The organism is Massilia sp. UYP11 (genome assembly GCF_050434805.1).
GTDB lineage: Bacteria > Pseudomonadota > Gammaproteobacteria > Burkholderiales > Burkholderiaceae_D > Telluria.
This window is the reverse complement of the sequence record NZ_JBNDJE010000022.1, coordinates 1-56,853: the sequence shown is the minus strand read 5'-3', so window position 1 is coordinate 56,853 and position 56,853 is coordinate 1. Positions and strand designations below refer to the sequence as shown.

52 protein-coding genes (1 of these 52 only partly in view) are annotated in these 56,853 nt (G+C 67.0%); 40 read left to right on the top strand and 12 right to left on the bottom strand.

All coding sequences use genetic code 11. The features are described from left to right. The 16 genes from ABIB38_RS21060 to ABIB38_RS20985 all read left to right on the top strand — a co-directional run. Positions 1-213: the 3' end of a CoA transferase gene (locus tag ABIB38_RS21060; RefSeq protein WP_429206652.1), read on the top strand. 2,055 nt of this gene lie to the left of the window's left edge; only the last 213 of its 2,268 coding nucleotides appear in the window; its start codon lies off the left edge, out of view; the stop codon is at positions 211-213. Then, positions 210-947, top strand: coding sequence for an SDR family NAD(P)-dependent oxidoreductase (locus ABIB38_RS21055; RefSeq protein WP_429206651.1), 738 nt, complete (start codon positions 210-212; stop codon positions 945-947). Before ABIB38_RS21060 ends, ABIB38_RS21055 begins: the two co-directional genes overlap by 4 nt. A gap of 21 nt (positions 948-968) precedes the next feature. Further along, complete coding sequence (locus ABIB38_RS21050) at positions 969-2,243, top strand: acyl-CoA dehydrogenase family protein (protein WP_429206650.1); 1,275 nt, start codon at positions 969-971, stop codon at positions 2,241-2,243. Then, positions 2,240-3,301 (top strand): phosphotransferase family protein, encoded by a 1,062-nt coding sequence (locus tag ABIB38_RS21045; protein WP_429206649.1) that lies wholly within the window; start codon positions 2,240-2,242, stop codon positions 3,299-3,301. The genes ABIB38_RS21050 and ABIB38_RS21045 overlap by 4 nt, the downstream gene beginning before the upstream one ends. Then, positions 3,294-4,484, top strand: coding sequence for an MFS transporter (locus tag ABIB38_RS21040; protein ID WP_429206648.1), 1,191 nt, complete (start codon positions 3,294-3,296; stop codon positions 4,482-4,484). The genes ABIB38_RS21045 and ABIB38_RS21040 overlap by 8 nt, the downstream gene beginning before the upstream one ends. 37 nt (positions 4,485-4,521) lie before the next feature. Continuing rightward, on the top strand, positions 4,522-5,292 hold the full coding sequence (locus ABIB38_RS21035) for an SDR family NAD(P)-dependent oxidoreductase (protein ID WP_429206647.1): 771 nt from the start codon (positions 4,522-4,524) through the stop codon (positions 5,290-5,292). 111 nt (positions 5,293-5,403) lie between these two features. After that, a complete protein-coding gene (locus ABIB38_RS21030) occupies positions 5,404-6,678 on the top strand; it encodes a cytochrome P450 (RefSeq protein WP_429206646.1) in 1,275 nt (424 codons plus the stop codon). Between the two features lie 122 nt (positions 6,679-6,800). Next, positions 6,801-8,108 carry an amidohydrolase family protein gene (locus tag ABIB38_RS21025; protein WP_313034625.1) on the top strand — a complete coding sequence of 436 codons (1,308 nt, stop codon included), beginning with the start codon at positions 6,801-6,803 and terminating at the stop codon, positions 8,106-8,108. A 135-nt stretch (positions 8,109-8,243) separates the two neighbouring features. Continuing rightward, positions 8,244-9,389: an acyl-CoA dehydrogenase family protein gene (locus ABIB38_RS21020; RefSeq protein ID WP_429206645.1), complete on the top strand. Its 1,146-nt coding sequence runs from the start codon at positions 8,244-8,246 to the stop codon at positions 9,387-9,389. A gap of 11 nt (positions 9,390-9,400) precedes the next feature. Next, entirely contained in the window at positions 9,401-10,447 is a 1,047-nt protein-coding gene (locus tag ABIB38_RS21015; protein ID WP_429206644.1) for an acyl-CoA dehydrogenase family protein, read from the top strand. Further along, entirely contained in the window at positions 10,444-11,244 is an 801-nt protein-coding gene (locus ABIB38_RS21010) for a crotonase/enoyl-CoA hydratase family protein (protein ID WP_313034515.1), read from the top strand. Before ABIB38_RS21015 ends, ABIB38_RS21010 begins: the two co-directional genes overlap by 4 nt. 32 nt (positions 11,245-11,276) lie before the next feature. Next, positions 11,277-12,401 carry an acyl-CoA dehydrogenase family protein gene (locus tag ABIB38_RS21005; protein ID WP_429206643.1) on the top strand — a complete coding sequence of 375 codons (1,125 nt, stop codon included), beginning with the start codon at positions 11,277-11,279 and terminating at the stop codon, positions 12,399-12,401. Between the two features lie 131 nt (positions 12,402-12,532). Beyond that, positions 12,533-16,093 carry an indolepyruvate ferredoxin oxidoreductase family protein gene (locus tag ABIB38_RS21000; protein ID WP_429206642.1) on the top strand — a complete coding sequence of 1,187 codons (3,561 nt, stop codon included), beginning with the start codon at positions 12,533-12,535 and terminating at the stop codon, positions 16,091-16,093. An 11-nt stretch (positions 16,094-16,104) separates the two neighbouring features. Next, entirely contained in the window at positions 16,105-16,854 is a 750-nt protein-coding gene (locus ABIB38_RS20995; RefSeq protein ID WP_429206641.1) for an electron transfer flavoprotein subunit beta/FixA family protein, read from the top strand. A 19-nt stretch (positions 16,855-16,873) separates the two neighbouring features. Then, positions 16,874-17,815 carry an electron transfer flavoprotein subunit alpha/FixB family protein gene (locus ABIB38_RS20990; RefSeq protein ID WP_429206640.1) on the top strand — a complete coding sequence of 314 codons (942 nt, stop codon included), beginning with the start codon at positions 16,874-16,876 and terminating at the stop codon, positions 17,813-17,815. A gap of 52 nt (positions 17,816-17,867) precedes the next feature. Continuing rightward, a complete protein-coding gene (locus ABIB38_RS20985; RefSeq protein ID WP_429206639.1) occupies positions 17,868-18,599 on the top strand; it encodes a Crp/Fnr family transcriptional regulator in 732 nt (243 codons plus the stop codon). A 9-nt stretch (positions 18,600-18,608) separates the two neighbouring features. Here the strand turns inward: ABIB38_RS20985 and ABIB38_RS20980 are convergent, their stop codons facing one another. The 6 genes from ABIB38_RS20980 to ABIB38_RS20955 all read right to left on the bottom strand — a co-directional run bounded on the left by ABIB38_RS20980 (position 18,609) and on the right by ABIB38_RS20955 (position 23,481). After that, on the bottom strand, positions 18,609-19,529 hold the full coding sequence (locus tag ABIB38_RS20980) for a VOC family protein (RefSeq protein WP_429206638.1): 921 nt from the start codon (positions 19,527-19,529) through the stop codon (positions 18,609-18,611). Between the two features lie 141 nt (positions 19,530-19,670). Then, positions 19,671-20,429 carry an SDR family NAD(P)-dependent oxidoreductase gene (locus ABIB38_RS20975; protein WP_313033020.1) on the bottom strand — a complete coding sequence of 253 codons (759 nt, stop codon included), beginning with the start codon at positions 20,427-20,429 and terminating at the stop codon, positions 19,671-19,673. A gap of 104 nt (positions 20,430-20,533) precedes the next feature. Continuing rightward, positions 20,534-20,749 (bottom strand): ferredoxin, encoded by a 216-nt coding sequence (locus ABIB38_RS20970; protein WP_313033021.1) that lies wholly within the window; start codon positions 20,747-20,749, stop codon positions 20,534-20,536. A 92-nt stretch (positions 20,750-20,841) separates the two neighbouring features. Continuing rightward, positions 20,842-21,630, bottom strand: coding sequence for an IclR family transcriptional regulator (locus ABIB38_RS20965; protein WP_429206637.1), 789 nt, complete (start codon positions 21,628-21,630; stop codon positions 20,842-20,844). 262 nt (positions 21,631-21,892) lie between these two features. Next, on the bottom strand, positions 21,893-23,086 hold the full coding sequence (locus tag ABIB38_RS20960) for a thiolase family protein (RefSeq protein ID WP_429206636.1): 1,194 nt from the start codon (positions 23,084-23,086) through the stop codon (positions 21,893-21,895). Next, positions 23,083-23,481, bottom strand: a complete 399-nt coding sequence (locus tag ABIB38_RS20955; RefSeq protein WP_429206635.1) for a Zn-ribbon domain-containing OB-fold protein — start codon at positions 23,479-23,481, stop codon at positions 23,083-23,085. The genes ABIB38_RS20960 and ABIB38_RS20955 overlap by 4 nt, the downstream gene beginning before the upstream one ends. 161 nt (positions 23,482-23,642) lie before the next feature. On the opposite strand from ABIB38_RS20955, the gene ABIB38_RS20950 reads away from it, so the two are divergent. The 5 genes from ABIB38_RS20950 (at position 23,643) to ABIB38_RS20930 (ending at position 30,230) form a co-directional block, all read left to right on the top strand. Next, entirely contained in the window at positions 23,643-24,341 is a 699-nt protein-coding gene (locus ABIB38_RS20950; protein ID WP_429206634.1) for an SDR family NAD(P)-dependent oxidoreductase, read from the top strand. 98 nt (positions 24,342-24,439) lie between these two features. Next, a complete protein-coding gene (locus tag ABIB38_RS20945; RefSeq protein ID WP_429206633.1) occupies positions 24,440-25,426 on the top strand; it encodes a fumarylacetoacetate hydrolase family protein in 987 nt (328 codons plus the stop codon). Positions 25,427-25,504: 78 nt separating this feature from the next. Then, on the top strand, positions 25,505-26,770 hold the full coding sequence (locus ABIB38_RS20940; RefSeq protein ID WP_429206632.1) for an MFS transporter: 1,266 nt from the start codon (positions 25,505-25,507) through the stop codon (positions 26,768-26,770). A gap of 52 nt (positions 26,771-26,822) precedes the next feature. Further along, positions 26,823-28,058 carry an NAD(P)/FAD-dependent oxidoreductase gene (locus ABIB38_RS20935; RefSeq protein ID WP_429206631.1) on the top strand — a complete coding sequence of 412 codons (1,236 nt, stop codon included), beginning with the start codon at positions 26,823-26,825 and terminating at the stop codon, positions 28,056-28,058. Between the two features lie 534 nt (positions 28,059-28,592). Further along, positions 28,593-30,230 (top strand): tannase/feruloyl esterase family alpha/beta hydrolase, encoded by a 1,638-nt coding sequence (locus ABIB38_RS20930; protein WP_429206630.1) that lies wholly within the window; start codon positions 28,593-28,595, stop codon positions 30,228-30,230. Positions 30,231-30,346: 116 nt separating this feature from the next. Here ABIB38_RS20930 and ABIB38_RS20925 read toward each other — a convergent pair whose 3' ends face one another. Continuing rightward, complete coding sequence (locus tag ABIB38_RS20925; RefSeq protein WP_429206629.1) at positions 30,347-31,114, bottom strand: DUF2889 domain-containing protein; 768 nt, start codon at positions 31,112-31,114, stop codon at positions 30,347-30,349. Positions 31,115-31,214: 100 nt separating this feature from the next. On the opposite strand from ABIB38_RS20925, the gene ABIB38_RS20920 reads away from it, so the two are divergent. The 18 genes from ABIB38_RS20920 to ABIB38_RS20835 all read left to right on the top strand — a co-directional run bounded on the left by ABIB38_RS20920 (position 31,215) and on the right by ABIB38_RS20835 (position 51,754). Continuing rightward, entirely contained in the window at positions 31,215-32,015 is an 801-nt protein-coding gene (locus tag ABIB38_RS20920) for an SDR family NAD(P)-dependent oxidoreductase (RefSeq protein ID WP_429206628.1), read from the top strand. Positions 32,016-32,060: 45 nt separating this feature from the next. After that, positions 32,061-32,795, top strand: a complete 735-nt coding sequence (locus ABIB38_RS20915; RefSeq protein WP_429206627.1) for a TetR/AcrR family transcriptional regulator — start codon at positions 32,061-32,063, stop codon at positions 32,793-32,795. A 177-nt stretch (positions 32,796-32,972) separates the two neighbouring features. Then, complete coding sequence (locus ABIB38_RS20910; RefSeq protein WP_429206626.1) at positions 32,973-34,067, top strand: amidohydrolase family protein; 1,095 nt, start codon at positions 32,973-32,975, stop codon at positions 34,065-34,067. Then, positions 34,064-34,936: a fumarylacetoacetate hydrolase family protein gene (locus ABIB38_RS20905; RefSeq protein WP_429206625.1), complete on the top strand. Its 873-nt coding sequence runs from the start codon at positions 34,064-34,066 to the stop codon at positions 34,934-34,936. The genes ABIB38_RS20910 and ABIB38_RS20905 overlap by 4 nt, the downstream gene beginning before the upstream one ends. A gap of 10 nt (positions 34,937-34,946) precedes the next feature. Beyond that, entirely contained in the window at positions 34,947-35,852 is a 906-nt protein-coding gene (locus ABIB38_RS20900; RefSeq protein ID WP_429206624.1) for a 3-hydroxyacyl-CoA dehydrogenase, read from the top strand. Beyond that, positions 35,849-37,021: a thiolase family protein gene (locus ABIB38_RS20895; RefSeq protein ID WP_429206623.1), complete on the top strand. Its 1,173-nt coding sequence runs from the start codon at positions 35,849-35,851 to the stop codon at positions 37,019-37,021. Before ABIB38_RS20900 ends, ABIB38_RS20895 begins: the two co-directional genes overlap by 4 nt. 77 nt (positions 37,022-37,098) lie before the next feature. Next, on the top strand, positions 37,099-37,950 hold the full coding sequence (locus ABIB38_RS20890; RefSeq protein WP_429206622.1) for an SDR family oxidoreductase: 852 nt from the start codon (positions 37,099-37,101) through the stop codon (positions 37,948-37,950). A 199-nt stretch (positions 37,951-38,149) separates the two neighbouring features. Beyond that, positions 38,150-39,829 (top strand): DUF1302 domain-containing protein, encoded by a 1,680-nt coding sequence (locus ABIB38_RS20885; protein WP_429206621.1) that lies wholly within the window; start codon positions 38,150-38,152, stop codon positions 39,827-39,829. A 23-nt stretch (positions 39,830-39,852) separates the two neighbouring features. Next, the gene (locus ABIB38_RS20880) at positions 39,853-41,217 is read left to right on the top strand and encodes a DUF1329 domain-containing protein (RefSeq protein ID WP_429206620.1); all 1,365 of its coding nucleotides are present in this window, start codon (positions 39,853-39,855) and stop codon (positions 41,215-41,217) included. A gap of 95 nt (positions 41,218-41,312) precedes the next feature. Beyond that, on the top strand, positions 41,313-42,461 hold the full coding sequence (locus tag ABIB38_RS20875; protein ID WP_429206619.1) for a YCF48-related protein: 1,149 nt from the start codon (positions 41,313-41,315) through the stop codon (positions 42,459-42,461). A 1-nt stretch (position 42,462) separates the two neighbouring features. Further along, on the top strand, positions 42,463-44,919 hold the full coding sequence (locus ABIB38_RS20870) for an efflux RND transporter permease subunit (protein WP_429206618.1): 2,457 nt from the start codon (positions 42,463-42,465) through the stop codon (positions 44,917-44,919). Continuing rightward, the gene (locus tag ABIB38_RS20865) at positions 44,912-45,877 is read left to right on the top strand and encodes a lactoylglutathione lyase (protein ID WP_429206617.1); all 966 of its coding nucleotides are present in this window, start codon (positions 44,912-44,914) and stop codon (positions 45,875-45,877) included. Before ABIB38_RS20870 ends, ABIB38_RS20865 begins: the two co-directional genes overlap by 8 nt. Position 45,878: 1 nt before the next feature. Continuing rightward, positions 45,879-46,709 carry an enoyl-CoA hydratase/isomerase family protein gene (locus ABIB38_RS20860; protein WP_313032986.1) on the top strand — a complete coding sequence of 277 codons (831 nt, stop codon included), beginning with the start codon at positions 45,879-45,881 and terminating at the stop codon, positions 46,707-46,709. 31 nt (positions 46,710-46,740) lie between these two features. Then, entirely contained in the window at positions 46,741-47,571 is an 831-nt protein-coding gene (locus tag ABIB38_RS20855; protein ID WP_429206616.1) for an SDR family NAD(P)-dependent oxidoreductase, read from the top strand. Next, positions 47,571-48,497 (top strand): quinone oxidoreductase family protein, encoded by a 927-nt coding sequence (locus ABIB38_RS20850; protein WP_429206615.1) that lies wholly within the window; start codon positions 47,571-47,573, stop codon positions 48,495-48,497. The genes ABIB38_RS20855 and ABIB38_RS20850 overlap by 1 nt, the downstream gene beginning before the upstream one ends. Before the next feature lie 12 nt (positions 48,498-48,509). After that, on the top strand, positions 48,510-49,502 hold the full coding sequence (locus ABIB38_RS20845) for a Rieske 2Fe-2S domain-containing protein (protein ID WP_429206614.1): 993 nt from the start codon (positions 48,510-48,512) through the stop codon (positions 49,500-49,502). Further along, complete coding sequence (locus tag ABIB38_RS20840; RefSeq protein ID WP_429206613.1) at positions 49,499-50,533, top strand: oxygenase; 1,035 nt, start codon at positions 49,499-49,501, stop codon at positions 50,531-50,533. The genes ABIB38_RS20845 and ABIB38_RS20840 overlap by 4 nt, the downstream gene beginning before the upstream one ends. Continuing rightward, positions 50,534-51,754 (top strand): multidrug effflux MFS transporter, encoded by a 1,221-nt coding sequence (locus ABIB38_RS20835; protein ID WP_429206612.1) that lies wholly within the window; start codon positions 50,534-50,536, stop codon positions 51,752-51,754. It abuts the gene before it with no gap. 31 nt (positions 51,755-51,785) lie between these two features. On the opposite strand, the gene ABIB38_RS20830 is transcribed toward ABIB38_RS20835, so the two are convergent. From ABIB38_RS20830 to ABIB38_RS20820, 3 genes are all read right to left on the bottom strand, one after another. Next, positions 51,786-52,355, bottom strand: coding sequence for a 3-phenylpropionate/cinnamic acid dioxygenase subunit beta (locus ABIB38_RS20830; protein ID WP_429206611.1), 570 nt, complete (start codon positions 52,353-52,355; stop codon positions 51,786-51,788). A 41-nt stretch (positions 52,356-52,396) separates the two neighbouring features. After that, the gene (locus ABIB38_RS20825) at positions 52,397-53,794 is read right to left on the bottom strand and encodes an aromatic ring-hydroxylating dioxygenase subunit alpha (RefSeq protein WP_429206610.1); all 1,398 of its coding nucleotides are present in this window, start codon (positions 53,792-53,794) and stop codon (positions 52,397-52,399) included. Positions 53,795-53,876: 82 nt separating this feature from the next. Next, complete coding sequence (locus ABIB38_RS20820) at positions 53,877-54,341, bottom strand: bacteriohemerythrin (RefSeq protein ID WP_429206609.1); 465 nt, start codon at positions 54,339-54,341, stop codon at positions 53,877-53,879. Between the two features lie 113 nt (positions 54,342-54,454). Between ABIB38_RS20820 and ABIB38_RS20815 the strand changes: the two genes are divergently transcribed. Beyond that, positions 54,455-55,006 (top strand): glutathione peroxidase, encoded by a 552-nt coding sequence (locus tag ABIB38_RS20815; RefSeq protein WP_429206608.1) that lies wholly within the window; start codon positions 54,455-54,457, stop codon positions 55,004-55,006. Between the two features lie 82 nt (positions 55,007-55,088). Here the strand turns inward: ABIB38_RS20815 and ABIB38_RS20810 are convergent, their stop codons facing one another. Both ABIB38_RS20810 and ABIB38_RS20805 read right to left on the bottom strand, forming a co-directional pair. After that, entirely contained in the window at positions 55,089-55,541 is a 453-nt protein-coding gene (locus ABIB38_RS20810; protein WP_429206607.1) for a hypothetical protein, read from the bottom strand. Between the two features lie 63 nt (positions 55,542-55,604). Continuing rightward, positions 55,605-56,692 (bottom strand): IS3 family transposase gene (locus ABIB38_RS20805; RefSeq protein ID WP_429206606.1). Its coding sequence is split into 2 segments (ribosomal slippage): positions 55,605-56,440 and positions 56,440-56,692, totalling 1,089 coding nucleotides; the frame shifts between segments, so codons are not numbered across the junction. Between the last annotated feature and the right edge of the window lie 161 nt (positions 56,693-56,853).

The following is a 56,853-nucleotide window of genomic DNA, read 5'->3' as shown; positions in this document are numbered from 1 at the left end:
CGCTACCGCCATGCGGTGTACGGCGAACTTGAACAGGTCGGCGCCTATTGGGACTTCGGCGACCTGCCATTGAAACTGGACCGTCCGCCGCCGGCGCTGGGCGAACACAGCGCCCAGGTCTGGGAGCGGCTCGGACTCGCCCCGGCGCAGGTCGATGCACTGGAGCGCCAGGGGCTGACCGTCCTGACGACACCATTCACAGGGAACCCATGAACGAACTCGATTTTACCGGGAAGACCGTACTCGTCGTCGGCGGCTCCAGCGGCATCGGCAACGGCATTGCCCAGGCCTTCCGCGCGCGCGGCGCCGACGTGCACATATGGGGTACGCGGTCGCACGCGGGCGACTATTCCGGCGAACCCGGTTCGGACCTGGAAGGCCTGCATTACGCCCGGGTCGACGTCGCAGACGCGGACGCCATCGCCACGGTGGCAGTACCGTTCGACCGTCTCGACGTGCTGGTATGCGCCCAGGGCATCGTGCGCTACCGCCGCGAGGAATTCAAGCTGCCCGCATTCCGCGAGGTCGTCAACGTGAACCTGGTCAGCCTGATGGCCTGCGGCGACCGCTTCCACGACATGCTGGCACACTCGGGCGGATCGATGATCATCGTCAGCTCCGCAGCGGCCTTCCACTCGACGGTGGGGACGCCGGCCTACAACGCATCGAAGACCGGCGCGTTCGGCCTGACCCGCACGCTCGGCGAAGCCTGGGCCCGCGACGGCATCCGGGTCAACGGCATCGCACCGGGGCTGGTCGCGACAAAACTGACCCGGGTCACCACGGACGACCCCGAGCGGCTCGAAGCCTCGCTCAGGAAGATACCGCTGGGCCGCCTCGGCACGCCCGCCGACATGGCGGGTGCGGCGCTGTTCCTCGCTTCGCCGCTTGCGGCCTACGTGCTGGGCCAGACGCTGCTGGTCGACGGCGGCCTGCTGCTTGCATAAGACTGAACACGGGAGACTGAGATGGCATGGGATTTCGAAACCGATGCGGCGTTCCAGGCGGCGCTGGACTGGATGGCGCAATTCGTGCGCGACGAGGTGGCGCCGCTCGAGCATGTGCTGGGCAGCCCGTGGAATATCCACGATCCGCGCTTCGAACTGTTGGTGCGTCCGCTGCAGCGGCAGGTGCGCGAGCGCAACCTGTGGGCCTGCCACCTCGGGCCGGAACTGGGCGGCGCCGGTTATGGGCAGGTCAAGCTCGGCCTGATGAACGAAATCCTGGGGCGCGCGCTGTTCGCGCCCATCGTCTTCGGCGCCCACGCGCCCGATTCGGGCAATTGCGAAATCCTCGCGGCCTACGGCACAGAGGAGCAAAAGGCGCGCTTCCTGGCTCCGCTGCTGGCCAACGAGGTCGTTTCCTGCTTCGCCATGACCGAGCCGCAGGGCGGCGCCGACCCCAAGGTGTTCACGTCGCGCGCGGTAAGGGATGGCAACGGCTGGGTCATCGACGGACAAAAATGGTTTGCATCGAACGCACGCTACGCGGCATTCTTCATCGTCATGGCGGTCACCGACCCGGATGCTCCTGTCTACCAGGGCATGAGCATGTTCGTCGTGCCGGCCGATACGCCAGGCATCGAGATCATCCGGAATGTCGGGGTCGCAGACGACCCGGAAGCCACCCACGCCTACCTGAATTTCGCCGGGGTGCGGGTCGGCTCCGACTGCTTGCTGGGCGAACCGGGCGCCGCATTCGCCATCGCGCAGGTGCGGTTGGGGGGCGGCCGGGTGCACCATGCGATGCGCGTGATCGGCCAGGCACAGGGGGCGCTCGACGCCCTGTGCGAGCGCGCCCTTTCGCGCAGCACGCAGGGCTCGCTCCTGGCGGACAAGCAGATGGTGCAGGAGAAGATTGCGGACGCCTGGATCCAGCTCGAACAGTTCCGGCTGCTGGTCATGCGCACTGCCTGGCGCATCGACAAGTATCACGACTATCAGATGGTACGCAAGGACATCGCCGCCGTGAAGGCGACCATGCCCAAGGTCCTGCACGACATCGCGTCGAGTGCGCTGCAGGTGCATGGCTCGATCGGCGTCTCGACGGAGATGCCCTTCGTCGGCCTGATCGTGCGTGCCTACCAGATGGGGCTGGCGGATGGGCCTACCGAGGTGCACAAGGTGACCCTTGCGCGCCATCTGCTGCGCGATTACGAAGCCTGCGAGGACCTGTTCCCGGATTATCACCGCCCGACCGCCGCCGCCGCCGCGGCCGAAAAATTCCGCCCGGTGCTCGGATGAGCGGCGCGGCTCGCGAAGGGCGGCCCGACCTGGATGCGCTGGCGCGCTGGATGGATGCGCAGGGCATCGGGGTAGGGCAGCTGCGACGTGTCACGGCGCTGACCGGCGGCACCCAGAACGTGCTGCTGCGCTTTGAGCGCGGCACCGGACCGGCTTACGTGCTGCGCTGCCCGCCCCAGGGCGCGCCAGTGGAGGTCCAGCGAGGCTTCCTGCGCGAGGCACGCCTGCTGCAGGCGCTGTCCGGCAGCGCGGTGCCGCACCCGGCCCTGGTCGCTTCCTGCGCCGACGCCGCCGTCCTGGGTGTGCCGTTCTACCTGATGGCGCTTGTCGACGGCTTCACGGCCACCCCGAATCCCCTGCGCGGGCGCTACGCCGAACGGGCCGGCTGGCGCCGGGAGATGGGCTTGTCGATGGTGGACGGCTTGTTGCGGCTCGCCGAGATCGACCCGTGCCGGGTCGGCCTGGACGATTTCGGCAAGCCCGAAGGCTTCCTCGAGCGCCAGGTTCCGCGCTGGCTGCGCCACCTGGACGCGTGCCGGCAGTACGCGGGCTGGCCGGGGCCGGAATCGCTGCCCGGCGTGGCGGAGGTGGCGCAGTGGCTGGGCGAACGGGTGCCGAAGCACTTCACCCCTGGCCTGCTGCATGGTGATTATCACCTCGGCAATGTGATGTTCAGGCACGACCGTCCGGTGCTCGCCGCGATCATCGACTGGGAGCTGGCCACGATAGGCGACCCGCTGCTCGACCTGGGATGGCTGGTCGCCACCTGGCCCGATGCCGAGGGACGCGGCGCCGGGACGATCCGGGTCACGCCGACGCAGGGACTGGCATCGAGCGCCGAACTGGTGGAGCGCTACCGCGAAGGCAGCCGGCGCGACCTGTCGGCCTTCGACTGGTACCTCACGCTGGCACGCTTCAAGCTGGGCATCATGCTCGAAGCCAGCCATGCGCGGTCCTGCGCCGGCCAGGCGGACCATGGAACCGGCGTGCGACACCATGCTTCGGCGCTACGCCTGCTTGGCCAGGCGCTGTCCTCGACCGAGGGGACTCATGCGTAACGCAAAGGTCCACACAGCGTCCGTGCACGGCGCGCTGGCGGCCATGGTCGCATGCCAGGTCGGCCTGCATGCCTGCGCCCAGGGCGTACGGCTGGCCGCGCCGCTGGGTGTGCTGGCGCTGGGCCGGTCGGCCTGGTCGGTAGGGCTGGTGATGACGATGTTTGCGGTTTTCCCCGCCTTGCTGGCCTTGCCCGCAGGGCGTCTCGCCGACCGGCGCGGCTACCACCTCCCGGTGCGCATCGCGGCCTGCTGCGCGCTGGCCGGAACGCTGCTGGCGGCCGCATCGCAAAGCCTGCTCACGCTCTGTGCGGCCGCGGCCCTCAGCGGCGCGGGGGCGGGATTCGGGATGATCGCGATCCAGCGCAGCGCCAGCCGGCTCGCCAGCACCGATGCGGCGCGCCTGCGGGTGTTCAGCTGGATCGCGCTGGCGCCCGCAATCGCCGGCCTGGTCGGTCCCATGCTGGCCGGCGTGCTGATCGACAAGGCGGGATTTTCAGCAGCCTTCCTGGCACTGGCGCTGTTGCCCGCGGCGACGCTGCTGGCGGCGCGGGCGGTCCCGGCAGAAGCGCCGGCCGAAGTAACGGCCGCAGCTGCGGTGCCGACGAAACGCCAGGCTTCCGCGTGGGACCTGCTGCGGCAGGCGCCGTTTCGCCGGCTGTTGCTGGTCAGCTGGCTGGTCTCGGTCTGCTGGGACGTCCATGGATTCGCGTTGCCGCTGCTCGGCGTCGAGCGCGGCCTGAGCGCTTCCGCCCTGGGCTCCGTGCTCGCCGCCTACGCGGCGGCCTCGATGCTGGCGCGCCTCCTGATGCCGCTGCTTGCCGGGCGCCTGGCGAGCGGCACCCTGTTGGCCGGCGCGATGCTGCTCGCCTGCGCGGTGTTCGGCGCGTATCCGTTGCTGCACAGCGCCTGGGCCATGGCTGCCTGCGCGGCCATGCTCGGCGTCGCGCTGGGCGTGGTACAGCCTGCGATCCTCGCGTCGCTGCACGAGGTCGCACCGCCTGGACGCCACGGCGAAGCGCTGGCGCTGCGCTCCATGGCGATCCACACCTCGATGGCCGCGATGCCGCTGCTGTTCGGCGCCGTCGGAACAGCCGCCGGCGCCACCGTCCTGTTCTGGCTGATGTCTGCAGCGCTGGGAATGGGCAGCATCCAGGCGCGGCGCATCCGGCCGGTCGCGCCATGAACGGATCGACAAGAAGAACCTACCTGAAGGAGAGAGCATGGAACTGAATGGCAAACGGCTGATCGTTACCGGCGCGGCCGGCGGGATCGGCGCCAGCGTGCTGCGCGGCCTGGTCGCGGCGGGTGCGCGGGTGGCCGCGATGGACGTCAACGACGCCGCGGGCAGCGAGGAGGCGGCGCGCGCGGACCGGGCCGGTCCCGGGGCAGCACGTTACTACCGCTGCGACGTGCGGCGGCGCGCCGAGGTCGATGCCGCCTTCGAGGCCGCCGCCACGTGGCTCGGCGGGCTGGATGGGCTCGTGAATATCGCCGGGATCGAGCGCGCGGCGCCGGCCGAATCGATCGGCGACGCCGACTGGGACCTGATGTTCGACGTGAATGCGCGCGGCACGCTCAACACCAACCAGGCGGCCTTTCCTTACCTGAGCGCGAAAGGCGGCCGGATCCTGAACTTCGGCTCGGCGGCCGGTGTGATGGGCCTGCCCGGCTGCGCCCACTATTCGGCCGCCAAGGCGGCCGTGCTGGGCTGGACCCGTACCGTTGCCAAGGAATGGGGCAGGCATGGCATCAGCGTGAACGCGGCGGCGCCGGGGATGTGGACGCCGATGTACGAGACACACCGGGCGCGCCTGGACGCCGGGGCGCTCGCCGCGCACGACCGGATGATGGCCGGCCTGATTCCGCTCGGCGGCAGGCTGGGCGAGCCGGACCGTGACATGACGCCCTTCGTCGTTTTCATGATGGGCGAGGGCGCGCGCTTCATCACCGGCCAGACGCTCGCCGTTGACGGGGGACTGATGATCCCGTGAAGCCGGGGCATTCCCGGAACTGCTTGGCAATTCTCCAGAAATAGAGCACTATCTGCAAAAGTGTTCAACAAATGGCCGGCCGCTCGCCGGACTACAACAGGAGATGACAGCATGAGCAGTGTGAAGGAAGTGAGCCTCGAGAGCGCCTATTCGGGCGTGGCCGACAATTATCGCGGCGAGAACGTCGACCTGCATGCGATCTACCGCGACATGCGCAGGAATTCGCCGATCATCGCCGAGAACTTCATGGGCAGGCTTGGCGTGCCGAACATCGCGGGGCTGGACCCGAACCGGCCGACCTTTACTGTGTTCAAGTACAAGGAAACCATGGCGGTGCTGCGCGACGCCGCCAACTACACCAGCGGCTTCATCGCCGAAGGCCTGGGCGCATTCTTTGATGGCCTGATCCTGACCGGCATGGACGGCGAAGCGCACAAGAAGGCGCGAGCACTGCTGCAGCCGATCTTCATGCCCGAAGTGGTCAACAGCTGGCGCGATTCGAAGATGGATCCGATCCTGCGCAACGAGTTCCTGCTTCCGCTGGTGCCGAAGAAGAAGGCCGACCTGATGGAATTCGGCCTGTATTTCCCGATCCGCCTGATCTATGCCCTGATCGGTTTCCCCGGCAACGACCCCGACAAGATCAAGCAGTACGCGGCGTGGGCGCTGGCGATCCTGGCCGGCCCGCAGGTGGACGCCGAGAAGGCCGCGCTGGCGCGCAAAGCAGCGATGGACGCGGCCAAGGCCTTGTACGACGCGACCCGCGAGGCGGTGGTCCAGGTGCGTCGCGAGGGCGCCGAGGGCGACGACCTGATCAGCCGCCTGATCCGCGCCGAGAGCGACGGCCGCAGCTTCGACGACCACGAGGTGACCACCTTCGTGCGCTCGCTGCTGCCGGCCGCCGCCGAGACCACGACGCGGACCTTCGGCACCCTCATGACCCTGCTGCTCGAGCGCCCGCAACTGCTGGACCGGGTGCACCAGGACCGCAGCTTGGTGCCGAAGGCAATCGACGAGGCGATCCGCTTTGAGCCGGTCGCCACCTTCAAAGTGCGCCAGGCCGCGCAGGACCTGGAGCTGGCCGGCATGGCGATTCCGAAAGGGGCGATGGTCCAGTGCATCGTCAGCTCCGCCAACCGCGACGAGGAGGCCTTCGAGAACAGCGAGGAATTCGATATCGACCGCAAGCCCAAGCCCTCGTTCGGTTTCGGTTTCGGACCGCACATGTGTATCGGCCAGTTCATTGCCAAGACTGAATTGCAGGTGGCCGTGAACGCCATCCTCGACCTGATGCCGAACCTGCGGCTGGATCCGGACATGCCGCCTCCGCAGATCACCGGCGCCCAGCTGCGTGGGCCGAAGCACGTCCACGTGGTCTGGGACTGAGTCGATCGGGCATTTTATGAACAGAATAGAAAAAAGTGTTTAATAAAATCCGATTTCTGTTCTAGAATGAAGCCAGAGAAAACCAAGCGCTGCTCAAGCGAATACCTTCCTCGGAGACAACGATGAAATATGAAGACCTTATCCTCGTCAGCGTGGATGACCACGTGATCGAACCCCGCGGTGCTTTCGACCGCCACATGCCCGCCCGCTTCAAGGGCCGCCAGCCGAAAGTCGAGACCGTCAAAGGGCGCGACGTCTGGGTATTCGAAGACAAGGCAACCGGCTACATGGGCCTGAATTCGGTGGTCGGACGCCCGAAGGAAGAGTACGGCATGGAGCCGCTCTCCTACGAGCAGATGCGGCGCGGCACCTGGGACATCAAGGCGCGCGTCGACGACATGAACGCCAATGGTGTGCTGGGCTCGCTGTGCTTCCCGACCTTTCCGGGTTTCGCCGGGCAGCGCTTCCAGGTGATGAACGACCGCGAGGTCAGCCTGGCCGCGATCCAGGCCTACAACGACTGGCACCTGCACGACTGGTGCAACGCGGCGCCGGGCCGCTTCATCCCGCTGATGATGGTGCCCTGGTGGGACATGCAGGCGGCGGCCGCCGAGGTCAAGCGCCTCGCGGCCCAGGGCGTGCATGCGCTGACCCTGTCCGACAATCCGACCGTGCACGGCTACCCGTCGATCCACAACTCGCATTGGGATCCGCTGTGGAAGGCCTGCGCGGACAACGACGTCGTCATCTGCTGCCACATCGGCACCGGCGTCAAGGCCGCGCATGCCTCGGACGAGTCCCCGATCGACGCCTGGATCACCTCGATGCCGATCTCGATCTCGAATTCGGCGGCCGACTGGATCTGGGCGCCGATGTGGAAGAAGTATCCGAAGCTGCGCATGGCCCTGTCCGAAGGCGGCATCGGCTGGATTCCCTACCTGCTCGAGCGCGCGGACTTCACGCACAGCCATCACCACGAATGGACCAACTCGAATTTCGACGGCAAGAAGCCGAGCCAGATCTTCAACGAGCACTTCATCACCTGCTTCATCGAGGATGCGTTCGGCCTGAAGAACCTCGACTCGATCAATGTCGATAAGGTCACCTGGGAATGCGACTACCCGCACTCCGACTGCACCTGGCCGAACTCGGCGAACGTGTTCTGGAGCCAGGCGCAGCACCTGTCGGACGAGGTCATCGACAAGATCACGCACCTGAACGCGATGCGCGAGTTCTCCTACGATCCTTTCTCGGTCCTGGGACGCGAGAACTGCACCGTCGGCGCCCTGAAGGCGCAGGCCACCCACGTGAGCATCGAGCCGGCCCTCGGCCTGGGCGGCGCGGCGCCGGAGCGCGATCCGAGCCGTCCGGTCACCTCGGGCGACATCAACAAGATGTTTGCCGCCGCCGACGCCCAGACCGCGCTCTGAGCATCTGCCGGGGAGGGTACGGCCTCCCCTGAGTCCTGTCCGCGTCGCAAGCCGGCGCTTCCGCGTGGCCCCGGGTCGCGCCGGACGCGTGCGGCCGCGCGGTACAGGCGCATCGACTCCACCGCATGACCGACCATGTCCATTGACCAGTTCAAGTTCAGTCCCATCCCGCCGGAGGCCGAAGCCGTCCGCGCCGAGGTACGCCGCTTCCTTGCGGAGGCGCTGGCAGATTACCCTCCCACCCGGCGCGCCGAATCCTGGATGGGATTCGACGCCGGGTTCAGCCGCCGCCTCGGCGAGCGCGGCTGGATCGGCATGGCGCTGCCGAAGCGCTACGGCGGCGCCGACGCCAGCCCCTTCGTCCGCTATGTCGTGGTGGAGGAATTGCTGGCGGCCGGCGCCCCGGTCTCCGCGCATTGGTTCGCCGATCGCCAGAGCGGCCCGCAGATCCTGCACTATGGCACCGATGCGCAAAAGGCGTTCCACCTGCCGGCCATCTGCCGCGGCGAGCGTTTCTTCTGCATCGGCATGAGCGAGCCGAACTCCGGGTCCGACCTGGCCTCGATCCGCACCAGCGCGCGCCGCGTGGGCGACAAATGGGTGGTCAACGGCCAGAAGGTCTGGACCACCAACGCCCACCGTTCGCACTACATGATCGCCCTGGTCCGGACCGATCCGGACAGCAAGCGCAACGAAGGGCTGTCGCAGTTCATCATCGACCTGAGCCTGCCGGGCATCACGATCCGTCCGATCAAGGACCTGACCGGGGCCAGCCACTTCAACGAGGTGTTTTTCGACGGGCTGACGCTGGACGCGGATGCCCTGATCGGCACCGAGGGGCAGGGCTGGGCCCAGGTCACCGCCGAGCTGGCGTTCGAGCGCAGCGGGCCCGAGCGCTTCCTCAGTTCGATCGCCCTGCTCGAGACCCTGATCGCCGAGGTCGGCCGGCAGCCGGACGCGCTGCAGGCGAAGGAGATCGGCCGCCTCACGGCGCGCCTGTTCACCCTGCGCCAGATGTCGCTGGCGGTGACGGCGCAGCTGGCCGCCGGCCGCAACCCTGCCTGGGAGGCCTCGGTGGTCAAGGACCTGGGCACCAGCTTCGAGCAGGAGATACCGGAACTCGCCCAGCTGCTGCTGGACGTGGCGCCGACCACGCGCGGATCGAGCGAGCACGCGCGGGTGCTGGCCTACCTGACACAGGAGGCCCCTTCATTTTCACTGCGCGGCGGTACGCGCGAAATTCTCCGCGGGATCATCGCACGCGGATTGGGAATGCGCTAATCATGAGACAAATGTTCGATTCTACGGTCGAGCGCCTGTTCGCCGACCTCGCCAGCCCCGCAGCGGTGCTGGCATGCGAAGACGGTTCCTGGCCGCACGCGATGTGGGCGGCCGTCGAGGAGTCCGGCTTTCCGTTGGCCCTGGCGCCCGAATCGCTGGGCGGCGCCGGCGCCGGCTGGGCCGACGTGTGCGGCGTGGTGCGGCTGGCGGGGCGTCATCACCTGCCGCTGCCGCTGCCCGAGGCCATGCTGGCCAACTGGCTGCTCGGCGCTGCCGGGCTGGCCCCGGCCGCGGGCGCGGTCAGCATCGCGGCCACGGGTTCGCTACGCCTGCACGGTGGCGTGGTGAGTGGCGAGGCGGCGGAGGTGCCCTGGGGCGGGGCGGTGCCCTTCGTGGTGGCGGTGACCGGCGGCGCCGAGCCGGCCGTCGTGCTGCTGCCGACCGAAGCGGCGCAGCGCCAGGACAGTGCGAATACCGCGTCGGAGCCGCGCGCCACGCTGTCGTTCCACGACGTTGCGCCGGTCGTGCAGGCGCCCTTGCCGTCCGGCTGGCCCTCCGACGTGCTGCTGCTGGGCGGCGCGATGATGCGTGCGGCCCAGATCGCGGGTGCGCTCGAAGCCGTGCTGGAGATGGCGACCGGCTACGCGTCCGAACGGGTCCAGTTCGGCAAGCCGATCGGCAGCTTCCAGGCCATCCAGCACCAGCTCGCGGTGCTGGCCGAGCACGCCGCAGCCACGGTCATGGCGGCCGAAGCCGCGTTCGCGGCGGCCGAATCGCGCATCGTGCGCCTGCCGGCGATCGCCGCCAAGATCTGCGCTTCCGAGGCGGCCGGCATCGGCGCCGGCGTGGCGCATGCGGTGCACGGCGCTATCGGCTTCACCCATGAGCATGCGCTGCACCTGAGCACCCGACGCTTGTGGTCCTGGCGCAGCGAATTCGGTTCCGCCACCGCGTGGTCGCAGCGGCTGGGCAGGGCGGTGTGCGCCGCCGGGCCGGCAGGCTTCTGGCCCGGCATGACCGACGGCCATTTCGACACCCTGATGGAGCAGCGCGCATGAAACCCTTTCTGATCCTGGAGCGCGATGGCGCCATCCTCACCGTCCGCATGGACAGTCCCGAGACCCGCAATGCCCTGACAGCGCCCTCGCAGATGCAGGAGCTGGTCGACATGTGCGCGATGGTGCGGGCCGACCGCGGCATCAAGGTGGTGGTTTTGACCGGAAACGGTCCGGCCTTCTGCGCCGGCGGCAACGTCAAGGACATGGCCGAGCGCGGCGGCATCTTCGCCGGTTCGCCATACGAAGTGAGCGAGAGCTACCGCAACGGCATCCAGCGCATTCCGCTGTGCCTGTACACGCTGGAGGTGCCGGTGATCGCCGCGATGAACGGCCCAGCCATCGGCGCCGGCCTGGACCTGGCCTGCATGTGCGACGTGCGCATTGCCGCCGACACCGCGAAATTCGCCGAAAGCTTCGTCAAGCTGGGCATCGTGCCGGGAGACGGCGGCGCCTGGCTGCTGCCGCGCATCGTCGGCATGCCGAAGGCGAGCCTGATGGCGCTGACCGGCGACACCATCGATGCGGCGACCGCGCTGGCCTGGGGGCTGGTGACGGAAGTCGTGCCCGCCGCCGAGCTGGAAGCCAGCGCCCTGGCGATCGCCCGGCGCATGGCGGCCAACCCCGCGCACGGGCTGCGCCTGACCAAGCGGCTGCTGCGCGAAGGCCAGCACATGCGGCTCGACTCGCTGCTGGAGATGTCGGCCGCCTACCAGGCGCTGGCCCACCATACCGAAGACCATGCGGAGGCGGTATCCGCCTTCCTCGGCAAGCGCGAACCGCAATACCAGGGCCGCTAGGCCCGCACCTATCCGAAATCAGGAGAAGCAGCATGCGCAGTGTTTTTCGAGAAGACCATCACATGTTCCGCGAGATGGCACGGCGGTTCATCGAGAACGAGATCGTGCCCCACCTGGCGGAGTGGGAGCACGCCGGCATCGTGCCCAAGTCGGTGTGGCGCAAGGCCGGCGAAGTGGGCCTGCTGTGCTCCACCGTACCCGAGGAGTACGGCGGCGCTGGCGGCGACTTCGGCCACTCGGCCGTGATGATCGAGGAGCTGGCGCGGGTGAATGCCACCGCGATCGGCTTCACCACGCATTCGGAAATCGTCGCGCCCTACATCGTCGCCTACGGCAGCGAGGAGCAGAAGCGCCGCTGGCTGCCGAAGATGGTCAGCGGCGAGACCATCGGCGTCATCGCCATGAGCGAGCCGGGTATCGGTTCCGACCTGCGCTCGATGCGCACCAGCGCGCGCCGCGACGGCGACGACTACGTCATCAACGGCCAGAAGACCTTCATCACCAACGGCGGCAACGCTGACCTGATGGTCACCGCCACCAAGCTCGATCCGGGCGCCAGGGAGCTCACCCTGGTGTGCGTCGAAGCCGACCGCCCGGGATTCTCGAAGGGCAAGCTGCTCGAGAAGATCGGCCTGAAAGGTCAGGACACCTCGGAGCTGTTCTTCGATGAGGTGCGGGTGCCGGTCGGGAACCGCCTGGGCGAGGAGAACAAGGGATTCGGCTACCTGACCCACCAGCTGGCGTGGGAGCGCACCATCATCGGCCTGCGCGCGGCCGCCTCGATCGATGCGCTGCTCGAGGACACGCTGGCCTACGTCCGTGAGCGCAAGGTGTTCGGCAAGACCGTGTTCGACTTCCAGAACACCAAATTCAAGCTGGCCGAATGCAAGGCCCAGGCCACGATGCTGCGCGTGTTCGTCGACGACTGCCTGGCCAAGGCGATGCGCGGCGAGCTGTCGGCGGAGGTGGGCGCCATGTGCAAGCTGATGGGCTCGGAGATGCAGGGCAGGGTGCTGGACGAGCTGCTCCAGCTGCATGGCGGCTACGGCTTCATGAGCGAATACAAGATCAGCCGGGCGTGGGTCGATGCGCGGGTCGCCAGGATCTACGGCGGCACCTCGGAGATCATGAAAGAGATCATCGCCCGCTCGCTGTAGACAATCATTGTTGCGCACGCTGGGCTACGCGGCAATTCATCGGCGCCGGCCCCGGCCGGGACCGTTCGACGTCGCCGCGGCCGCGCCTGGCGGCTGATCCCCGACCATTCATTTTCCGACCTAGGCATGCCATGAACTCGCCCCTAAGCCCTGAAGCCGCCGCCGCCACGCATGACGCCCTGCGCGCCGTCACCCTGGACGACAAGTACACCGTCGACAAGGGCCAGATTTTCCTGAGCGGTGTCCAGATGCTGGCGCGCCTGCCGATGCTGCAGAAAGCGCGCGACCTGCGGGCCGGGCTGAACACCGCCGGCTATGTCTCCGGCTACCGCGGCTCGCCCCTCGGTGGCCTCGACCAAGCGCTGTGGAAGGCGAAGAAGCACCTGGACGATCACGACGTCGTGTTCCAGCCCGGCCTGAACGAAGACCTCGCCGCGACCGCGGTGTGGGGCACCCAGCAGGTGAACCTGTACCAGAGCGCGACCCGCGACGGGGTGTTCGGCATGTGGTACGGGAAGGGGCCGGGCGTCGACCGCTCGGCCGACGTCCTCAAGCACGCCAACTCGGCAGGCACGTCCCCCAAGGGCGGCGTGCTGATGCTCGTCGGCGACGACCATGCGGCCAAGTCGTCCACTGTGGCGCACCAGTCCGAACACCTGCTGGTCGCCTGCGGCATTCCGGTGCTGTATCCGTCCAGTGTCCAGGAGTTCCACGACTATGGCCTGCATGGCTGGGCGATGAGCCGCCACGCGGGCTTGTGGGTGGCGATGAAATGCGTCACCGACGTGGTCGAGTCGTCCGCCTCGGTGGAGATCGACACCGAAGGCCTGCACATCGTGCTGCCCCCGGCGCCGGTGCTGGAAGGCGGACTGGGCATCCGCTGGCCGGACGCGCCGCTCGAGCAGGAGGCGCGGCTGGTCGACCACAAGTGGTATGCGGCGCTCGACTACATCCGGGCCAACCGCCTGAACCGGGTGGTGGTCGACGCCCCGCAGGCCAGTTTCGGTATCGTCGCGGCAGGCAAGGCCTATCTCGACCTGCGCCAGGCGCTGGTCGACCTGGGCATCGACGACGACGCCTGTGCACGGATCGGCATCCGCATCCTGAAGGTGGGCTGCGTCTGGCCCCTGCACGCCGACGACGTGCAGGAATTTGCGTCGGGACTGCGCGAGATCCTGGTGGTGGAAGAGAAGCGCCAGGTGCTGGAGTATGCGATCAAGGAGCAGCTGTACAACTGGCCGCACGCGGAGCGCCCGAATGTCTACGGCAAGTTCGACGAGCGTTCCGGCGCCGGAGGAGAATGGTCGGCGCCGCGCGGTCAGTGGCTGCTGCCTGCACGCTACGAACTGTCGCCGGCACTGATCGCCAAGGCGATCGCGCGCCGCCTCGGCCAGGCCGAGCTGCCCGCCGACCTGCGGGCGGGCATCGATGCGCGTATCGCCATCATCGAGGCCAAGGAGCGGGAGGCGGCGCGGCCGCGCGTGACGGCCGAGCGCAAGCCGTGGTTCTGCTCCGGCTGCCCGCACAATACCTCGACCCGTGTGCCGGAAGGCTCACGCGCCCTGGCCGGCATCGGCTGCCATTACATGGCGCTCTGGATGGACCGGCGCACCGACACCGTCAGCCAGATGGGGGGCGAGGGCGTCAGCTGGCTCGGGCAGATGCATTTCACCAGCGACCGTCACGTGTTCGTGAACCTGGGTGACGGCACCTACTTCCATTCCGGCGTGCTGGCGGTGCGCGCGGCGATCGCGGCCAGGGCCAACGTCACCTACAAGATCCTGTACAACGACGCCGTCGCGATGACCGGCGGCCAGCCGGTGGACGGCACCCTGACGGTGCCCCAGATCGCCCAGCAGGTCACCGGCGAAGGCGCGGTGCGGGTATTGGTGGTGAGCGACGAGCCGGAAAAATATGCGGACCGCAGTGGATTACCGGCCGGCGTCACGGTCCACCACCGCGACGAACTCGATGCGCTGCAGCTGGAATTGCGCGACACGGCCGGCGTTTCGGTGCTCATCTATGACCAGACCTGCGCCACCGAGAAGCGGCGCCGCCGCAAGCGCGGCGAGGCGAGCGATCCGCCGCGCCGCGCCTTCATCAATGCGGCGGTGTGCGAGGGCTGCGGCGACTGTTCGGTGGCGTCGAACTGCCTCTCGGTCGAGCCGCTGGAGACGCCGCTGGGCACCAAGCGCAAGATCAACCAGAGCTCTTGCAACAAGGATTTCTCCTGCGTGAACGGGTTCTGCCCGAGCTTCGTGACGGCGGAAGGGGCGCAGCTGCGCCGTCCCGCAGCCGCCAAGGCCGTGCCGGCTGCGGACATTCCCGAGCCGGCCCTGCCGGCCCTGGACAGTGTTTGTGGCATCGTGGTTCCCGGCGTCGGCGGCACCGGCGTGGTAACGATTGGCTCCCTGCTCGGCATGGCCGCGCACCTGGAAGGCAAGGGCGTCAAGGTCCTCGACATCACCGGGCTGGCCCAGAAGGGCGGTGCGGTGCTCAGCCATATCCAGATCGCCGCGCAGACTGGCCTGATCCATGCGACGCGGGTGCCTACCGGCGACGCGGCGGTGCTGATCGGCTGCGATGCGATCGTCGCCGCGTCGCTGGACGCACTGTCGCGGGTCCGGCGCGGCCGCACCCGCGCGGTGGTGAACAGCGCCGCCGTGCCGTCCGCGGCCTTCCTGTCGAACCCCGACTGGCGCTTCCCCGGTGCCAGCGCGGAAGCGGACCTGCGTGCGAGCGTGGGCGATGCCTGCGAGTTCGTCGATGCGAACGCGCTCGCCACCCGCCTGTTCGGCGACACGATCTTCGCCAACCCGCTGCTGCTCGGCTATGCCTGGCAAAAGGGCTGGATTCCGCTCGGGCGCCAGGCGCTGCTGCGCGCCATCGAGCTCAATGGGGTGGCGGTCGAGAAGAACCAGCGCGCGTTCGAGATGGGCCGCCTGGCGGCCCACGATCCGTCAGCACTTGCAGAGAGCCGCAGGGCGCAGGAGACGGGCGCGGTCGTGGTGGACATGCCCGTGACGCTGGAGCGCCTGGTCGAAGAGCGCGCCCGGCTCTTGCGCAGCTATGGAGGCGAGGCCTATGCGCAGCGCTACCGGGCCGCGGTGGCGCGCCTGCGCGCTGTCGAAGCGGATCTTCCCGGGCAGCGCCGCCAGCCGCTGACCGAGGCGGTGGCGCGCAATCTCGCCAAGCTGATGGCCTACAAGGACGAGTACGAAGTGGCGCGCCTGCACAGCGCGCCCGAGTTCCTGGCAGCCTTGCGTGCGCAGTTCGAAGGCGAGCCGGGCAAGGATTACACGCTGAACTTCCACCTGGCGCCACCGCTGCTGGCACGGCCCGGCGCGGACGGACGGCCGGCCAAGCGCCGCTTCGGCCCATGGATGATGCCGGTGTTTCACCTGCTGGCGCGCATGCGCTGGCTGCGCGGGACCGCGTTGGACCCGTTCGGCATGAGTGCCGAACGGCGTCGCGAGCGCCAACTGGTCGAGGACTATTTTGCCCTGGTTGCCCTGTTCTGCGAAACGCTCACGGACGAGCGCATGGAGACGGCGCTCGCGTTGGCGTGGCTTCCGGAAAAGATTCGCGGCTACGGCCACGTGAAGGAAAAGGCCATGGACATGACCGACGAGAGGCGTGCGCAGCTGATGGCACAGTATGGCGCGCCCGTATCCCAACGACAAAAAGCCTGAAGGAGAACTGCATGAAAATACTGGTACCCGTCAAACGCGTGGTCGATTACAACGTCAAGGTCCGCGTCAAATCCGACGGCAGCGGCGTGGATATCGCCAATGTCAAAATGTCGATGAACCCGTTCGACGAGATCGCGCTGGAAGAAGCCGTACGCCTCAAGGAAGCCGGCAAGGTCCTTGAGGTGGTCGCCGTGTCGGTGGGCGTGGCCCAGTGCCAGGAAGTCCTGCGTACCGGCATGGCGATCGGCGCCGACCGCGGCATCCTGGTCGAGACCAGTGTCGAGACCGAGCCGCTGGCCGTGGCCAAGATCATGAAGGCGCTGGCCGACACGGAGCAGCCGCAGCTGATCATCCTGGGCAAGCAGGCGATCGACGACGATTCGAACCAGACCGGCCAGATGCTGGCTGCGCTGCTGGGCTGGCCGCAGGCCACCTTCGCATCGAAAGTGGTGCTGGAAGACGGCAAGGTGACCGTGACCCGCGAAGTGGACGGCGGCCTGGAAACCGTGGCCCTGAACCTGCCGGCCATCGTCACCACCGACCTGCGCCTGAACGAGCCGCGCTACGTGACGCTGCCGAACATCATGAAGGCCAAGAAGAAGCCGCTGGAAACCGTCAAGCCGGAAGACCTGGGCGTCGACGTGACCCCGCGCCTGAAGACCCTGAAAGTCACCGAGCCGGCCAAGCGCTCGGCCGGCGTCAAGGTGCCGGACGTGGCGACCCTGGTGCAGAAGCTGCGCCTTGAGGCCAAGGTTATCTAAACAAACTTAGGAAAAGAACATGGTCGCACTCGTCATTGCAGAACACGATAACGGCTCCCTTAAGGGCGCTACCCACCACACCGTGACCGCGGCCGCCCAGTGCGGCGCAGGTGGTGCAAATGAGGTCCACATCCTGGTCGCCGGCTCCGGCTGCGGCGCCGCCGCCGAAGCCGCTGCCGGCATCGCCGGCGTGAGCAAAGTGCTGGTCGCCGATGCGCCGCACTTCGCCGATGGCCTGGCCGAGAACGTCGCCGAGCAGATCCTGGCGATCGCCGGCAGCTACTCGCACATCCTGGCCCCGGCTACCGCCTACGGCAAGAACATCCTGCCGCGCGTGGCCGCCAGGCTGGACGTGGCCCAGATCTCGGAAATCACCAAGGTCGAGTCCCCGGACACCTTCGAGCGCCCGATCTACGCCGGCAACGCCATCGCCACCGTCCAGTCGTCTGACCCGGTGAAGGTCATCACCGTGCGCGGCACCGCGTTCGACAGCGCCGCCAGCGGCGGTTCGGCCGCGGTCGAGCAGATCGCCGCCGTGGGCGACGTGGGCAAGTCGGCTTTCGTCGGCCGCGAGCTGGCCAAGTCGGACCGTCCGGAACTGACGGCCGCCAAGATCATCGTGTCGGGCGGCCGCGGCATCGGCTCGGCCGAGAACTTCAAGCTGCTCGAGCCGCTGGCCGACAAGCTGGGCGCCGCCATGGGCGCTTCGCGCGCCGCGGTCGACGCGGGCTTCGTGCCGAACGACTGGCAGGTCGGCCAGACCGGCAAGATCGTCGCCCCGACCCTGTACATCGCGGTCGGCATCTCGGGCGCGATCCAGCACCTGGCCGGCATGAAGGACTCGAAGACCATCGTCGCCATCAACAAGGATCCGGAAGCGCCGATCTTCTCGGTGGCCGACTATGGCCTGGTGGGCGACCTGTTCGACGTCGTGCCGCAACTCGTCGCGGAAATCGACTAGGCCAGTGGCCGGTGGGTGCAGTGCTGACCCACCGGCATTCCCGGAATACGCCATGACTGCAAGCACTCCATCCACCGATCCGGCTCCTGCCGAAGAGCGTCAAGTACACATCCACCTGCGCAAGATCCCGCTGCTGGCCGAGCTGTCGGACGAGGAGATCACCCTGGTCAAGCAGGAAATCCGCATCCGCCAATACGGCAAGCGTGACATCGTGCTGCAAAAAGGCGGCCATGGGGATGGCCTGCTGTTCCTGCTCTCGGGGCAGCTGCAGGTGGTGAACGTGACCGAGGACGGGCGGGCGATCGGCCTGCGCATGCTGGCGCCGGGGGATTTCTTCGGTGAGATCGCGCTGATCAACAATTCCACGCGGACGGCGTCGATCGTCGCGATGTCCGACGCGTTGGTGGGCTTCCTGCCGGCGGCCACCGCGCTGCACTTGTTCTCGCACTCGCCCTCGGTGGCAATGGGGATGCTCCGGCACCTGGCCGAGAAGATCGAGCGCGACTCGGAGGTCCGATCCCTGCTGAGCATTAACAACACGGCCAAGCGCATCTACACCTACCTGGTGCTGATGCAGAAGAACAAGGGGGCCGAGCCGGGCGCCCCGGCCGTGGTCGAGAACCTGCCGACCCACCAGGACATCGCGAACATGATCAATACCAGCCGCGAGACCGTGACGCGGGCGCTGGCCGCCCTGGCCCAGCAGGGCATCGTGCAGAAGGATGCGAACCGGCTGATCATCATCAAGCCGGACGCATTGCAGAAGCTCGTCAAGGGGTCCTGACGTCCCTGGTCAGCGCTCGAAGATCTCTTCCGGCGTGCGTACGCTGGTGCCGAGGATCGGCCCGACCAGCTCATGGCCCCAGGTCGACAGCTTCTCCGGATTGAGCTCAAAGCCGTCGTCGTGCCATGGCTCCAGTTCGGCGATGCACTCGATGGCGAAGCCGGATGGCGTGAAGTGATAGAAGGACATATGCGGGTCCTGCACGTGCTGGCCCAGGGTCATCATCATCTGCAGGCCCTTCTTGCGCACCAGGTCATAGGTTTCGCCGACGTCGCGCACCGAATTGACCGTGATGCCGACGTGCTGCACCCCGGCCTTGCCCGGTCCGAATCCGTAGGCGATGTCGTGGCTGGTGTGATTGTTGAGCTTGGCGCGGAAGAAGCCGGTCTTGCCCTTGCCGGCCCCGGCGCCGTAGTAGCGCATGCCCATGATCCCGGTGAGGAAGTGCTCGAGTTCCGGCGTGTATTCGGGCGTGATCACGACCACGTGGCCGACGCCACGCTGGCCGCAGGTGAAACCGCCGTGCGGGCGGCCCGGCTGGAACGAGCGCGGCATCCATTTCTGGGCGTAGAACAGCTCGTGCTGGTAGCCGACCGGATCGCGGAAACGCACCAGTTCCTTCACGCCGCGGCGCTCGCGCAGCGCTTCGTCCGCGACCGTCACTTCGATGCCGTGCTCGCGGAAGCGCTCGACGGCGGCCTGGAATTCCAGCTTGCCCCGGGCTTCCCAGCCAATGTAGGCAAGGCGGTCGATCTTCCCCGGATGAAAAGCGATCCGGTGGCGCCGGTCGTCCATCCTGAAATACAGCGATTCAAGATCGCCTTCTGGCGACGCGCCGACCTGGAAACCCATTACTTGCGGGCCGTATTCGCGCCACGCATCCAGGTTCGCGGTTTCGAACCCGAGGTAGCCGATGCCGATGATGTCCATGTGTTCTCTTCCTGTTGTTGTGTGATCGGTACGCCAGTGCCCAACAATTCCCCCTATGGCGGCGTTGCATCGTCTCGTCGTACTAGCGTACTGCCTTCGACGGTGCGCCTTGCCCCAGGGGTTTTGTGAGGCGCTCCACATTTAGATGGCGAGCAGGCCGCCGTCGACCACCAGGTCGGAACCGGTCATGAAGCGCGCTTCGTCGGATGCCACGTACAGGGCAAGCGACACGACTTCCTCCGGTTCGCCGGGGCGGTCCTGCAGGACGCCGTCGAGGATGATCCGGCGCGTGACCGGATTGTCGACGAAGGCGGCGGTGCCGGGCGTCCTGACGAAGCCCGGACTGATGCTGACCGCGCGGATGCCGAGCGGCGCGCCTTCGACCGCCAGCTGCCGGGTGAACGAGACGACGGCGCCCTTGGCCGCGCTGTGCGCGCTGATCCCGGCCGCCTTCGAGCCACCCCATGCGGCGGTCGACGCGATGTTGATCACCACGCCCCCGCGCACCGCCAGGTGTCGCCATGCATATTTGGTGGTGAAGAAAATGAGGTCGAGTTCGTTACGGATGGTGAAGTGCCAATCCTCGATCGACATGTCGCCGACACCGCCGAACTTCGCAGCCGAGGCGTTGTTGTACAGGATGTCGATGCGGCCGAGCTGCTCCGCGGCCGATTCGACCCAGCGTCTTGCCTGTTCGTGGTCGCCAAGATCCACCGGCGCATCGCCATGCAGGGTGTAGCCCTCGGCCGCCATCAGGCGCGCGGTCTCCTCGTGCGCGGCGCGATCGACGTCGCAGCCGACGACAATCGCTCCTTCGCGGGCGAAATGCAGGGCCGCGACGCGCCCCTGGCCACCACCGGTGCCCGTGATCAGGGCAACTTTTCCAGCTAATCTATTCATGGAACATCCCCGCAGGAAAGCGGGCCAGCCGCGCAGGCGCGGCATGCGGCGCGCGAGCGGGCCGCATGTCGGGCGTACGCCTGGCGTGGACCGCCAGGCTTGGATCAGGCAGGCGCCTGGACCGCGATGGCTTCTGCCGGGCAGGCGGCAGCGCCTTCGCGCGCCGCTTCCAGCAGTTCGTCCGGCACCAGTTCGCTGTCGACATACACGATGCCGCCGGCGTCGAGCTTGTAGACTTCAGGGCAGAGGGCGGCGCAGAGGCCATAGCCGCAGCATTTGCTGCGTTCGATGATTACGCGGTGAAGCTGTTGATCGCTCATGATTCGTCTCTTTAATAATTATCCGACCGCTGGGGCCTGTGAGACGATTATGCACACAAATCGAAAATCTGTCACGTTTTGTGTGCGGCGAGTCAGAACAGGATGTTGCCGGCCTTGGATGCCAGCTTGCGCAGCAGCTCACCGAGCTTTTCCACCTGGTCGCGGTCGTACTGCCCGCGGAAGGTGACGGCCGAGATGGCATAGGCGATGGCGCCGGCGCGATCGTTCACCGGCGCCGCCACCGCCAGGATGCCGGCGGAGAAATAGCCGTCGTCGACAGACCAGCCGTTCGCGCGGGCGTCGGCCACCTGCTGCCGGTAGTCCTCGAAGGCGAGGGCGCGCGCCCAGCGCAGCTTGTCGAAGGCGGCACGCAGGCGCGCATCGTCCAGGCCGAGCTGGGCGGCGAACAGGCGTCCGCTGGCGCCCATCAGCACCGGCAGGCGCTGGCCGATCGCCATGTCGATGCGCAGGTCCCCGGGACTGGTCTCGGAGCTGACCAGCACGATGCGGTCATTCCCCATGCGGCGCCACAAGGTGACCGTCACGTGGTGGGCCGCCGCGAATTCCTGCATCAGCGGCCGCACCACATCGAGGCGCTGGCCCTGGGTGACGAGGTGCTCGACCAGCTTGGCCAGGCCCAGGCCGGTCGTGTAGGTCTTGGACAGGGGATCGAAGTCGAGCATCTCCTCGGCGACCAGGGTGCGCAGCGTATTGAAGCAGGTACTGGGGTTGATCTCCAGTTCGCGCGCGATGTCGGCCGCCCGCTCAGGGGAGCCGGAGGTCGTCAGGAAGCGCAGGATACGGATCGCGTTGACGACCGGCTTGACCGTCACGCCGGTCGACGAGTCGGGACGCTCTTCCTTGCTGTTATCTGGTGCCATGCGCGCTCCGGGTAAGCGAAGGGCGCCCTCCGGCCACCGATCGCGTTCTAAAATGTCATTCTAGAGTCAGAATGATTGAGCGGCAAGGACGGCGAGCCTGGCGTGCAAGTGCTCGACCCGAAATAAATGTGAGCTTTGGCAAACAGAACCGGATGCAGTGCAAGGCGGCGAGTGCGCCGCAGTGCGAGCACTGCAAGCATGAGCCAACGCAGCACGGCGCCGGTTATGGCAGCCAAAAGCACATTTATTTAAGGGCGAGTACTTAATCCCTTGCCAGCAGCAGGCTGCCGGCCAGCGGCCCGCCGCCGGACGCCACCACGGAAGCGTGATGGGGCGCCACCTGGCGCGCGCCGCCGCGGCCCCAGAGCTGGGTGCAGGCTTCGTGGACGTAGCCGAGTCCATGGGTGCGCCCACCCGACAGCTGGCCGCCGTTGGTATTGATCGGCATCTCGCCCCCAAGCGCAATGCGTTGCCCGCCCTCGACGAAGGGCCCGCTTTCGCCGCGCGGGCACAAGCGCAGGGCTTCCAGCCACATCATGGTCAGGATCGAGAAGCCGTCGTAGAGCTGGGCAGTGCCGACGTCGGCGGGTGTGAGATCGGTGCGCGCCCACATCATGTCGGCCGCGTCGCGCGTGGCCATCGCGGTCAGGTCGATCTGGTCCCAGGACCATGGCTGGTGCAGGGCGGCGCCGATCGCCTCGATGCGGATCGGCGGGTTGGGACCGTGCGCCGCCGCATCGGCGCGCGACAGGATGATGGCGGTGGAGGCGTCGCAGTGCACGTCGCAGTCGAGCATGCGCAGCGGGGTCGAGATCATGCGCGAGGCCATGTACTCATCCATCGACAGCGGGGTGCGGAACACCGCCTTCGGATTGAGTACGGCATTGGCGCGGCAGGTGAGGGCGATCTGGGCCAGCTGTTCCGGCGTGGTGCCGTAGTCGTGGAAGTGGCGCTGCGCATACATCGCCATCAGGTTGGCCCCGGAGAGCACATTGAAGGGTGTGTACCACTGCCAGAAAAAGCTGTTGTCGCGGCCGACCGTCTTGTTGGTGAGCGCGCTGGCGCCCTTGTCGGTCTGGCGCCGGGTCGCTTCGGTAATGGTGCGGAACACCAGCACATGGCGGCACAGCCCGGCCGCGATCGCCATCGCGCCGTTGATCACGCCGGCCAGCGGCCCCGGTCCTTCGTAGCCGCCGCCATACCAGTTGACCTTCAGGCCCAGGGTGCCGATGAGCGCATTGGGGCCGACCGGGGAAAAGGCATCGCCATTGTTGTTGTCGCCGGGCCAGCATGACACGCCGTCGATGTCGTCGCGGCTCAGGCCAGCGTCCGCGATCGCTTCCAGGCAGGCGTCGAGCGTGAGCCGCATCGCGGACTTGCCCGAAGGGCGCCCGACTTCGGACTGGCCGATGCCGCTGATCGCGACGTCTTTTTCGTAGATCCGGTCGAACATCATGCCGCCTTTTCGAAGAGTGGAAGCCAGACGTCCTCGACCTGCTCGAAGCGCACGCGCACCGGCATGCCGATGTGCACCTCGGCGGGTGGGGTGCCGACGATGTTGGTGACGAAGCGCAGTCCCTGCTGGTCCGCCAGCTCGACGATGGCCACCACATACGGTTCCTTCAGGTCGGGGCGCCAGGGCTGGTGGTTGACGGTATAGGTGTGCACTGTCCCCCGGCCCGACACCGGCCTGGGGCCGACCTGGGCGCCCAGGCACTGCGGGCAGACCGGCGCCGGCGGGTGGAAGAAGCGTGCGCAGGCGTCGCAGTGGTGCATGCGCAACTCCTGCTGCGCGCCGCCTTGCCAGAAGGCGCTGTTGTCTGGAGTAAGCGCCGGGAGTTTTCTTGTCATGTGCTGGACTTTCGGAGAGACGCGGTGCCACTGCGGCGCTGCCGCTGTCGATGCAACGATTCTACAACTATGTAGACAGAATTGGAAAATCTGTTTAAAGTTTTCATCAAGTTCCTGCAATTGCTGCCTGTTGCCACCTGACCCGATCGGAAAGACCAGCCATGCCCGCACCACTCGACACCCGCATCATCGTCATCACCGGCGGCTTCGGCACGCTTGGCCGCGCCGTCGCGCAGCGCCTCCATGCCGACGGCGCGCGGGTCGCGCTGCTCGACCGCGCGGCCGTCCCTTCGAGCGGCCTGCCCGCCGTCGCGCTCGCGCTCGGCGGCGTCGAACTGGCCGACGAACAGGCCTGCCAGGCAGCCTATGGCCAGGTGCGCGAAGCGCTGGGCGGGATCGACGGCATTGTCAATGTCGCGGGCGGCTTCACCTGGGAGACGGTCGAAGGCGGCGCGCTCGCTTCCTGGGACCGCATGTACGACACCAACCTGCGCACTGCGGTGGCCAGCTGTCGCGCGGCGCTGCCGCACCTGCTGGCGCGCGGCGCCGGGCGCATCGTGAATGTCGGTGCGGCCGCGGCGCACAAGGCCGGCATGGGCATGGGCGCCTACGCCGCGTCCAAGGCCGGGGTGGCGCGGCTGACCGAAGCGCTTGCCGAGGAACTGAAGGACCGCGGCATCACCGTCAACGCGGTCCTGCCGAGCATCATCGATACACCGGCGAACCGCGCCGACATGCCGGATGCCGACGCCAGCCGCTGGGTGGCCCCAAGCCAGCTGGCGGCGGTGGTCGCCTTCCTGCTGTCCGGCGACGCCTCGGCGCTGACCGGCGCATGCATCCCGGTGAACGGCCGGGTCTAGAAAGCAGCGCCGGCAAGCAGCGCGCCCGTGCGGGCGCCCGATCCACTACAAGGAGGGCCAGGCCGCCACCGGCGGTACCGGCCCCATGGAGACAAGCAATGAGACTCGTTACCTACCGTGACGAACACGGCATGATGCGCCCCGGCGCACTGATCGAATCGGACAGCGCCATCGTCGACCTGAGCATCGCCGCCAGGAGCACCGGTCTCGGTGCGTGGCCGGCCTTCAACAGCATCCTGGCCCTGGTCGAGGCGGGCGAGGAAGCGATGATGGAAGCGCGGCGCATGGTGGCGCTGGCGCCAGGCGCCTCGGTCATCGAGCGCGCGTCGGTGAAATTGTGCGCCCCGATCCAGCCGCCGCCCCAGATGCGCGACTGCTCCTGTTTCGAACTGCACCTGAAGCAGAGCTTCGCCGCTGCCCGCCGCGCACGCGTCGCCCACCTCCCGAATCCGGAAGAAGCGCTTGCCCAGATGAGCACCCGTGCCGACGAACGCGTGATCGCCACCTTCAACCGCCAGCCCATCTATTACAAGTGCAACCGCTTCGCCGTTATCGGGCCAGACGAGGACGTGATCTGGCCGGCCTACAGCAAGGCGATGGACTTCGAGCTCGAATTCGCCTGCTACATCGGCAGCAAGGCCAAGGATGTCCCGCGCGAGAAGGCGCGCGACTACATCGTCGGCTATACGATCTTCAACGACATGAGCGCGCGCGATACGCAGGCGGTCGAAATGGGCGGCATGCTGGGTCCGGCCAAGAGCAAGGATTTCGACACCGGCAACGTGATGGGGCCTTGCCTGGTCACCGCCGACGAGCTGCCCGACCCGTATGACCTCACCATGGTCGCGCGCGTCAACGGCGAAGAGTGGGGCAGGGGATCGACGCGCGACATGCGCTGGCAGTTCGAGGACCTGATCGCCCATATCTCGCGCTCCGAAACCCTGTATCCCGGCGAAGTGCTCGGTTCGGGCACGGTCGGCAACGGCTGCGGCCTGGAGCAACTGCGCTACCTGAAGCCGGACGACCTGATCGAGCTCGAAGTCGAGGGCATCGGCACCCTGCGCACGAGAATCAGGCTGCCCTGAGCGGCACGGCAACAGTCACGCCGGCGCTACCTGCCGCAGAGCCAGGGCGCCGCATCCACGACCTAAATGGAGACAATCATGGTCGCAACAAAGAACGGCGCGGCGATCGACTTCGCCGAGTTCAAGCAATCCTGGCGCGTACTGCTGCTGGCCATCACCGGCATCATGATCAGCATTAATGCCGCCCTGCTGTACGGCTTCGGCGTGCTGGTGATCCCGCTGCAGGCCGAATTCGGCTGGGAGCGCCCGGCACTGCAGGCGGCGATCAGCTTCCTGTTCGGCGGCGCGGTGGTCGGCCTGCAGCTGGTGGGCTGGCTCAACCTGCGCTTCGGCATCAAGCGCGTCACCGTGGTGTCGCTGCTGACGATGGCGCTCGGCTACCTGGCCACCACCCAGATCGGCGGACCGGTGTGGACCCTGTACGCGGCCTTCTTCCTGCTGCCGATCGTGGGCATGGGCGCGCTGGCCGTGACATGGACCCAGCTGCTCAACCTCTGGTTCCTGCGCAACCGCGGCCTGGCCCTCGCGCTGGGCCTGTCCGGTACCGGCATCACGGCCGCGCTGACGCCGCCGCTGTTTGCATGGGGCGTGGCGAACTGGGGCTGGCAGGCGCCGTTCGTCATCCTTGCGCTGGTCAATGTCGTGATCGGCATTCCGCTCACGCTGGCCTGGTTCCGGCTGCCGGAAACGGGGGCTGCCGTCGAGCCGGGGATCGCCGCCGCGGCGCCGGTCACGGGAATGGCCTTCCGCGAGGCGCTGGCCTCGCCCAAGTACTGGATCTGCAACCTGGCCTTGTGCCTGGTCGTCTCGGCCGTGATGGGCGTCGTCACGAGCACGGTGCCGATGCTGCGCGACCGCGGGCTGGATGCGGGCGCAGCCGCCCAGGTGTTCGCCTGGTTCGGCATCGCGCTGGTGCTGGGCCGCTTGATCGTCGGCTACCTGCTCGACCGCCTGTGGCCACCGGGCGTGGCTGCCGTCAGCCTGGCGCTGCCGGCCATCGGCACCATGATCTTCCTGTCCGGGAACGACGATATCGCCATGCTCAGCTTCGCGGCGGCGCTCGCGGGCCTCGGCGCCGGCGCCGAATTCGATATCGCAGCCTTCCTGATGGCGCGCTATTTCGGGCTGAAGGACTACGGGCGCATCTTCGGCCTGCACCAGGGCTTGATCACGGTGGCATCGGCCGGCGCGCCGCTGGCCTTCGCCGCCATGTTCAGCGCCACCGGCGGCTATGGGGCCATGCTCACCTACTGCACGGCCAGCACGCTTGCAGGCGCCGCCATGCTGCTGTTGCTGGGACGCGGCCCCCAGGCCGCGCTGCAGCCACAGGCCGCGCGCGCCTGACGCCCCCCGGGCCCCGCACGGGGCCTGCACTCCACCTTGTAAGGAAACCATCATGTCGCTTCAATCCGTAGTGATTGCCGGCGCCGGGCACGCCGGCGTACAGGTGGCGCTGTCCCTGCGCCAGGAAGGCTTTGCGGGCCGCATCGCCCTGGTCAACGACGAACCCTGGCTGCCGTACCAGCGCCCGCCGCTGTCGAAGGCCTTCCTGCTGGGGAAGATCAGCGCGACGGCGATGCAGTTCCGCCCCGAGGAATTCTATGCCGAGCAGCGCATCGAGCTGCTGGCCGACCGGGGCGCGGCGATCGACCGCCAGAACCGGCGCCTGGTGCTGGCCTCCGGCGCGGCGCTCGACTACGACCACCTGGTGCTGGCGACCGGCGCCCACAATCGCCCGCTGGCGGTGCCCGGGGCCGGCCTGTCGGGCGTGTTCGGGATCAAGACCCGGGCCGATGCCGACGCGGTGGCGCCGCTGCTCAAGACGGCGCGCCGGGTGGTCGTCATCGGCGCCGGCTTCATCGGCCTGGAGTTCGCCGCGGTGGCGGCGGCCGAAGGGGCCGCGGTCGAGGTGCTGGAACTGGGCGAACGGCCCATGGCGCGCGCCATCTCGCCGCAGATGTCCGAAGTGTTCCGCGCCGCCCATGAAAGCTGGGGCGTGCATTTCAACTTCCGCAGCGCGGTGTCGGAAATCGAGGGCGACAACGGCAGGGCGGTGGCCGTCATCACGGCCGACGGGCGGCGCCTGCCGGCCGACCTGGTCGTGTATGGCATCGGCGTGGTGCCGAACGTGTCGCTCGCGCTGGAAGCGGGGCTGAGCATCGACAACGGCATCAAGGTGAGCGCCAGCCTGCTGACCTCCGACCCGAACATTTCCGCGCTCGGGGATGTCGCGGCCTTCCCCTGCCTGCAGAACGGGTCGCAGCTGACCCGGCTCGAATCGGTGCAGAACGCCTGCGACCAGGGCCGGCTGATCGCCGCGCGGCTGGTGGGCAAGCCCGCTCCGTATACCGCCTTGCCGTGGTTCTGGACCGACCAGGGCAAGCTGAAGCTCCAGATCGCCGGCCTGGCGCTGTGCGCCGACAACCATGTGGTCCTCGGCGATCCGGCCGCCGGCCAGGTGTCGGTCCTGTGCTTCCGTGGCGAGCACTTGCTGGCGGTCGAGTCGTGCTGCCGCGCCGGCGACCACATGGCGGCGCGCAAGATCCTGTCGCGACCGCCTGCGCTCACGCCGGCGGTGGCGGCCGCGCCCGGCTTCGACCTGAAGGAATGGGAAGCGGCCAACCGTCAATGAACGCTTGGTGCCCAGCCCCTGCGCAGACGCGCGCAAAGCGCTGCGCAATCGGCTGTCGATGTTTGCGCAAGCGCGAACGCCGACAAAAGCTGGGGCAAGCCGCAGTGGCGCAGCGGTAGCCAGATAAGCGCGTCCAACAAAACTCTCCGGGCAAGGGATGCGGCCGGCCGGCGCATCGTCGAAGACCGTACGCCAGTACGGCGAGACGGATGGAAGGCAGCGATGAGGGTTTTGTCTGGCGCTCCGGATCGAACAATACGGATTGACAGTCGCATACCCCGTTCTGCCATGATCGAAAACCCTTGGACAGTTTTACAAAGACTGTCAACGGGCTTCAAAAAGCAGCGTCGCAAGGATGGAGCGTCGCCCAACGCAATGCAAGCCAGCGAACCTGGCATCCCCCGATTGCGAAGCAGTCATACCTCTCGGCGCCGGGCATGGGTGCTGCAGCGGAAAACCCGCGGCACGCCCGGACGGCGCCAAGGCTCGTCGAATCACACTATTCAAGAAAAACCAGAGAAAGTGGAGACAAACGTGAGCAATAAATCCATATTGAAAGTCCCGAGCGTTCCTTGTGCCCTCGTGCTGACGGCGACCCTGTTGTCGGCCTGCGGCGGCGATAGCGAGGACAAGGAGTCGCCAGTGGCGGCGGCGCCATCGACCCAGCCTTTGGCGCCGGCCGTGGCCTGTAACACCAGCAGCCTGCAGGCGGGGGCGGCTGGCGCGACCCTGACCGCGGCGTCTTTGGTCACCGCATCGAGCGGCGCTACCTATTGCCGTGTCGACGGCTATGTCACCACCCAGGGCCCGGCGCCCACCAGCAATCAGGTCAAGTTCATCGTGGCCATGCCGCAGTCGTTCAAGGCGCGCTACTTCTTCGCGGGCGAAGGTGGTTCCGCAGGCTACATTCCTGCGCCCGACGAGCAACTGCTGGCCGAGGGCTATGCGTTTGCCGGGAGCGACGCGGGTAGTCCGACGCCCGGGCTGAACTGGATGTTCGCCGCCGACCGGACCAAGGCCACCGATTATGACCAGCGCGGCGTGCACGTCAGTTCTGCGGCCACGCAATCCGTGGTCCGCGCCTACTATGGCCTGAAGGATGCTGCCAACGCCAATCGTAAGATGTACCGCTATTTCGATGGCTGCTCCGGCGGCGGGCGCATGGGTCTCGTGGCGGCCTCCGCGTACCCGGACGACTTCGACGGTGTCATCGTGGCGGCGCCCGGCCTCAACGTGAACAACCAGCTGCTGTTTGGCAAGGTGAGAAAGTACCTGATCGATCATCCCGATGCCTGGATATCGCCGACGCAACTGCAAGCACTTGACGCCGCACTGTTGCGGAAGTTCGATGGGGCCGACGGCGCCGTCGACGGCCTGATCTCCGATCCGGGCAAGGTCTCCATGGATGCGTCGATGTGGGCCTTGTTCACCCCGGCTCAGCAGGGGTTGCTGCGCATCGTGCTGGACGGGATGAACGACTTTGGACAGACCTATCCTGGCTTTACGCTGGGCAACCCGAACGGCTGGACCGCGTTCATGTTCGGAGCAACGCCCCCGCCGTGGTCGATGAATCCGGCGGACGGGCGCCTGCCACCGGCCAGCTACCTGGTCTTCGATACGACATCGCGCGGCATGTTTGGCCCGACCTACGACTTCGCCACGCAATTCAGCTTTGCTGACAGCCTGGACGTCAATGGCTGGAATGCGATGTACAAGAGCGTCTATCCCGCATCGGGAAACATCAGGGCGACTGCGCTGAGCCCCTTCTTCCAGCGCGGCGGCAAGATCTTGTTCTGGCATGGCACCGCGGACAATGGCATCTCCCTGACCGACACGCAGCGCTTTTACGGTGAATTGGCCACGGCGCAGGGAGGGCAGGCAAAGTTGTCACAGCAGGCCCTACTGTTTGAAGTGCCCGGAACGCAGCACTGCGCCGGCGGCATTGGTGCTCAGGACGTAGGGGCCCGAGCGCTGCCGGCGCTGGTCGACTGGGTAGAAAATGGAAAGGCGCCAACTCAGCTGATTGGCAACCGCGCAGCCAGTGCCGCCCTGCCGGCGCGCAGTTTCCTGCTCTGCCCGTCTCCGCAACGCGCGGTATTCCGGGGCGGGGTGGCTAACCCGGGCGGCCTGGATGTCAACAACGCGGCGAATTGGGACTGCAAGTCATCCTGAGTGAGGCACGTGGGTAGGGGTCGGGTAGAGCCACGCCGTCGTCTACCCATTGGGTGGCCAGTGGCCCCGGCAAGCGGCCCATGCATCCGTCCTGCGCATGCGCGGGACGGCTAATTTCAGGCAAAGCCTTCGGGAACAGGGGCGCTGTCGAAGTCGGCGAGCCACGCCTGGTCGTCGCCGCACAGCGCCGCCGGCTTTCCCGTGAAGTCCCAGGTAGAGCCGACGATGCGGATCGCCTGGGGCGCCCGGTGCGGCTGCTGCGCGTAGCAGCGGCCCGTCAGGTGGGCATGGGGTTCCTTGTCGATATCTTTCAGCCGGCCCAGGGAAATCAGCGCACAGCGGCGCAGCACCAGCGCCGCTTCCGCTTCCTCGGCGGGGAGGGTGCCCAGGGCCCAGCGTGCCATGCCCTGGCGCATGTCGATGCCGGTATAGGGATCCGGCCCGAGGATGGTGCTGTTCTCGACCGACCAGTCGAGCAGCAGCCTGCCGTCGCGTTCGAGAAAGGCGTGGGTACGGCCATCGATGTGGCGCGGAATCTCGATGTCGTAGCGCCGGGCGCGATCGCCACGCGCGGCGGCGGCTACGGCCAGGCCGGCAAGGTCGAACATGTGGGTGCACTGCTGGGTGGCGTCGGTGTGGAGGTTGACCGAATGCGCGATGTCGTCCAGGCGCATGCCGGCCAGGCGCTGCAGTTCCGGCGCTGCGCCCGGGCAGGCGGTGAACGGGTGGCGTGGCGCTTCTCCGCGCACCGCGGTCACTTGCCCGCCCCGGTGGTCGACCACGACGCGGAAGTGGTGGAAGTCATCCTCCAGTACGGCGCGTACCTGTCCGCCCTGGCGGTCATGGCGGCCCGCCAGCTCGATTCGCCTGCGAAAACGCTGCATGTGTAATTCCTGGTATGGGTTGTTGGCACTAATGTGTACAATAACAGAAAATCTGTATAAGAACCTATGTGGGCATAGGTTCGATAACGAGGAGACGAGCGTGGGACTGTTGAAAGACAAGGTGGCTTTGATTACCGGTGCCGGCGGCGGCATCGGGCGCGGCGTGGCGCGCCGCTTCGCGCGCGAAGGCGCGGCAGTGGTGATTGCCGAGATCGACCGCGACACGGGCGCCCAGGTGGCGCGCGAGGTCGAGGAGCTGGGCGGGAGGACGCTGTTCGTGCACACCGACGTGCTGCGCAAGGAATCGGTGCTGGCCGCGGTGGATGCGGCGGTGGCGCGTTTCGGCGGGCTCGACATCCTGGTCAACAACGCCTTCGTGCCGACCCCGAACGTCCTCCTGGAAGACAAGACCGACGAAATGCTCGAGCAGACCCTGACCTCCACCGTCAAGGCGAGCTGGTGGGCGATGCGGGCGGCCCTGCCGCACATGCGCGCGCGCGGCGGCGGCAAGATCGTCAACTTCTATTCGATCGACGTCGACCTCGGCGCCTGGCTGCATGCCGACTACAACACCGGCAAGGCCGGCATCGTCGGCCTGACCCGCAGTGCGGCGGCCGAGTGGGGGCGTTTCAACATCACGGTCAATGCGATCGCGCCGACCGCGATGGGGGCCACCTTCCACAAGCTGGCGGCCGAGAATCCGGGATTCGCCGAACGGGCGGCGGCCATGCGCCCGCTCGGACGCTGCGGCGACCCCGAAGAGGACATCGGGCCGGTGGCGGTGTTCCTGTCCAGCGACATGTCGCGCTACGTGACCGGGGAATCCTTCCACGTGGACGGCGGCCTGCACCTGCCTGGCTACAACTCGAGACCGGCCAACGTGCCGGTGCGGGAAACCTAGAAACACGCGCCGCCACGGGCGGCGACTCACAGGAAAGCACCAATCATGCATGTAGTCAGGGGCGCCAGGGCCGGCACCGGCACCAGCACAAGCACAAGCAAAAGCACAAGCACAAGCACAAGCACAAGCACAAGCACAAGCACAAGCACAAGCACAAGCACAAGCACAAGCACCGGCGCCGACGGCGGGCGCAAGCGCCGCGCCGACACCACCATCGCCGCCATCCTCGCGGCGACCGAGGAGATGGTGCTGCGCGAGGGCTCGGAGCGCATCTCCGTGCTCGACGTCTGTGCGCTGGCCGGGGTCTCGCGCGGTACCTTCTACCGCTATTTCGCCTCGCAGGAAGAACTGCTCGATGCCTTCGCACGCCACAAGCGGGCCTCGTTCCAGCAGGCCATGGCCGATGCGGTGACGCCCTATGCCGAGCCGAACGCGCGCTTCCATGCGCTGGTGCGCTACCTCGACGACTATGCGGCGCATGGCCAGGCGCGCCTGCTGCTGCGCGCCGCGCCCGAGTACACGCTGCGCCTGTTCGGCCGCCTGTTCAACGAATCGCTGGTGCGCATCGACGACCTGATGCGCATCGTGTTCGACGCATGGGACCGGCGCCTGGGCATCCGCACCGACCGCGAACTGATCTGCGAGCTCCTGATCCGCTGCGTGCTGAGCGAGCTGGTGGTGCCCAACAAGCGCCCGGAAGACGGCGCGCAGCGCATCGTCGCCTTCCTGTATTCGATCGTCGAGTGCCAGTCGCGCGACGACGTGCAAAATAAAAGTTAAACACATTTGCCATTTCTGTCTATCTTTGGCAATATAGGTCCTGATGCAAAAGCACCGACCGAGTGCCGCGGGATGGAGACATGTGTTGCTTGTGGGTTGGCCGTGCCGATGGCCGGCCGATGTGTCCGGCCAATGCGCCTGCTGTCGGGATAACCAATCGTCACAGGGAGACACCACATGCTCATCGATCTTCACGCCCACGCCCCCCACCCCGATTACTACAACCAGCACCCGCACTGGGGCCCGTTCTTCGAGCAGCGCCCGGACGGCGACATCAAGCTGCGCGTCGGCCACTGGATCCTGTCGCTCGGCTCGCCCGAACGCCGTGCCGCCCTGCAGAAGGCGCGCGCCGAAGGCAAGACGCTCGACATCAACCAGTACCTGGCGCGCTGGGCCGATCCGAAGACCCGCCTGGCCGGCATGGACGCGGCAGGGCAGAGCGCCCAGGTGGTGTCGGTGCCCTCGCACTGCTACATGTACTGGGCCGAGCCTGAATTCGGCGTGCCCTTCGCACAAAAGGTCAACGACGTGCTGGCCGAATACTGCTCGGCCGCCCCGAACCGCCTGATGGCCTGGGCCCATGCGCCGCTCAACGTGCCGGTCGAAGCAGCCAAGGAAATCCGCCGCGCCTGCACCACGCTGGGCGCCAAGGGCCTGGTCGCGGGCGGCGCCAATTTCGGCGGCCTGGAATTCGACTCGCCCGAGATGGATCCGGTCTGGGAAGCCCTGTGCGACCTCGACCTGCCGATGTTCGTGCACGGCTACAACCAGTCGGTCACCTGGGGCGAGGATGCCAACACCGACCGCTACGAGACCACCGCCATCGTCGGCATGAACTACGACGAGACGAAATGCTTCTGGAACATGATCAACGGCGGCGTGTTCGACCGCTTCCCGAAGCTGAAGGTCTACATCACCCATGGTGGCGGCTTCGTGCCTTACCAGCTGGGCCGCCTGGCGCAGACCAACCCCAACCTGGACGTCGCGCACAACAAGAAGCCGGTGCTCGACTACCTGAAGAACTTCTACTTCGACGTCGAGCTGCACGAGCTGCCGATGCGCCAGGCGATGATCGAGATCATCGGCGCCGACCGCGTGCTGTACGGCTCGAACTTCGGCGGCAGCGACGCCGTCCGCCACGACCTGACCGACGGCCTGCGCATTTCCGACGAGGACCTGCAGAAGATCCGCTGGAAGAATGCCTGCGAGCTGCTGCACATCGATCCGGCCACGCTGGTCGAGCCGGTCAAGCCAGCGGCGCTGGCGGCATGAAGATCGCACGCTGCACCGACGGCGGTGCGCCGTTCTGGGCGCTGGTCGACAGCGAGGCGGCGCTGGTCCGCCCGATCGCCGGCGCATTCGCGGACTGGGGGCCGGCACTGACCCGTGCGATCGCGGCCGGACGCGCCGCGGCGGGCCAGGATGCGCTGCCGATCGACGGTCCCGCACGGTCGCTGGCGGGTGTGCGCCTGTTGCCGCCGGTTGAACCGGTCAACCGTGTGGTGGTGGCCGGCGCCAACTATGCCAAGCATCTTGCCGCCGACTTCGGCCTGAAGACGCCGCCGCAACCGATCGCCTTTTTGAAAGCCTATGGCGCCCTGATCGGCGCGAACGACCCGATCCGCTACCCGCCGCTGACCAAGGAGCTCGATCACGAGGTCGAGCTGGTCGTGGTCGTCGGCGACGCCACGATCGACGACAGCGACCCGCTCGCCGCGGTGCTGGGCTACACGGTCGGCAACGACGTGTCGGCGCGCGACCTGCAGCGCAGCGGCCCGGCCGGCATCGGCATGGACCTGTTCGCGGCCAAGAGCCAGGATCGCAGCACCGGGGTCGGTCCGTGGATCGTCACGCGCGACGAGTTCGGGCCCGGCAGTCCGCAGCTGCGCCTGACGCTCAAGGTCAACGGCCAGGTGCGCCAGGATGCCAGCACGGCGGAGATGAGCTGGGATGTGGCGCAGCTGGTGCGTTTCGTCCAGGCGCGTTCGAGCTTCGCCGCCGGCGACATCCTGTTCACCGGTTCGCCCGCGGGCGTGGGGCAGGGCACGGGCTTGTACCTGGAGCCGGGCGACGTGGTGGAAGCGAGCGTCGAAGGTATCGGCACCATCTGCAACCTCGTCGGGCCCCGGTCCGGCGCATGAGGAGACAAACATGATCGACAAGAACCAATCCGTGGTGGTGGTCGGCGCCGGCCTGATGGGCACCGGCATCGCGCACGCTTTCGCCAGCAGCGGTTTCGCGACCCGCCTGGTCGACAGCAATGGCCAGGCGCTCGAGAAGGCGCTCCAGAATATCCATGCGATCCTCGACGGCGGCGTCAAGCTCGGCAAGCTGGCGCTCGATGCCGCCGAGGCGGCCAAGGCGCGCCTGACCATCCACGCGTCGCTGGCCGAGGGCGCTCCCGGCGCCAGCCTGCTGGTGGAGACCGTGTCCGAGAACCTGGCGGTGAAAAAGGCGGTGCTGGCCGAGGCCGTGCCGCTGCTGCTGGACGGTGCACTGCTGGCGACGAATACCTCGGCGCTGTCGGTGACCGAGATCGCGGCATCGGTGCCGCACCCGGAACGCGTGATCGGGATGCACTTCTTCAATCCGGTCCACAAGATGAAGCTGGTCGAACTGGTGCTCGGCATCGCCACCGATGCGGCCACCGTCGCGCTGACGCGCGAATGGGTCGAGGCCATCGGCAAGACCTCGATCCTGGTGAACGAATCGCCGGGTCTGACCACCAGCCGCATGTCGGCGATGCTCGGCAACGAGGCGATGTGGATGCTGCAGGAAGGCACCGCCAGTGCCGAGGACATCGACACCGCGCTACGCATGGGCTTCAACCATCCGATGGGCCCCCTGGAACTGGGCGACCTGACCGGCTGGGACACCCGTCTGTCCGTGCTGCGCTACCTGCATTCGACGCTGGGCGAGAAATTCCGTCCGTGCCCGCTGATCATCAAGATGGTCGCCGCCGGACGCCACGGCCGCAAGACCGGGCACGGGGTTTACCAGTACGACGCGGCCGGGCAGCGCGTGCCGGGTTCGGGCCTGAAGGCGAGCAACCTATGAGCGACGTCTACATAGTCGAAGCGCTGCGTACCCCGGTCGGCAAGTACAAGGGCAGCCTGGCCGGCGTGCGCGCCGACCACCTGGGCGCCCACCTGCTGGGCGAACTGGTCGCACGCGCCGGGATCGACGCCGCCGAAGTGGACGACGTCATCTTCGGCTGCGTCACCCAGGTGGGCGAACAGTCGGCCAACATCGCCCGTACTTCGGTGCTGGGCGCGGGCTGGCCGGCCGCGATCCCGGGCCTGACGATCGACCGCAAGTGCGGCTCGGGCGAAGTGGCCGTGCACATGGCCGCCGGCCTGATCGCCGCCGGCGCCGCCGACGTGGTGATCGCGGGCGGCGCGGAGAACATGAGCCGGGTGCGCATGGGCGGCAACCGTGAAATCTACGGCGAGGCCTTCGGCGCGCTGGCGTCCGCCAAGTACGAGCTGACCAGCCAGGGCGAGGCGGCCGAGCGGGTGGCCGACAAGTGGCAGCTGGGCCGGGAGCAGCTCGACGCCTATGCCGTCGAGAGTCACCGCCGCGCCGCGGCTGCCGCCGCCGCGGGCTGGTTCGAGCGCGAGATCGTCCCGGTGCCAGTGGCGGCCCTGAAGGACGCCACCTATGCCGAGCCGGCGCCGGACAGCTTCGGCGCCGACGAAACCATCCGGCCGGGCAGCAATGTGGAGAAGCTTGCCACCCTCAAGACCAGCTTCCGCGACGACGGAAAGCTCACGGCCGGCAATTCGTCCCAGATCTCGGACGGCGCCGCGCTGCTGCTGCTGATGTCCGGCGCCGCGGTGGACCGCCTGCGCGTGAAACCACGCGCGCGCATCCGCGCCTTCACCACGGTCGGCTCGGATCCGACCCTGATGCTGACCGGCCCGGTGGCGGCCACCCGCAAGGTACTGGAAAAGGCCGGGCTGAGCGTGGACGATATCGACCTGTTCGAGGTGAACGAAGCCTTTGCGCCGGTGCCGCTGATGTGGGCGCAGGAACTGGGCGTGGCGCACGACAGGCTCAACGTCAACGGCGGTGCGATCGCGCTCGGCCATCCGCTGGGCGCCAGCGGCGCCCGGATCATGACTTCGCTGCTCCACGAGCTCGAACGGCGCGGCGCGCGCTACGGCCTGCAGGCGATCTGCTGCGCCGGCGGCATGGGAACGGCGACGCTGATCGAGCGCCTCTAGCGCAGGCAGACATGGTGCGGCAGGCCGGCATAGAACCGGCCGCCGCAAGAAGCATTACCCACAACAAGGAGACAGCAATGCACATCGACCTGAGCGGCAAGCGGGTGATCGTGACCGGCGCCTCGCGCGGCATCGGCCTGGCCATCGCGCGCAGCTTCGCGGCGGAGGGCGCGCGGGTCGCGGTCTGCGCCCGCAACCTGGAAGCGATCGAGGCGACCGGGCGCGAACTGGCGACCCGGGCGCAGGCCGTCATCGCCCGCGCGGTGGACGTCACCGACAGCGCCGGCGTCAAGGCCTTCGTCGAGGAAGTCGCCGCGACCTGGGGCGGCGTCGACGTCCTGGTCAACAATGCGGGGCAGGGGCGTGGGGGCAACCTCGACACGCTCACGCCGGAACAGATCCTCGAGCACGCGAACATCCTGCAAATGGGGCATTTCCGCTTCGTGCAGGCGGTGGTGCCGCACATGCGACGCCAGCGCTGGGGACGGATCATCGAGATCAACGCGCTGGCAGGCGCCATCCCGACGCCGGACGGCATCCCCTCGGTCATCAACCGGGCGGCCTGCCTGGCGCTGTCCAAGTCGCTCGGCATGTCGCTCGCCAGGGACAACATCCTGGTCAATTCGCTCAACATGGGATGGATCGATACCGGCCAGTGGGACCGCCACTTCGGCGAGGTCGGGCCCGGCGTCTCGCGCGCGGAGTTCGATGCGATGGCATTGAAGGTGGTGCCGCTGGGACGCTTCGGCAAGCCGGAGGACGTAGCCGGCATGGCGCTGTTCCTGGCCAGCGACTACGCCTCCTTCATCAGCGCTGCATCGATCGACATCTCGGGCGGCCTGCAGGGGCAGATCGCGTATTACCCGACGCTCAAGCGCGAATTCACCGAGATGGCCAAGGGACGCGGCGGCGCCGATCCTGCGGCATGAGCTTCACATAGAATTCTCGATATAGAACCTTAATCGAACAGTAGAATTCTCGAATTAATCGCGCTACAATTAACTTGCATCACGCGTCTCGTTTCCGCTGGGCCGAAGACAGTCGAGCAGCACGGTTCACTGGAAGGAAGATCAGGCAGTGCTGAACGATTCTAAAAAGCGTCCAAACGCAAAAACAGGAGACAGGTCCATGAATCAAGCAAGCGGTATGCATCGCCACACCCGTCATGCGGTGCGGTCCATCGCGGCAGCCGCCGCACTTGCCTGCGCCGTACCGGCGACGGCCACCGAAATCGTCGTCGCCAATCCCGACATCAAGATGCGGCTCGACGCCACCGTGCGCTACACCGCGGGCTTCCGGATGGAGGGGCAGGACAGCCGGCTGATGCGCAACTACGTCTACGACGAAGGCGACTCGAAGTTCGACAAGCACGACATGGTGACCAACCGCGTCGACGTGCTCACCGAATTCGACGTCAGCTGGCGCAACAAGATCGGCGCCCGCGTCTCGGCCGCCGGCTGGTACGACGAGGCCTATGACGACCACTCGGTGCGTTCGCCCGCCGGCTTTCTCACCGCCTACCGCAATGCCACCTACAACAACGAGGTGAAGCGCTACGTGAACGGGCCGTCCGGCGAGATCCTCGACGCTTTCGTGTGGGGCAACGTCGACCTGGGACCGGTGCCCTTGAATATCAAGGTGGGGCGCCAGACCAATGTCTGGGGCGAAGGCCTGCTGCTCGGCGCCCATGCGATCTCCTACGCGCAGTCGCCGGTGGACGGCGTCAAGGCCGCGACCAATCCCGGCGTGGAGACCAAGGAAGTGTTCCTGCCGATCGGCCAGGTGGCCCTGAGCGCCCAGGTCACCGACAACCTGACCCTGGTCGGCCAGTACTACTACGAGTGGAAGCCGACCCGCATCCCGCACGCCGGCACCTACCTGATGGGCGCCGACACCGCGCCCTCGTCCGACAACCTGGTGTTCCCGATCCCGGGCGTGGCGGCGCAACTGATCGAAGCGCGCAAGCCGGGCGACCATGGCAACTGGGGCGTCGGCGCGCGCCTGAACGTCGAGGCCATCGAATCGAGTTTCGGCGCCTATTACCGCCGCTTCGACGACTACGCGCCGGAGCTGGGCGTGCAACTGCTCGACTTCCGCGGTCCCTTGCCGACCCGCGCCCGTTTCGTGTATCCGGACAAGATCGAGCAGTACAGCCTGAGCTTCAGCCGCGTGATCAATTCCGTGGCGGTCGGCGCCGAGCTGTCCTACCGCAAGAACGGCGCCCTGAATACCCCATCCTCGATCGTCACCCCGACCGGTGCGCGCGGCGATACCTGGCACGCCGTCGTCAACGGCATCTACATGCTGCCCGCGACCCCGTTGTGGGCGACCGGCACGCTGGTGGGGGAAGTGGCCTACAACCGCCTCGACGAAGTCACCACCAATCCGGCGCTGTACCGTTCGGTCGGCGCGGCGACCTGCGTCGATTCGCGCACCGGCGTGGCCCGCTCCGGCACCAAGGACGACGGCTGCTCGACCAGGGACGCATGGCAGATGGCCTTGCGCTTCACCCCGCAATACCTGAACGTGCTGCCGTCCTGGGACCTGGCGCTGCCGATGAGCGCCACCTACGGGATCTCGGGCAACGCCCCGTCCTCGGGCGGCGGCACCGAGGGCGAACTGCGCTGGTCGATCGGCGCCACCGCCACCTATGCATCGAAGTATGAATTCTCGCTCCTGTACGCCGACCGCAAGCTGCCCGTCCGGGAGCTGAACGGAAGGATCACCGGGGGCGCGGCCCACAGCAATTCCTCGGTCGGCGTCATCGACCGCGGCTGGCTGTCCTTTACCTTCAAGACGGCCTTCTAAGCGCCGCAAACAGGAGACTCGACATGAATATGAAGCGACTCATCATCGGCTCGCTGGCAGGCCTGGCAGGCCTGGCAGGCGGCGCGCAGGCCCAGGTCACGCCCGACGAGGCCAAGCAGCTCGGCAGCACGCTGACCCAGCTCGGCGCCGTCAAGGCCGGCAACAAGGAAGGCACCATCCCGGCCTACACCGGCGGCCTGCAGAAGGCGCCGGCCGGCTTCAAGGCGGGCAGCGGCGTCTGGGCCGACCCGTTCAAGGACGAGGCGCCGATCCTGCGCATCGACGCGAAGAACTACCAGCAGCATGCCGACAAGCTGTCCGACGGCCAGAAGGAGCTGTTCAAGAAGCATCCGGGCTTCTACATGGACGTCTACCCGACCCACCGCACCGCCGCGGTGCCGGAGCGCGTGCTGGCCAAGACGGTGCGCAATGCGACCACCTGCAAGACCGCCAAGGGCGGCCTGGCGGTGGACCAGGCCTGCCGCGGCGGCATCCCGTTCCCGATCGCGAAGACCGGCAACGAGATGATGTGGAACCAGCAGCTGCGCTACAAGGCCGATACCACCACCCGTTCCTCGCGCTCGTGGGTGGTCGACGCCAGCGGCAAGGCCGTCATGACCTCGCAGCAGCAGACCTTCGAGGAAACCCCGTACTACCACGAGGACCTGGACGGCCGCGACGAGCAGATGTACTGGCGCACCTACTCGGTCAACAGCGCGCCGATCCGCAAGGCCGGCGAAGTGACCGGCCTGATGGACTTCCTCGACCCGACCCAGAAGCCGCGCCGTGCCTGGAGCTATGCGCCGGGCCAGCGCCGCATCAAGCTCGCGCCCGAGTTCTCCTACGATACCCCGGTGGCCAGCATGGGCGGCGTCACGCTGTTCGACGAGCTGTTCGTGTTCTCCGGCCAGATGGACCGCTTCGACTTCAAGCTGGTCGGCAAGAAGGAAATGTACGTGCCCTACAACGCCTACAAGCTGTACTTCGGCTGCGGGGTGGAGGAGCAGTTCAAGGAGAAGTACCCGAATCCGGCCTGCTGGCGCTGGGAGCTGCACCGCATGTGGGTGGTCGAGGCGACCCTGAAGCAGGGCTTCCGTCACGCCTACGCCACGCGCACCTATTACATCGATGAAGACAGCTACGGCGCCATGCTGTACGACGCCTACGATCGCAGCGGCCAGCTGTACCGCTCGATCTTCAACTCGATGATCCAGCTGTACGACGTCGATGCGCCGTATATCGTGAAGAACGTGATCTTCGACTTCAACAAGGGCATGTATGCGCTGGTCAACGATGCCCTGATCGGCGGCTACGGCGTGGTGACCAAGCCGCGCTCGAACCGCGACCTGAACCCCGAGACCATCGTGGCGAAGGAAACCGCGCGCTGATGTAGCGCCGTTTTCCGCGAGTGCCGCCCGCCGCCTGCTGCTTGCAGGGGCGGCGCGGCAGCCGTTCAGATGCATGCACCACCACGGAGTCTCCGGTGAACAGCTTCAAACTCTTTTCCTATGGCCCGGGGCGCCACGCCCCGGCGCTGTGCCGCGCGATCCGCGCGGCGATCCTTTCCGCTGCCGTCCTGGGGGCGGCGCTTCCCGCCGGCGCGGAAGTCCTGGACAGGCCGGCCGAGCGCTCGGCGGCGGCATTCAAGCGCCCCATGACCGGCATCGCCGTCCGTGGCGACAGCGCGGTCTCGGTGGGCGTGCACGGCACCATCCTGGTGTCGCGCGACGCCGGCAAGACCTGGAAGCAGGCCGAGGTGCCGGTTTCCTCGGACCTGACCAATGTGCGTTTTTCCGGGCCGAACACGGCCTGGGCGACGGGCCACGACGGCGTGGTCCTGCGCAGCCTGGACGGCGGCCAGACCTGGACCCGCGTCCTTGACGGGCGCAGCCTGCTTGCCATGCTGGACAAGCACTATCGCGCCCGCGTCGCGGCGGGCGTGGCGGATGCCGCCGCAATCGTCGACGAAGTCGCGCGCGCGGCGGCGCTGTCGGCGACACCCGGCGTGCTGCCTTACCCCTTCCTCGACATCCGCATCGGCGCCGACGGCGAAGGCTTCGTGGCAGGCGCCTTCGGGCTGCTGCTGCGCACCGGGGACGGCGGAAAGACCTGGGAGCCCTGGCTGGAAAAGGCCGGGAACGACCGCCGCATGCACCTGTATGCCCTCGAGCAGACCGCCGACGGCAACCTGTACCTGGCCGGCGAACAGGGCCTGTTGCGCAGGCTCGACCGCGCAGCCAGCCGTTTCGTCGAGGTCCCGACGCCTTACGGCGGCACCTGGTTCGGCCTGGCCTCGAACGAGGCCGGACTGGTCGCTTTTGGCCTGCGCGGCAACGCCTACCTCAGCACCGACGGCGGGTTGGGCTGGAAGCCGCTGGCGCTCGGCACCCAGGCGACGGTGGTGGGCGCGTTTGCCTGCGCACCCGGCGAACTGGCCTTCGTGACGCAGGCCGGCCAGGTCCTGGTCCATCGCGGCGGCGCCACTGCCGATGCGCGGGTCGCCCGCAATGGCGAAATATTCGGCGCCGCGCCTGCCGGAACGGGCCAGGTCGCCCTGGCCGGCAGCGGCGGCGCACGGGTAGCGAAGCTGGCGGGCTGCGGCGCCGATGCCGCAAGAATGGGGAAGAACTGACATGGCCGCGCACAGCGAACAGCCGCGCATGCCCGTGATCCGGGACCTGCAATCCTTCGACCGCCGCTCGGGCAACCTGCTCGAGCGGGTCATCTTCAATAACCGCATCCTGGTGCTGCTGGCCTGCCTGCTGGCCACGCTGTTCCTCGGCTACTCGGCGACGCGGATCAAGGTCAATGCCAACTTCGAGCGCATGATCCCGCTCGGCAGCCCCTACATCCAGAACTACCTGGCCTACAAGGACCAGCTTCCGGGCCTCGGCAACACGGTGCGCATCGTGGTCGAGAACAAGACCGGCGACATCTACGACCCGGCCTTCCTCGAGGTCATGCGCAAGGTGAACGACGACCTGTACATGATCCCGGGCGTCGACCGCTCCTGGATGAAATCGATCTGGATGCCGATCGTGCGCTGGCGCGAGGTCACCGAGGACGGCATCACCGGGGGCGCGGTGATGCCGGCCCAGTTCGACGGCAGCCCGGCAGAACTGGCCAAGCTGCGCGAGAACGTCGCCAAGGCCGGCATCGTCGGCCGCCTGGTGGCGCTCGACATGAAGTCGAGCATGATTGTCGCACCGATGCTCGACACCGACCCGAAAACCGGGGAAGCGCTCGACTACGGCGCCTTCTCGCAGCAGCTGGAACAGAAGATCCGCAGCTACGAGAGCGACAAGGTCGGGATCCACATCGTCGGCTTCGCCAAGATCGTCGGCGACCTGATCGAAGGCCTGAAGTCGGTGATGCTGTTCTTCGCCGTCTCGGTGGCGATCGCCACCGTGTTCGTCTACCTGTACACGCGCTGCCTGCGCAGCACCGCGCTGCTGGTCACTGCGGCCGTGCTCGGCGTGGTGTGGCTGCTGGGGCTGATGCAGCTGCTCGGCTACGAACTCGATCCCTACTCGATCCTGGTGCCTTTCCTGATCTTCGCCATCGGCCTGTCGCACGGCGCGCAGAAGATGAACGGCATCATCCAGGACATCGGGCGCGGCACCCACCGCTACGTCGCGGCGCGCTATACCTTCCGCCGCCTGTTCGTGGCCGGCGTCACGGCGCTGCTGGCCAACATCGTCGGCTTCGCGGTGCTGATCATCATCGACATCCCGGTGATCCGTGACCTGGCGATCACCACCAGCATCGGCGTGACGGTCCTGGTGTTCACCAAGCTGTTCCTGATCCCGGTGGCGCTGTCCTACATCGGCATCAGCCCGAAGGCGGCGCGGCGCGCGCTCGAGGAAGACCAGGAAATGGCCCAGGGCCGCTCGGCGCTGGGACGGGTGTGGGCGCGCCTGGACCGCCTGACCGAACGGCGCTGGGCGATTCCGACGATCGGCGTGGCGCTCGCCGTGACGGCCGTGTCGGCGGTGGTGATGCAGGACCTGCGCATCGGCGACCTGGACGCCGGCGCGCCGGAACTGCGTCCGGATTCTCGCTACAACCGCGACAACGCCTACATTACCCAGCACTACGGCCTGTCGAGCGACCAGTTCGTCGTCATCATGAAGACCGCCGACGAAGGCTGCCGCCTGGTGTCGGCGCTGAACCGGATGGACGGGCTGGCCCAACTGCTGCGCGCGGACCCGGCGGTCCAGACCACGACTTCGCTGGCCGAGACGGTGCGCTTCACCACGGCCGCCATGACCGAGGGCAGCGGCAAGTGGCTGACGATCAGCCGCAACCAGTCGATCACCGACGGCGCCATGTCGGCCGCCGCCATCGCCACGCCCGACATCACCAACCAGAGCTGCTCGGTGTCGCCGCTGGTGGCCTACCTGGCCGACCACAAGGCCGACACCGTGGCCCGCATCCTGAAGACCGCGGAAGGCTACGCGCAGCTCAACAACACCGGGCCCGGCGCCAAGGAACCGGTCCAGTTCCTGCTGGCCGCCGGCAGCGCGGGCATCGAGGCCGCCACCAATATCGAAGTGGGCAGGAGCATCGTCACGATGTACCTGGCGGTGTACGGCTCGACCGCGCTGCTGTGCCTGGTCACCTTCCGCAGCGTGCGCGCCACCATCGTCGCCCTGATCCCGCTGGTCATCACGACCATCCTGTGCAAGGCGCTGATGGTCTGGCTCGGGATCGGCCTGAAGGTCGCGACCCTGCCGGTGATCGCGGTGGGAGTCGGGGTGGGCGTCGATTACGCGCTCTACCTGCTGTCGGTGCAGGTGGCGTGCCAGCGCCGCGGCGACAGCCTGCGCGCCGCCTACCGCCGCTCGCTCGACTTCACCGGCAAGGTGGTGGCGCTGGTCGGCCTGACGATGGCCGCCGGCGTCGTCACCTGGGCCTGGTCGCCCATCAAATTCCAGGCTGACATGGGCATCCTGCTGACCTTCATGTTCCTCTGGAACATGCTGGGCGCCCTGATGCTGACGCCGGCCCTGTCGTACTTCCTGCTCAATCCGAAAAGCGCACGTGAAGATGCGCGCGTGACCCCAACACTGGAGAAGAACTATGTTTGACCTGCTGCTGTCAGCCGACATGATGCTGCCCGACCCGGACGGCATGACCGAACTGCTGGTGAAGAAGCTCGGCGTGCACAGCCACCCGAACTGGCGCCAAGCCTTCGACAACCATCCGTACATTGCGCACTTCCTGCGCGTGCACAAGTCGCTGGCCGTGTCGCCGACGCGCCTGGAGCCGCAATGGCACCTGGACTACGACAACCCGGGCGACCCGATGTTCCACGAGTTCCTCGAAAGCCTCAAGGATTACCAGGGACGCCACCGCCCGATGTTGACCCACTCGGTGGTGCTGGCGCTGCAGGGGCCCAAGTTCGATGCCTTCGTCGACAAGCTGATGCGGCGCGGCCTGGCCTTTCGCATGGCGCAGCGCACGCCGGAGATGCCCTTCGACCGCCTGTGGCTCGGCGCCACCCCGGAGCGGCCGCGCTATTCCCCCGAGGTGGACGGCGGCCTGTGCATCGAGGTGATGCCGACCGAACCGCTGCAGATGCCGCCGGAGACCTTCGCCACCCCGCCGGCCCAGCCGCGCGACCCGCGGCCGGGCGACATGGTGCGCGTCAGTGCCCGTGCCTTCCTGGTGCGCGACCTCGACCACACGCTGCGCTGCTGCTCGAAGAACCTCGACTGGGAGCCGCAGGGCGGGGTGGAACTGCTGGGCCGCGAAGGCCAGCGCCGCGCCATCATGCCGTTCACGGTGGCCAACAGCGCCGCGCTGCACGTGATCCAGCCGACCGCCTGGGATACGCCGGCCGCGCACTACCTGAACAACTGGGGCCCGGGCCTGTATTACATCCGGATCGCGGTCAACGGCCTGGCGGCCAAGGCCGAGGATCTGCGCGAACGCGGCACCAAATTCACCTGGGTCGAGGAATCGGAATCGGCCGGCGGCAAGCCGCTGATCCGGATCGACGCATCCGAGCTGCGCGGCCAGCTCATCGAGTTCGAGGAAGCCTGACATGGACGTGCTCGACCAGAACCCGATTGCCGGCGCCGCAAGGACCGTGGTCAACGCCGCCGTCGTCATCGAACGGGACGGCGCGCTGGCCTGGGTGGTGCTGACCCGCGCGGCCCAGATCAATGCCATCAACGACGACATCCGCCAAGGCGTGCCGCAGGCGCTGCGCGAGCTCGACGCCGACCCGGAGGTGCGCGTCATCGCCATTCGCGGCGACGGACCGCGCGGCTTCTGCGCCGGAGCCGACATCAAGGAAAAACGCGCGCCCGAGACCGCCATCGAGGTGCGGCGCCGCATGCAGGGCGCGCGCTGGATCGAGGCGATCGACGCGGTGCAGAAGCCGGTCATCGCGGCCGTCCATGGATACTGCATGGGCGGCGGGATGGAACTGGCGCTGGCATGCGACATCCGCTTCGCGGCGCCCGACGCGGTCTTCAGCCTGCCGGAAACGGCGCTCGGCCTGATTCCGGGGGGCGGCGGCACCCAGCGCCTGGCCCGCGTGGTCGGGCCGGGGCGCGCGATGGACCTGCTGCTCACCGGCGAGCGCCTCGATGCCGGGGCCGCCCGGGATATCGGACTGGTTACCCGCATCGCGAGCGAATCCGGCGCGCTGGTCGCGGAAGTGCGTGCCTTCGCGCTGCGCATCGCGGCGCGCGCACCCGCCGCCACGCTGTCGGTCAAGCGGGCGGCGCGCAGCGCCCTCGACCTCGAGCTGCGCCAGGGCCTGGACCTCGAGCTGGACCTGTTCGCGATGCTCAAGCCGAGCGAGGACGCACGCGAAGCCGCGCTGGCCTTCAGCGAGAAACGGCCGCCCCAATTCACCGGCCGCTAAAAGCGCGGCACACCCTGACGGAGACAGCGAGATGAATAACAAGAAACTGGAAGGCCGCGTCGCCATCCTGACCGGCGCCGGCAACGGACTGGGCGCCGAGGCGGCGCGCGTGCTCGCCGGGCACGGAGCGCAGGTGGCGATCGTCGACATCGACGGCGATGCCGCACGGCGCGTGGCGGCGCAGATCGAGGATCAAGGCGGACAGGCGCTTGCGGTGCAGTGCGACGTCTCGCTCGAGACCGAGGTGCGCAACATGGTCGAAACGGTCGTCGGCCGCTTCGGCCGGGTCGACATCCTGCACAATAACGCCGCGGTGCTGAGCGTGGAGCAGCGCCAGCGCGACCGCGACGTGATCAACATGGATGTCGAGGCCTGGGACCGGGCCATGGCGGTCAACCTGCGCGGCGCCATGCTGTGCAGTAAATACGCGATCCGCGAAATGCTCAAGAACGGCCGCGGCTCGGTCATCTTCGTCACCTCGGGCCTGGGCGTACAGGGCGACCTGTCGCTGTCCGCCTACGCGGCCTCGAAGGCCGCCCTGATCATGCTGAGCCGCTCGGTGGCGGCGCAATATGGGAAGCAGGGCATCCGCTCGAACGCCCTGCAGATCGGCCTGGCCCCGGCCGAGAATGCGCACAGCAGCATGCCGGCGCCCCTGCTCGACATCCTGCGCGACAACCACCTGACCCCCGAGCTGGGGACGCCGCGCCAGATCGCCGACGTGGTCGCCTTCCTGGCATCCGACGAATCCGCCTTCATCACCGGCACCACGCTGGTGGCCGACGGCGGCTTCGGCAGCCACACGCCCTCGCTGGTGGCGATGAAGGCCTTGTTCGCGCAGACCGGCGCGAAGGGGATGTGATGAAGGCTGCGATCATCCACGAACGCGGCGCTGCGCCCGTCGTCGGCGAGTTCCCGGAACCGGGCCCGAAGGACGGCGCGGTGCTGATCGACGTCGACACGGCCGGCCTGGGCGGCTGGGACGTGCTGGGCGCCTACCGCCTCGGCGTGCAGTACCCCTGCGTCATCCGCGGCGAAGGCGTCGGGCGGGCATCAGGCGGGCGCCGGGTCTACTTCGGCGAACGCTCGGTGCTGCCCTATGGCGCCTGGGCCGAGCGCACCCTGGTGCCGGCCGAGGAAGTGTGGGAGGTGCCGGACGACGTCGACGACCGCACCGCCATCACGATGGGCATCGCCGCCACCGGCGCCCTGGTGCCGCTCGAGCAGGCCGACATCCAGCCGGGTGAGCAGGTGCTGGTGCTGGGCGCCACCGGCACGCTCGGCCAGATCGCCCTGCAGCTGGCGCGCCATTTTGGCGCCGGCCGGGTGGTCGCCGCCGCTCGCTCGCCTGACGCGCTGGCGCGCTTGAAGGAACGCGGAATCGCCGACGAAGTCGTGGTGCTGGGCGGCGCGGACGATGCCGCGGCGCTCAAGGCCGCCGCCGGCGAGGGCTTCGACGTGGTGCTCGACCTGGTCTGCGGCCAGCCGATGATCAATGCGCTCAAGGCCACGCGCTGGGGCGCGCGCATCATGACGATCGGCACCGGCGCGGGCCGCCAGGTGAACCTCGACATCGCCGACCTGCTGTTCCGCACCCTGTCGTGCATCGGTACCGGCCAGCGTCCGCCGGCCGAGCGCCGTGCGATCTGGGAGCGTCTGCTGCGCATCGCGCGCGAGCAGGACATCCGGGTCGACTACGCCGACTTCGCGTTCGACGACGCGGACAAGGCTTGGGCAGCGCAGGCCGCCGGGCCGCATGCGAAGATCACTGCGCGCGTGCGTGGCTGAGGGAGTGTGGCGATGACGACTGGACAATGGTGGATCGTGGCGCTGTCGGAGCAGCTGGCGCCCGGCAAGACACTGGCGGCGGTGTGCGACGGCCGGCAGCTGGCACTGTTCCGCAATAACGAGGGCGAGGCCTTCGCACTGGAAGACCGTTGCCCGCACCGGCGCGTGCCGCTGTCGCCGGGGCTGGTCAAGCCGGGAGGACTGCAATGTCCTTACCACGGCTGGACCTTCGACGGCGCAAGCGGAAAATGTACCGACATCCCCAACCTGCGGCGCGAGGAGAAGATTCCGCCGGCCGTGGCACAGGCCTACCCGGTCGCGGAACTGAATGGTTTCGTGCACGTCTTCCTGGGCGATGCGGCGCGCGGTGGCGAGCCGGATGCCGCGCTGCCGGCGGCCGCCTACCGTGCGGCCGGGCGCGAGTACAGCGGAACCGCCGTGGCGAGTATCGCGTTCGAGGAATACCTCGACGTCATGCTCGACGGGCCGGAATGCCTGCTGGCCTTTCCCGGCGTCGTGGTCACCGACTTCTTCCTGGGCGATCCACGCCGCGACGGGCGCCATCTCGTGCTCGATCGCGGCGCTGTTTGGAAGGGCAAGGGCATCGGGCCGGCCTTCGTGCGCGACCACCCCCTGCTGGTGCGCACCCGCGTGCCGCTGGCCGGCGGCGACGTCATCGTGGAGCTGCTGGACGCCGACGAGCGCGCGCTGGTGACGGTATTCGTCGCCGCCACCGCCAACCGCCGCGGCACCACCAGCCTGGCATGGCGCGGCTTCGCCCATGGGCACGCGGGGGACGCGCCGCTGGGCTGGCGCCTGCGCCGGCTTGCCGGCAGCGCGCCGTTTGCCATCAACCATATGATCGACGGGCGCGCCGTCGCCGCACTGGAGATCGCGCCGTCGCGCGATCGCAGGCGTGGGCCGGAGATTGGCACGCCGATCACGCCGGTCGCGCCGGCCGCGACGGATGCCGCGCCATCTGCGCAGGAAAGGAGCCTGGCATGAACCTGGACGACAAGGGGGCGCGCTTTGCCGCGCCGGACGAGAAACGCGACTGGGTGCCGGGAAACATCGACCTGCGCGATACCTGGTTCCCGGTGGCCTACAGCGCCGACATCGGCGGCCGGACGGTGCGCCGGATCATCCACGCGCAGGATGTCTACCTGTGGCGCGAGCAGGGCCGCGTGCGCGCCGCCGAACTGCATCCGCAACTGTCCGGGCAGATGCGCCGCCGGCCCACCGCCTTTACCGGCGGTTCGGGCTACTACCCGGTCCGGGAGCGCTATGGCTACGTCTGGGTCTGGTACGGCAATCCGGACAACGCGCATGAAGAGCTGATTCCGCGGATTCCCTTCCTGCCTGCCGACGGCATCGGCATTCCGCGCTACACCCAGCGCTCGGTGCGCTTCGACGCGGCCTCGCCGCTGTCGGTCGAAAACCTGATCGACCTGACCCATGCCGATTTCCTGCATGCGAACACGATCGGCGATGGCCAGTCCGACAGCGACGTGGTCGAGTTCAGCTCGACCTCGGAGACGCTGACGCGCACCCGTATCGTCACCCGCAAGTCGGTGGCGCCGGTGATGCGCTGGATCGGGGGCGTGCGCGCGCAATACCAGGACCTGCGCGCCGTGCTGCACGTCCACCTGCGCAACAACCTCTGCATTTCCTACCCCAGCTTCGAGCCGGGCTACGCGATCCCGAACGTGCAGCCCTTCGTACCTGTCGGCAGGCACCGCAGCCGCGTCGACCAGACCAACTACACGGTCCATGCGCCGGCGCCGTTCCGCTGGGTGATGCCGCGCATCTCCTACGTCATCCAGCCGCAGGACAATTCGGTGCTGCGTCCGCAGAACGCGCGTTACTTCGACACGGGCCAGCGCCGTGACCTGAGCTCGCGCTTCGACGCGCCGGGCAACCGCTACCGGGTGCTGCTGGCGCGGCTGGCGCAGCGCCAGCAGCAGGGCGACTTCAGCTACGGTGCCGATGCCGACCCCGCGATGGACATTTCGCAGCTGCTCGGCATGAAGGCCTGAGTGCCGCCGGCACCCACTGCACGTGTGCCGGGCCTGTTCGGCATTACCCTGATCCTGGCCGGCCTCGCAATGCTGGGGCCGTTCTCGATCAACGCCTACCTGCCGTCCTTCCGCGAGATGGCCCTCGTCTTGCGGACCGACGCCGTGGCGCTGCAGCAGACCATATCGGTCTATTTCTTCGCATTCGCCTTCATGTCGTTGTGGCACGGCGCCATCTCGGACTCCTTCGGCCGGCGCCGGGTGGTGCTGTGGGGCCTGGCGGTCTACACGCTGTCCTCGCTGGGCTGTGCCTTCGCCACCGGCGTGGAGCAGTTGTGGGTACTGCGCGCGCTGCAGGGATTCTCGGGGGGCGCCGGGATCGTCATCGGGCGCGCGGTGGTGCGCGACCTGCACGAAGGTCCCCTGGCGCGGCGCATGATGTCGCAGGTTGTGATGATCTACGGGGTCGCGCCGGCGATCGCGCCGCTGGTCGGCGGCGCCCTGCAGATCGCGTTTGGCTGGCGCTCGGTGTTCCTGTTCCTGGCGCTGCTGTCCGCCGGCCTGCTGGCGGCGGTGGCGCTGCGCCTGCCCGAAACGCTGCCGCCGCAGGCGCGCCGGCCGTTCGACGCGCGCGACCTCGGGCGCGGCTATCTCGCGCTGCTGCGCAACCGCGGCTTCATGGCGTGGACGCTGGCGTACGCGCTGATGTTCGGGGCCTTCTTCATCTATGTCCTGTCCGCGCCGGTGTTCGTGATGAGCCACCTCGGCCTCGGGGAGGGAGACTTCGTCTGGCTGTTCGGGCCGGCGACGGCCGGGCTGGTCTCCGGTTCGGCGCTGGCGGGACGCGTGGCGGTGCGCTGGTCGTTCGGGCGCACGCTGGCGACCGCGTTCGCACTGATGGGCGCGGCAAGCTGCTACAACCTGCTGGTGGCCTGGACGGCGCCGGATGGCGCAGGCTGGTATGTCGCCTACCTGTTCGTCTTCAACCTGGGGATGTCGCTGGCGATCCCGGCCATGACCATCCGCGGCCTGGACTGTGTCCCGGCCCGCCGCGGCATGGGCTCGTCGGTCCAGCTGTTCGTGCAGACCGGCTTCAATGCCGTCATCGCGGCCCTGCTCGCGCCCTTGATGTGGGGTTCGCTGGTGTCGCTGGCCTGCGGCGCCGCGGGATTGTGGCTGTGCGCCGGCGCGGGCGTGATCCTCGCACTGCGCTTATCGAAAGAAAACCCGCCCGCGACCTGACGGCGGCGGGCGGGTTCGGAAGTGCTGCCGCTTACAGGAAGATGCCGAGGTTCGGTGTTCCCAGCACGGCCTGGTCGATGATGACCTCGCGCCGCGCCAGCAGATAGCCTTCGTCGGTCTTGCGGATCACGTCGTGGCGTTCGCACGGGATCAGGTCGAACTTGTCGTTGTCGAAGCGGTTGCGGGTCAGCAGCAGGTAGCTGTGAACCTTGAACTCGTTCTCCTTGTCGGTGCGGTAGACCCGGATGTTCGACACCATGTGCTTGGTGCGCGAGGGCGGATCCTCGCCCCAGGCGCTGCGCGTGTCCATCACCCGCATCACGCGCAGCATGATCGAGCGGTAGTCGTCGAACATGTGCTGCACGGTGCGCACGACCGACTTGTCCTGGTCGCGCGTGGCGCGGGTGTGGCGCAGCGGCACCGTGTATTCGATGTCCTTGGCAACCATTGCGATCCAGTCGCGCAGGCGCAGCGTGTCGAAGTATTCGGCTTCGTCGTACATGAATTCGACGATGTCGTTGTACACCTGGCTGCCGATGGCGACCCGGTTGGCGCGCACCGAAGGCGGCAGCGGCGTCGGTTCGAGCGGATTCTTTTCCATGTGAGTCTCCTGATGGTGTTGTCGGGGTTCGGGCTGATCGTTCATTCGGCAGTCATCAGCTCGTGCCAGTACTTCCACCATGCCCACTGGGTGTCGTCCTTCGTGAAGCCGTCGCCCACATGTCCCGGGCCCGGCCAGCCCTCGGGAGCGCCCTTGTCGAATTTCGCCTGGTATTTCAGGGTGATGGTCTTGCTGACCGCGCCCTTGGCCACCTCGGTCTGGTGCGGCCAGGTGTCCGAGTCTTCCATCTCCACCATGCCCGAGGTGCCGAGCATCTGGACCGACTGGCGCAGCATGCGCGCCTTGAGTTCCGGCGGCGTGTCCTTCTCGGCGAAGATCCAGTTCATGAACTCGAGCTTGTCCGGCCCCTTGGGGATGTAGGCATGCAGCGCGCAGGCGCCGACGATGGTGCCGTCCGGCTGCGGCAGGTAGATGAACTCGAACAGGCCGTTCGGGAAGAAGCCGCCGACCTGGGGCGGGCGCCAGGACATCAGCTTGAGCTGGCCGTCGTCGAAACGTTCCAGCAGTTCGGGGACCATCTCGGGCGTGATGCCCGGCGGGGGCAGGGCGGTCAGGCGCTCAACCGGGGACAGCTCGGCCGGGTTCTTGCCGGTCAGGCGGACGATCTTGCGGTCCAGGTCGATGCAGCGCATGGCGTGGCCGTGGTCGGTCCAGACTTCGCTGCCATACATCTCGGGCGACAGGTCGGCGCCCTTGCCCTCGGCGTCCGGTTTCTTCGCGTAGGGGCCGACTTCGGCGAGCCAGCGGTGCAGGGTGAGCGTGTGGAAGCCGTCGGCGGCCGATTGCTCGCAGGCGGTTTTCCAGTTGGCGTTCAGGCGGAAGCGCTGCGGCGGGCCGAGGACCTCGAGGCCACCCTTGGTGCGCAGGAACAGCGTATCGAAATAGTATTTGGCGTCGCCGAAGAATTCCTCGAGGCTCGGGCCGTCGATGTTCCAGGTGGCGAAGATCAGGCCGCCGTACAGCGCGACGCGCGCCTTCTTCAGGCCCAGCTGGTCCTTCGGCGTCATGCTGCCGTGCATGCATTCCTTCTCGACCGGCGCGCCGATGAAGTCGCCGTTCGGCTTGAACGCCCAGCCGTGGTAGATGCACATGTGGACGTTGGTATTGCCGGCGTCGTGGGTCTGCACCTTCATGGCGCGGTGCGGGCAGACGTTCAGGGAGACGTGGATCTCGTTGTCGCGGTCGCGCGCGACGATCACGGCATCGGAACCCATGTCGCGGGTGATGAAGTCGCCCTTGTTCGGGATTTCGGTCTCATGGCCCAGGAAGATCCAGGTCTTGGCAAAGATCCGCTCCATCTCCAGTTCGTACAGCTCCGGATCGGACAGGGCGCGTACCTTGACCTCGCGTGTCTCGTGGTTGATCAGGTCCGAGATCCTGGTCCCGTCCCGCAGTCTCATTTCGGCATTCTGGTGCATCGTTGTCTCCTTTGTTTTGCCTGCTTCTGGATTGTACACAAACCAGAAATATGTTCAACAAATGGATGGCACGTGCAAGGATTTATTTTGCCGGCGCCGCGCTTGCCGCCCCGGTGCGCCGCAACACGACGGGAATGCCGCCCATGCGCTTCTTGACCAGCCATTGGGCGAGCGAGGCGTCCATGTAGTCGGCGTGGCCGGGAAACCAGCGGCTCAATTCGCGCGCGAGGGCACGGCAGGTCGCCTCGTGCCCACCGCCGGCCAGCAGTGCGCGCACTTCGTGCACCGAGGCCAGCACGGCATTGTGTTCATCGATATGGCATTGCGCTGCGGGGAATTCGGTGGCGAGCATCCACTTGCGCTCATCCTCGAAGTGGCGTTCGGCGTGCACCAGGAAGTCATCGAGCAGGGCTGCGAGCTTGCCATCGGGCGCGGCCAGCATGGCGCCGACGATGTCGACGAATTCGCGGTGGGTGTCGTCCATGGCGCCATGGCCGAGCAGGAAGCGGTCGGACCAGGTGAAATGCGGTTCGGGATTACTTGACATGTACTGGCCTCGCTAAAGAATGCTGCGACACTTTTTCTTAAAGTGTCTATCAAAATGGTAGCATAGGTTTGCAGGTCGTCGGGAATATCGCAACCAGGGGAGGGCAGCACAAGATGGAAACGCAGATCGTCGATATACCATTCCGTTTGATGGATGGCAGGGAAGCGAGGCTGGCCGACTACGCCGGGAAAGTCGTGCTGGTGGTGAACGTAGCTTCGCAATGCGGGCTGACCCCGCAGTACGAAGGCCTGCAGCGCCTGTTCGCAGCCCGGCGCAACGCGGGGCTGGTGGTGCTGGGTTTCCCCGCCAATGATTTCGGCGCCCAGGAGCCCGGCAACAACGAGTCGATCGCCGAGTTCTGCGAGACGAAGTACGGTGTCGACTTTCCGCTGGCGCAGAAGATCGCAGTCACCGGTCCCGGGCGGCATCCCCTGTACAGCGCGCTGACGCGCCTGCAGCCGCAAGCGATCGACCCTGCGGACGGCGCGATGCGGGAAAAGCTCGCGGGCTATGGGTATCGGCAGGCCGAGCCGGCGGATGTGCTGTGGAACTTCGAGAAATTCCTGATCGGGCGTGACGGACGCGTGGTCGCGCGCTTCAATCCCGATGTCGTTCCGGATAGCCTGGTGCTGGTCGAAGCGATTGAGCGCGAACTACGGGCATGACATCCTGTCCTGCCGCGCGCTGCTGACGGTCTTAGAACCGGGTTCAGGATATCTTGGTCGAGAGGCTGTGTCTCATTGACGGTTAGTGAGCAAAAGGATTTGCATACTCGATCGCGCCTGTCGTTTTGTTATACGCGACAGTAATCGGATTACTACGACGAGAAGGATCAAACCCAATCTCGACAAGTACGCCTTCACCTCTTTCATGGCATCGCTTAACAAAATCGAGGAACGCGTCCGTTAGTTTGGCATAGTCATCTCTTTCGGCCACTTTCGGTATCAGGAGCTTGGCGCTTCTATCGTTCGGAAGTTCCGCCCAGATTGAGAAGCCCATTGAGAACGGATCATTCTCGCCAGTTTTCCCAGGAGTGCCCAACAAAGTGGGCTCGATTCTAGGCATCTCCATAGTCTTCTGAGTCAGTTTAGCTAAAGCTTCTTTGAGTACCAAGTAATGGTCTTTACCCAGCTCCTTTAAAATCCCTCCAAAGTAATTACTTGCGATGAAAACAGCACCCATGGTCATCATAGTCCACATGATGCCTGCGTAAGGACCCTGATGGGTAATCCCCCCATTTTTAGAGCGGGCTAAAAGTAGAGGTTAAGCGGCAAGGGCAAGTTTCTGTTTTGGTGTGATGCCGCCGAGTGCCATGTTGGGGCGGTCGTGATTGTAGGTCCACAGCCAGCGAGTGGCAAATTCCTGGATCTCGTCGAGCGTTTCAAAAAGGTGGTGAGCCAGCCAGTCGTAGCGTACGGTCCTGTTGTAACGCTCTACGTAAGCATTTTGCTGAGGCTGACCCGGCTGGATGAAATCGATGCGGATTCCGCGTCTGGCGGCCCAAGCCAACGTCACGGCGCTGATGTATTCCGGGCCGTTGTCGCAGCGGATCGCGCTCGGTTTGCCACGCCATTCGATAATCCGGTCCAGCGACCTGATGACGCGTTCGGATGGCAGCGAGAAATCGACATCGATTCCCAAGCCTTCCCGATTGAAATCATCGATGACGTTGAACAGGCGGATGGTGCGTCCGTCGGCAAGTTGGTCATGCATGAAGTCCATCGACCAGCTCTGGTTGATCGCGGTCGGCACAGCCAATGGCAGCGGCTTCTCGCGTACCAGGCGGTGGCGCGGCTTGATTCGCAGATTCAGCTCGAGCTCACGGTAAATCCGGTAGACCCTTTTGTGGTTCCATTTGAAGTTTTTAACGTTGCGCAGGTACAGAAAGCACAGCCCAAAGCCCCAGTTGCGCTGGTTATTCGTCAGCCGTACCAGCCAATCAGCGATGACGCTATTTTCCTCGTCCAGCTTGGCCTTGTACCGGTAGCAGGTCTGGCTGATGCCAAACGCCCTGCACGCCAGGTTAATCGTGGCTGACCGCTGTGCCACGGCCCACTGCGCCATCTCTCGCCGCTGAGATGGCGCTACCACTTTTTTGTCAGCGCCTCCGCGACGATCTCGGCCTTCAGACGCTCCTCGGCATACATCTTCTTCAGGCGCCGGTTCTCATCCTCGAGTTCCTTCATACGTGCCATGAGCGACGCGTCCATCCCGCCGTACTTGGCGCGCCACTTGTAGAACGTGGCGTTGCTGATGCCGTGCTCGCGGCACAGCTCCGGAACCGGGCTGCCGGCTTCGGCTTGCTTCAGGATGGCGATGATCTGGCTGTCGGTAAAGCGGGACGTCTTCATGTAGAGCTTCCTGTCTTAAGTAGAAAATTCTACTTCTAAACGCGCTCCTTTTGCGGGGGGATTACCGAATTACATGGCACGTGAAAGACGGTTGTTTTCAGAAGAGTTCAAGCGCGAGGCAGTCAAGCTGGTAGGCCAGCCTGGTGCGAGTAAGGCGGCGA

What these genes read in the sequence shown, in the direction of transcription:
- ABIB38_RS21055 (WP_429206651.1), top strand. Translation starts at nt 210, where the DNA reads ATGAACGAACTCGATTTTACCGGGAAGACCGTACTCGTCGTCGGCGGC.
- ABIB38_RS21050 (WP_429206650.1), top strand. Translation starts at nt 969, where the DNA reads ATGGCATGGGATTTCGAAACCGATGCGGCGTTCCAGGCGGCGCTGGAC.
- ABIB38_RS21045 (WP_429206649.1), top strand. Translation starts at nt 2,240, where the DNA reads ATGAGCGGCGCGGCTCGCGAAGGGCGGCCCGACCTGGATGCGCTGGCG.
- ABIB38_RS21040 (WP_429206648.1), top strand. Translation starts at nt 3,294, where the DNA reads ATGCGTAACGCAAAGGTCCACACAGCGTCCGTGCACGGCGCGCTGGCG.
- ABIB38_RS21035 (WP_429206647.1), top strand. Translation starts at nt 4,522, where the DNA reads ATGGAACTGAATGGCAAACGGCTGATCGTTACCGGCGCGGCCGGCGGG.
- ABIB38_RS21030 (WP_429206646.1), top strand. Translation starts at nt 5,404, where the DNA reads ATGAGCAGTGTGAAGGAAGTGAGCCTCGAGAGCGCCTATTCGGGCGTG.
- ABIB38_RS21025 (WP_313034625.1), top strand. Translation starts at nt 6,801, where the DNA reads ATGAAATATGAAGACCTTATCCTCGTCAGCGTGGATGACCACGTGATC.
- ABIB38_RS21020 (WP_429206645.1), top strand. Translation starts at nt 8,244, where the DNA reads ATGTCCATTGACCAGTTCAAGTTCAGTCCCATCCCGCCGGAGGCCGAA.
- ABIB38_RS21015 (WP_429206644.1), top strand. Translation starts at nt 9,401, where the DNA reads ATGTTCGATTCTACGGTCGAGCGCCTGTTCGCCGACCTCGCCAGCCCC.
- ABIB38_RS21010 (WP_313034515.1), top strand. Translation starts at nt 10,444, where the DNA reads ATGAAACCCTTTCTGATCCTGGAGCGCGATGGCGCCATCCTCACCGTC.
- ABIB38_RS21005 (WP_429206643.1), top strand. Translation starts at nt 11,277, where the DNA reads ATGCGCAGTGTTTTTCGAGAAGACCATCACATGTTCCGCGAGATGGCA.
- ABIB38_RS21000 (WP_429206642.1), top strand. Translation starts at nt 12,533, where the DNA reads ATGAACTCGCCCCTAAGCCCTGAAGCCGCCGCCGCCACGCATGACGCC.
- ABIB38_RS20995 (WP_429206641.1), top strand. Translation starts at nt 16,105, where the DNA reads ATGAAAATACTGGTACCCGTCAAACGCGTGGTCGATTACAACGTCAAG.
- ABIB38_RS20990 (WP_429206640.1), top strand. Translation starts at nt 16,874, where the DNA reads ATGGTCGCACTCGTCATTGCAGAACACGATAACGGCTCCCTTAAGGGC.
- ABIB38_RS20985 (WP_429206639.1), top strand. Translation starts at nt 17,868, where the DNA reads ATGACTGCAAGCACTCCATCCACCGATCCGGCTCCTGCCGAAGAGCGT.
- ABIB38_RS20980 (WP_429206638.1), bottom strand. Translation starts at nt 19,529, where the DNA reads ATGGACATCATCGGCATCGGCTACCTCGGGTTCGAAACCGCGAACCTG.
- ABIB38_RS20975 (WP_313033020.1), bottom strand. Translation starts at nt 20,429, where the DNA reads ATGAATAGATTAGCTGGAAAAGTTGCCCTGATCACGGGCACCGGTGGT.
- ABIB38_RS20970 (WP_313033021.1), bottom strand. Translation starts at nt 20,749, where the DNA reads ATGAGCGATCAACAGCTTCACCGCGTAATCATCGAACGCAGCAAATGC.
- ABIB38_RS20965 (WP_429206637.1), bottom strand. Translation starts at nt 21,630, where the DNA reads ATGGCACCAGATAACAGCAAGGAAGAGCGTCCCGACTCGTCGACCGGC.
- ABIB38_RS20960 (WP_429206636.1), bottom strand. Translation starts at nt 23,086, where the DNA reads ATGATGTTCGACCGGATCTACGAAAAAGACGTCGCGATCAGCGGCATC.
- ABIB38_RS20955 (WP_429206635.1), bottom strand. Translation starts at nt 23,481, where the DNA reads ATGACAAGAAAACTCCCGGCGCTTACTCCAGACAACAGCGCCTTCTGG.
- ABIB38_RS20950 (WP_429206634.1), top strand. Translation starts at nt 23,643, where the DNA reads ATGCCCGCACCACTCGACACCCGCATCATCGTCATCACCGGCGGCTTC.
- ABIB38_RS20945 (WP_429206633.1), top strand. Translation starts at nt 24,440, where the DNA reads ATGAGACTCGTTACCTACCGTGACGAACACGGCATGATGCGCCCCGGC.
- ABIB38_RS20940 (WP_429206632.1), top strand. Translation starts at nt 25,505, where the DNA reads ATGGTCGCAACAAAGAACGGCGCGGCGATCGACTTCGCCGAGTTCAAG.
- ABIB38_RS20935 (WP_429206631.1), top strand. Translation starts at nt 26,823, where the DNA reads ATGTCGCTTCAATCCGTAGTGATTGCCGGCGCCGGGCACGCCGGCGTA.
- ABIB38_RS20925 (WP_429206629.1), bottom strand. Translation starts at nt 31,114, where the DNA reads ATGCAGCGTTTTCGCAGGCGAATCGAGCTGGCGGGCCGCCATGACCGC.
- ABIB38_RS20915 (WP_429206627.1), top strand. Translation starts at nt 32,061, where the DNA reads ATGCATGTAGTCAGGGGCGCCAGGGCCGGCACCGGCACCAGCACAAGC.
- ABIB38_RS20910 (WP_429206626.1), top strand. Translation starts at nt 32,973, where the DNA reads ATGCTCATCGATCTTCACGCCCACGCCCCCCACCCCGATTACTACAAC.
- ABIB38_RS20905 (WP_429206625.1), top strand. Translation starts at nt 34,064, where the DNA reads ATGAAGATCGCACGCTGCACCGACGGCGGTGCGCCGTTCTGGGCGCTG.
- ABIB38_RS20900 (WP_429206624.1), top strand. Translation starts at nt 34,947, where the DNA reads ATGATCGACAAGAACCAATCCGTGGTGGTGGTCGGCGCCGGCCTGATG.
- ABIB38_RS20895 (WP_429206623.1), top strand. Translation starts at nt 35,849, where the DNA reads ATGAGCGACGTCTACATAGTCGAAGCGCTGCGTACCCCGGTCGGCAAG.
- ABIB38_RS20890 (WP_429206622.1), top strand. Translation starts at nt 37,099, where the DNA reads ATGCACATCGACCTGAGCGGCAAGCGGGTGATCGTGACCGGCGCCTCG.
- ABIB38_RS20885 (WP_429206621.1), top strand. Translation starts at nt 38,150, where the DNA reads ATGAATCAAGCAAGCGGTATGCATCGCCACACCCGTCATGCGGTGCGG.
- ABIB38_RS20880 (WP_429206620.1), top strand. Translation starts at nt 39,853, where the DNA reads ATGAATATGAAGCGACTCATCATCGGCTCGCTGGCAGGCCTGGCAGGC.
- ABIB38_RS20870 (WP_429206618.1), top strand. Translation starts at nt 42,463, where the DNA reads ATGGCCGCGCACAGCGAACAGCCGCGCATGCCCGTGATCCGGGACCTG.
- ABIB38_RS20865 (WP_429206617.1), top strand. Translation starts at nt 44,912, where the DNA reads ATGTTTGACCTGCTGCTGTCAGCCGACATGATGCTGCCCGACCCGGAC.
- ABIB38_RS20860 (WP_313032986.1), top strand. Translation starts at nt 45,879, where the DNA reads ATGGACGTGCTCGACCAGAACCCGATTGCCGGCGCCGCAAGGACCGTG.
- ABIB38_RS20855 (WP_429206616.1), top strand. Translation starts at nt 46,741, where the DNA reads ATGAATAACAAGAAACTGGAAGGCCGCGTCGCCATCCTGACCGGCGCC.
- ABIB38_RS20850 (WP_429206615.1), top strand. Translation starts at nt 47,571, where the DNA reads ATGAAGGCTGCGATCATCCACGAACGCGGCGCTGCGCCCGTCGTCGGC.
- ABIB38_RS20845 (WP_429206614.1), top strand. Translation starts at nt 48,510, where the DNA reads ATGACGACTGGACAATGGTGGATCGTGGCGCTGTCGGAGCAGCTGGCG.
- ABIB38_RS20840 (WP_429206613.1), top strand. Translation starts at nt 49,499, where the DNA reads ATGAACCTGGACGACAAGGGGGCGCGCTTTGCCGCGCCGGACGAGAAA.
- ABIB38_RS20830 (WP_429206611.1), bottom strand. Translation starts at nt 52,355, where the DNA reads ATGGAAAAGAATCCGCTCGAACCGACGCCGCTGCCGCCTTCGGTGCGC.
- ABIB38_RS20825 (WP_429206610.1), bottom strand. Translation starts at nt 53,794, where the DNA reads ATGCACCAGAATGCCGAAATGAGACTGCGGGACGGGACCAGGATCTCG.
- ABIB38_RS20820 (WP_429206609.1), bottom strand. Translation starts at nt 54,341, where the DNA reads ATGTCAAGTAATCCCGAACCGCATTTCACCTGGTCCGACCGCTTCCTG.
- ABIB38_RS20815 (WP_429206608.1), top strand. Translation starts at nt 54,455, where the DNA reads ATGGAAACGCAGATCGTCGATATACCATTCCGTTTGATGGATGGCAGG.
- ABIB38_RS20810 (WP_429206607.1), bottom strand. Translation starts at nt 55,541, where the DNA reads ATGTGGACTATGATGACCATGGGTGCTGTTTTCATCGCAAGTAATTAC.